Origin of the sequence: Amycolatopsis sp. NPDC058986 (assembly GCF_042741125.1) — a bacterium.
Lineage (GTDB): Bacteria > Actinomycetota > Actinomycetes > Mycobacteriales > Pseudonocardiaceae > Amycolatopsis.
Genome location: NZ_JBHYJW010000005.1, coordinates 12279 through 67610 on the forward strand (window position 1 = coordinate 12279; position 55332 = coordinate 67610).

A 55332-nucleotide genomic window follows, 5' to 3' on the forward strand; every position below is an offset into this window, starting at 1 on the left:
GGGCCCCCCCGGGGGTCGGGGGCGCGGGGGGGGTGGCCCGCGTGGGGGTGGGCTGCCTTGTCGCCCCCGGGTGACCCCGCGGGTCACCCGCCGGGGTGCCCCGGCCGCCCGCCCGCCGCCCGCCGCCTCGTCCGCCGCGCGCAGCAGTGCTTTCGCCTTGGGCAGAAAGGCTTCCCCGGCTTCGCTGAGGCGGGTGCCGCGGGGTGTGCGTTCGAGCAGGCGGACACCCAGCTGGTGTTCGAGGCCGCGGATCTGCCTGCTGAGCGAGGGCTGTCCGATGTGCAGCGCGGCCGCTGCCCTGCTGAACTGCCCGTGTTCGGCGACGGCGATGAAATACCTGATCAGCCGCAGCTCCAAGTCCAGGGCAGGCGGTGGAACTTCGATCATGCCCTTACCGTAGCCCGCCGCTATGCCCCGCGGGCATATCCGGATCCGACATGGGCATTGGACCCCGGGGGTGCGCCGCCCGCAGAGTGGAGTCGAGGCGGGCGACGGGGTCGAACCGCTCCAGCGCGCCGATACGCGCGCTCTCGCCCATGACTTCCGCAGGAGGGACGCCTTGACCGCTGAGCTGACCGGCTGGCCCGGCACCAAGAAGGTCGCGGTCCTGATCACGGTGGCCGTCGAGCTGTGGTCACCAGGGCACTGGCCGTACTACGCGCCGATGGCGTCGGCGTGGCCGCTGCCCTCGGCGCACGACACGCACAGCGTCTCGTGGTCCGAATACGGTGCCACGACAGGGATCTGGCGTCTGCTCGACATCCTGCGGGGCCGTCGCATGCCCGCGACCTTCGGCATCAGCGGCCTGGTCGCCGACCGCTTCCCGGACGCGGTGCTGGCCGTGCACGAAGCGGGACACGAAATCGCGGCGCATTCCTACACCCAAGACGTCATACCGGGGCTGCTGGACCCGGAAGCCGAGCGCGACAACATCCGCCGATGCACCGAGACGTTCGCCAAGCTGACCGGCGTCCGCCCGGCCGGGTGGATGAGCCCCCGTGCCACCGGCTCGGCGAACACCCCCGCACTGCTCACCGAGGCCGGCTACCACTGGACGCGTGACGACAACGACCACGACCTGCCCCAGGTGATCCCGACGCCGAGCGGACCGCTCGTGTCCATCATGCACAGCGACTTCTCCGACGTGCGCGGGGCCGTCGCCGGGCCAAGGGCCTACCGCGACATCCACCTGGACCTGCTGAAGCATCTGCTCGGCGCGCCCGGGCCCGGGATGTTCACCATGACCGTGCACGCCCATGTCGGCGGCAGGCCGTATCTCGCGAGCATGGTCGACGAGATCCTCGACCACGTCGAGCAGGCGGGCGAAGACGTGTGGCCGGCCACGCACCACCAGGTGGCGGAGCACATTCTGCGGCAAGCCACCTGATACCGAAAGGAACAGAGACAAACCCATGACCGACACTCTCGTCATCGGCGGTACCGGCGCGATGGGCGGCAGGATCGTCCGGCGTCTTCTCGAGCGAGCCGACGCGACGGTCGCCGTGTTCACGCGCGATCCCCGCTCGCGGCGCGCGACCGAACTGCTCGCGCACGGCGGCGGCCGGGTCCGGATGCTGCAAGGCGACCTGGACGACTCCGCCAGTGTGCTGGCGGCCGTCTCCAGCGTCGACCGGGTGTTCTGCAACACCGACTTCTTCACCACCGGCACCCCGGTCGGCGAGTACAACCAGGGCCTGGCGATCCTCGAAGCGGCCCGCGGCAGCGGCGTGGACAGGTTCATCTGGTCCTCGCTCGACAGCGCCGTGACACTGACGAACGGAACCGTTCCCGTTCCGCATTACGACGCGAAAGGCGCGGTCGCCGCGCGCATCAACCTGCTCCGGTCCGATGAAATGATGCGATTGGAGACCGACGGCTGGTACACCGAGCACGTGTCGGTCCTGACGACCGCGCCCTACTTCGAAAACCTCCAGCTGCGGCTGGCCCCGCAACCACACCTGCTGCCCGACGGCCGTGCGGGACTGATGTTCTCCCTCCCGCTGGGGACGGGTGAATACCCGATGGTCGGACTCGACGACATCGCCTGGTTCGCCGACTTCATGTTCGAGAACTGGCAGAGCTGGGGAAGCCGCGACCTGGCCGTCGTCGGGGACAGCCTGAGCGGCGCGCAGATCGCCGCGACCTTCGAACGGGTCACCGGCACACCGTCGGCCTACACCCCGCTCCCCCTCGACATCCTGCGATCGTCCATTCCGGACAAGGGACACGATTTCGCCGCCATGTTCCAGTTCTTCCAGGAACGGAAGGTCGCCGACCGGGACCGCGACCGCGCGCTGCTGGCCGAGATCCACCCGCACCTGATGACCTTCGAGGACTGGCTGCGCACAACCGGCTGGGACGGCACCGAAACCGACGTCCAGAAATTCCCCATCCGCCTGGCACACCCGGCGAGCACGGCGTCCGGCACAGGGCGAATCGCCTCGGCAGGGCAGCACGAGCGAAGGTGACGTTCGTACCTCACCTGCGACGTCGCGCCAGTTCACCACGCCAGGACGATCACGGAGGCACCGGTAAAGGCAAGCGTCGCGGCGCTTGACCTAGTCGCGCAGGTCCGCCTCCAGCGCGACGGCAGTGGCACGCAACGTCGCCACCAGCGTCGGCAGCCGATCCTTCGGATAGCGCACACTCGGCATCGACACCGAGAGCCCGGCGACGGCCTCGCCGTCCGGGCCGTGCACCGGGACGCCGACGGCGGTCACTCCCCGTTCGGAACGGCCCTGGTTGAGCGCGAAGCCGCCGCGGCGCACGCGGGCCAGGTCCGCCCGCAGCTCGGCCGGATCCGGTCGTTCGCCGGGCTTGTCGACCGCGTACAGCTCCTCGACCTGGTCCGGCGGCAGGCCGGCGAGCAGCAGCAGGCCGCCCGTCGTCCTACCTGGTCCGGTGGCTGGGCTGATCCGGGCCCGCTGTCCGTCCACAACCGACTCGTCCACAATGGACTCAGCGGGCAGTGTAGCCGCCGTCGATGGTGAGGATGCTGCCGCTGGCCCAGGAGGCGTCGCCGGAGGCCAGGAACACCGTGGCCTTGGCGACATCCTCGGCGCGGCCGAGGTCCGGCCACGGCGTCGTGCCGTGCAGGGCCTGGTTCAGTTCCGGGGTGTCGAGGAGCGGGCGGAGCATCGCGGTGTGCAGGAATCCGGGGCACACGGCGTTGACGTTGATCCGCTCGGCGGAGAAGTCGGCGGCGAGCTGCCGGGTCAGGTTCACCACGGCGCCCTTGGCGGTGCTGTAGGCGGGCGCCGTGGGCAATCCGACCAGGCCGCCGATCGAGGCGATGTTGACGACCCGGCCGCGGGTGCCGTCGACGACGTCCTGCTGGCGCATCCGAGTGACAGCGGCCTTGCAGCCGAGCCACACGCTCTTGCAGTTGACGCGCATGACGCGGTCGAACTCTTCTTCGGTCTCGTCGGCGATGGTCTGCGGGGCGGGGAGGATGCCCGCGTTGTTCACCATGACGTCGAGCCGTCCGAACGTCTCGATCGCGTGGTCGACGACGGCCTGGATGTCGGCGGCCTTGCTCGCGTCGGCGTCGAGGTACTCGGCCGTCCCGCCGGTGCCCCGGATCAGGTCGTCGGTGTCCCGGTCGGCGTCGATGTCGTAGCCGCCGTTTCGGGTGGATTTGCGGATGTCCGAGCAGACGACCTTGGCGCCCTCGGCGGCCAGTGCGAGTGCGATGGCACGACCGTTGCCGGAGCTGGAGCCGGTGACGACCGCGGTCTTGTCTTTCAAGCGAGCCATGGTGATTCCTCTTCTCCGCGTCGTGTCGACGTGGTGTCGCGGGCGGCGGCGACCGTGCGGTGGACGTAGTCCGGGTGCGCGAGTGGCACGTCGAGCAGTGCCGCGGGCACGTCCAGCAGATCGAGAACCTCGGTGTGGTGGCCGGCGCACTGGTCGCTGAGCACACGACGCTGGTCCAGCAGGCCCCGGATTCCCGTGCTGTCCAGCAGTTCTTCCGCCACCAGGTGCTCGGTCAGGTTCAGCAGGCAGGTCACGGCGTAGAGCTGTCGCAGGGTGTCGTCGGCGGGGCCCCGGGAATGGCCGGCCCACCGGCGGAGCGCGAGCGCCGCGCAGCTCGCGTCGACGTGCGGCCGGCACAGCGCGCCACGCTGTGACGTCCTCCATCGCCGGAGGAGACGCACTGCCAGCGCTTCCAGCAGGACGACGCCGTCGTCGCCCGAGCGCAGGCCGTCCTCGGCCAGGACGGGCACGGTGGCGGGGGCGTCGTCCGCTGCCGTGTTTTTCGCGGCGACGCGGACACTTTCGTAGCACAGGACGGTGTTGTCGCCGCCGAAGGTGGTGTTGATCTCGCCGTCCACGCGCGCGGTGACGATTTCGTTGTGGCTGTGGAACCCGTGGCCACCACAGAGTTCCCGCAGCGCGACGAGATTCGTGTTGGCCGCCCATGAGGCGTGGGCCTTGGCGCCGGAGGTCAGCCCGTAGAGCGCCTGCCGATGGCGGGCGACCGGCTCCGCCGCGTGGCGGCTGGTCCACTCCTCGATGAGGTGCTCGGTCAGGTGATGCAGGCCGAGCGCGCCGGCGACGACAGGCATGAGGCGTTCGCGATAGTGCTGGTAGCTCAGGAGAGTGCTGCCGAAGGTCTCCCGGTGCGTGCTGTAGCGCAGGGCGATCGCCGCACCACGCCGCAACGCCCCGGCGGCTCCCGTCACCGGGAAGACGCGTTCCTGGGAGAACGTCTCCAGACAGCGCGGATACCGCGCTCGCCTGGCGATCTCGCAGACGTACCTGCCGGAGTCGTCGATGTGCGCCCACGCGCTCAGCAGCGCGTCCGGCGGAATCCGGTACCGGTCGAAATGGATCATCCCCGTCTGGTTCCCCACGATCCCGCCCTTGGGGTCGGCGCGGCGAATACGTACGCCGGGGAACGGCAACGCGCCTTCCGCCGGCCGCAGCGGGACCCGGAACCAGTGGTGGCCTTCGTCGGTGCCGTCGACCACCAGCCGGGCGAGGAGCATCGCGTGGGTCGCGGAGAACAGGCTGTTGCCGATCCAGTACTTCGCCGCGTCATCGGACGGCGTCGTGACGCGCAGGGAGCGGTCTTCGTGCCGGTAGTGGACTTCCGTCCCGAGGGACAGGAGGTTGGTCCCCCTGCCGATCTCGGTCACCGCGAAGGCGTAGACCCGGTCCATCCGGTCGATCTCGTCGCGGTAGGCGGCCACCTGTGCGGGACTGCCGTGCGCGAGCAGCGCGTTACCGGCCAGCTGCTGGTTGCCGATCGTGGAAACCAGGGCGATGTCGAAGGCGCTGACCCAGCCCAGAGTGCGCACCAGGCCGGGGAACCGGTCCTGCCTGCTTCCGCCGCACCAGGCCTCACTGCCGACCACTCCCCTGGCGTGCAGTGCTTTCGCGCGTTCGATCGTCAGGAGCATCAACTCGTCGACACCCAGTTCGTACCGGGCACGCGGATCGAAGAGGGGCTCGCCGAGAAAACCGAGGTCCGGCTGCGCGGGTTCGGGCACCGTCAGTTCTCCCGATCGAGTGCCGGGACGGGCGGGGGCTGCTTCGGACCGGGCAGGTCATGACGGGTCAGGTGCAGCGCCTTGAGCGTCGGAGCCACGATGTCGCGGAGGTAGACCCGGCCGTCGATGCCGGTCGAGCGCATGAGGGCGGTGCGGGCCCCGGGGTCCGGGAGGAGCTGTTCCGCGGGCATGCGGAACGTCCTGAGCACATGGGCCAGATCGGCCAGGGTCCCCTCCCGGTCGTCGTCGAGCAGGAGCGCGACCATGTGCTGGTAGAACTTGGTGTGGGCCATTTCGTCGCGGCCGATGAGGCGGTAGACGTCGGCGAGAACACCGTGATCGTTCTTCAGTGCCAGGGTGCGCTGGGAACGGTAGACCACAAAGGTGGTGAGTTCCTGGATCATGCCGTAGATCAGCATTTCGCGGGGAGTCTCGTACGGACGCTCCCAGCGTTGGGCCAGCACGGTGTCGGCGTAGTCGTGCAGCTGCTCTTCGGTGCGCTGGCCGCTGCGGCGCAGGTATTCCCGCAAGGCCAGGGAATGCTTGGATTCCTCGTAGCCCCAGTTGACGGCGAACCAGGCCTGTGCGTAATTGCGGCCGAAAAGTTCCAGATGCGTGTTCATGTAGTCGGGCAGGAACAGTTCCACGCCGCAGAAGGTCTCGGCGTTGGTGGCCAGTTCCGCGTCGCCACGCGAGGTGTCGAGCGCGTCCCAGTCGATGTCGTTGAACAGATTCCACCTGCGGGTACGCTCGGCGTTCTCGAAGAACGTCATGTAGGCGCGGTGAAAGGATTCGCGGAGTTCCTTGTTCACGATGCGGTCCGCTGCGCGAGCTCGGCGGAAATCAGGTCGCACAGCTCTCCGACGTCGGTCACGTTGTAGAGCTGCTCGTCGGGCAGGCGCACGTCCAGTTCCTGCTCGGTCCACGTGACGAGCTCCAGCAGCTGCAGGGAGTCGATCCCCGCCGAGTGGAGATCGGATTCCGGGGCGAGCGGGGCACGGTCGGCCGAGGTGATGGCGCGCAGACCGCGATCGAGGAGGGCCAGCAGGTCGTCCTGGGTCATCGGGATTTCCTTTTCGTGGGTACCGGGTCCGGTGGTCGTGTGGAAGAGAGACGTCATTCGGGATCGTCGACGCGGCGCAGACACCATTGGGACAGCGTCATGTGCCGGCGGGCGAAGGAATTGACGCAGCAGGTCAGATAGCGGTCGTAGGTCTCGAAGACGTCATCGCCCCAGCGGTCGCGGATTTCTTCCTCGTGGGCGCGCAGCCGGGTACGCCAGTGGGTGGTGGTCCGCTCGTAGTCTTCACGCCGGGTACGGAGCTGCATGACCTCCCAGTAGGGACCGACGGCCATGATGATGTCTTCGGCGCGCGGCGTCATACCCCCGGGAAAGATGGTCTCGCCGAGCCATCGGAGTTCTCGTGCCTCTTCGGGACGACGGGGCAGGCGGTCGCGTAACCCGGTCTGGAGCGCGAAGTGGGCGCCGGGGCTGGTCCACGTCCACGCCCTGCGGAAGTAGTCGCGGTAGCGCGCGACGGCGTGGCCCGCGCGGGCCTCCTCGGGGGTGCAGACGTGTTCGATCATGCAGATGGACTGCACCGCGTCGAAGGGGTCCGACGGCGTGAAATCGCGATAGTCCACACAGGACACACTCACTCGCGGCAGGTCGCGGCGCAGGATCTCGGCGTACTGGGCCTCGGACAGCGTGATGCCGTGTGCCTGGGCGACGCCACGTTCCTGGGTGAGGTAGGCGAGGTTGTTCCCCCAGCCGCAGCCGATGTCCAGCACCCGGCTCCGCGGGGTGATGCGGGCGAAGTCGTGCAGGACGCCGAGTTTGGCGAGCTGGGCGGCGTCGAGGTCGTCGGTGTCGTCGAAGACGCCACAGGTGTAGTTCATCCGGCTGTCGAGCCACAGCCGGAAGAACTCCGGATCGAGGTCGTAACTGACCGCTATGTCAGCCTTGCTGGACACGGAGGGCACCTTCCAGGTATTGACGGCGGGTCTCCTGCCGCCGGGGCTTTCCCGACGTCGTCTTGGGTACGGCGCCCGGCCGGACGGCGACGACGTCGTGAACGGGAACGCCGAGCGCGGCGCCCACCACTTCGCGCAGGGCGGGGGCCAGGCCGGCGGTGGCCGAGGTGTGGCACTCGGCGACGATCACCAGCTCCTCGGACCGCGGACCGGGACGGGTGCAGGCGACGACACCGCCCGCGCGGACACCGGGCACCGTCTCGGCGAGCCACTCGACGCGCTGCGGGTCGAGGTTGCGGCCGTTGAGGATCAGCAGATCCTTGAGGCGTCCGGTGATGAACAACTCCCCTTCGGCCAGGTAGCCGAGGTCGCCGGTGCGCAGCCAGCCGTCCGGCAGGAAGGCCGTGCCGGTCTCCCGCGGAGCCGCCACGTAACCCCGGGCGACGGCGGGACCGCGCACCCAGACTTCACCGACGGACCGCTCGCCGAGGACGTCGCCGTGGGTGTCGCGGATGACGATCTCGTTGCCCGGCAAGGGTTCGCCGCACCCGACGAGAGTGCTCACGCCGTCAGCCGAGTCCGTCTCACCCACGGGGTCCGGGGTGGCCTGTCCGGCGGACAGCGCGGCGGTCCGGACGCGGTCCACGCGGTACGGGCGGTCCGGTGGGGAGAGCGTGACCGCGAGGGTGGCCTCGGCCAGCCCGTAGCACGGCATCAGGGCTTCGGGAGCGAGGCCGGCGGGGCCGAAGGTACCGAGAAACCGTTCCAGCACCGCATGGTTGATGGGCTCGGCGCCGCAGCCGAGCACACGCACGTGGCCGAGATCCAGCGCGGCGATCTGCTCGGGCGAGGTCCGGCGGGCGCTCAGCGCGAAGGCGAAGTTGGGTGCGAAGCTGATCGTGGCACGCCGCTCGGACATCGACCGCAGCCACAGCCCGGGATCCCGCACGAAGAAACGGGTCGGGACGAAGGAAACGGGGACGCGGGCCAGCAGGGGTGCCAGCACGAACCCGACCAGTCCCATGTCGTGGTGCAGCGGCAGCCAGGAGAGCCCCCGGTCGACGGCCGGGTCGCTGCGCAGGCCGTCGTGCATGATGGCCAGGCCGTTGGCGATCACCGCCGCCACCCGCGCCGGGACGGCACGAGGGGTTCCGGTGCTGCCACTGCTGAACTGCAGGTACGCGATCGTGTCCGGCCCCGGCTCGTGGGGTACCGACTGCTCCGGCGGCGCGGCCACGACGCTGTCCAAGTCGACCGGCCGTCCACAGCCCGCCGGCGGCTCGACGTCGCCGCGCAGCGCGATCACCTCGGGACGCGCGGTACGCGCCATCGCCGACACGTGCGCGCTCCACGCGGCGTGCCGCCCCGCCGCGGGTGGCGGTGGCAACGGAACGGGGACCACCCCGGCCCACAAGGCACCGAGGAAAGCCGGGACGAACACGTGCGGGTCGGCCGCCTCGACGGCGACCCGGTCACCGGGCCGCAGGCCGGCGGCACGCCATCCCCGTGCCGCCGACCGGACGCCCCGGAGGAGGTCGTGGCGGCTGATCGCGGTCCATTCGCCGCTTTCCCGGAGGTATTCGTGAGCGGGCCGATGGTCGTTTTCGTAGCTCGCCAGTACGTCGGTCACCCACGCTTCACGCATGCGTTCGCCGCCCTTTTTCTTCACGGTCAATCGTCGATTCTCCAACACTTTCCGGGGATTACCTGGCAGCAGCCGCCACACCACGGTGTCTCGTGGGACGCAAGGAAAGCAAGTCATGACGAAGATCGCTGCCCGAACCATCCCGTCGCGTCCGTCCGTTCGCGCCGATTCTTCGGCACCGGCCTCGGCGATCACCACGATGCGCACGCCTTGACCCGGCAAAACAATGGCGAGGACTGCACCGGAAACCCTCCCGATCGCCATGACATTTCGCCAACGCTAGCCGCTTACCCGGTTCGAGGACATGCGCGGGATTGCGGGCCATCGATCGGCAATTGCGGTACGACGGCCCGGGTCGCCGTCCGTTCAGGCGAGCCGCGGGGGGAGTTCGTTCGCGAGATGGTCGATGGCCAGCCGGGCGCGCCGCGGCAGCGCCCGCGCGGAGGGGTACACGGCGTAGATGTGGGCGTCCGGGGTGGGCATGTCCGGCAACACCCGCACCAGTTCGCCGGTGCGCAGCAGCGGAGCGACGTGCCACAGCGACCGCATCACCAGTCCGTGCCCGTCGACACACCATTGGGTGGCGATCTCGCCGTCATTGCTGATCATGGAGCCGGGCACCTTGATCGCGGCCTCCTCGGCGCCGGTGCCGAACCGCCAGATCGCGTAGTCCGAGTCGTTCTCCCGGATCACGATGCAGTCGTGGTCCGGGAGGTCGTGGATCGAGCTTGGCGGGTTCCGGCGGCGCAGATAGTCCGGCGACGCGCACACCACCCGCCGGTTCGGGTGCAGCAACCGCGCGTGTAAGGCCGAGTCCCGCTGCCTGCCCACGCGCACGGCGAAGTCGAAGGGGGTACCGGCGATGTGCAGCGGCAAATGGGACAGCTCCACCTCGATCTCGATGTCCGGGTGGAGCTTCTGGAATCCGCCCAGCACCGGGGCGATGTGCGCCCGCCCCAGCCCGATGGTCGAGTGCACCGCGACCCGGCCGCGTACTTCGTGGCGACGTTCGCCGACCTCTTCCTCCAGATCGGTGATCATCGGCAGCAGGCGTGCCACGCCCGCGGCATAGCGCTCTCCTTCGCCGGTGAGGTCGAGACGGCGGGTGCTGCGGGTCACCAGCTGCACACCGAGCCGTCGTTCCAGCCGCGCCAGCCGTTTGCTCACCGCGGACGGCGACACACCCCAGCGGCGGGCCGCCTGCGTCAGGGTCTGCGAGCGGGCCACCCCGTCGAAGAACTGGAGATCGTCCAGCTCCGGCAGATCCACGGGCTCATTCCTTTCGTCCGGCGCAACAGTGTTGTGTCGAATCGGCTGTTTTTCCGGCCTTTTGTGCTTCTTACGATACGACAATGACGACGACCTACCGTGTTGCAGTGATCCCCGGCGACGGCATCGGGAAGGAAGTCGTGCCCGAAGGCGTGCGGGTGCTGACCGCGGCGGCCGAGCTCCACGGGTTCGCTCTGGACCTGGCCGAGTTCGATTTCGCCAGCGCCGGGTACTACCTCCGGCACGGCACGATGCTGCCGGACGGCTGGTTCGACCAGCTGCGGGACTTCGACGCCCTGTTCTTCGGGGCGGTCGGCTGGCCGGAGGTGGTCCCCGACCACATTTCGTTGTGGGGCAGCCTGTTGCAGTTCCGGCGCCGGTTCGACCAGTACGTGTCGCTGCGCCCGGTCAAGCTCCTGCCCGGCGTCACCAGCCCGCTCGCCGGCCGGCTGCCGGGCGACGTGGACTTCTCCGTGGTCCGCGAGAACACCGAGGGCGAGTACTCCAGTATCGGCGGCAAGATCTTCGAGGGCACCGACCGGGAGACGGTGGTGCAGGAAACGGTCATGACGCGCACCGGTGTCGATCGCGTCCTGAAGTACGCCTTCGAGCTGGCCCGCACCCGCCCGCGCCGCCGCCTGACCTCGGCGACGAAGAGCAACGGCATCTCGATTTCCATGCCCTACTGGGACGAACGCGTCCAGCGGATGGCCGCCCGGTACCCCGACGTCGAGGTGGACAAGTACCACATCGACATCCTCACCGCGAACTTCGTGCTGCATCCGGACTGGTTCGACGTCGTGGTGGCCAGCAACCTGTTCGGCGACATCCTGTCCGACCTCGGGCCCGCCTGCGCCGGCACGATCGGGCTGGCCCCCAGTGCCAACATCAACCCGGAGCGGACCTTCCCCAGCCTGTTCGAACCGGTGCACGGCTCGGCGCCGGACATCGCGGGCAAGGGAATCGCCAATCCGGTGGGGCAGATCTGGTGCGCCTCGATGATGCTCGACCACCTCGGTGAGCACACCGCCGGCGCGGCCGTGCTGCGCGCGATCGAGGACGTGCTGGCGCGTGGCGGCGCGCCGATCACCCCGGACCTCGGCGGTGACGGCACGACCGTCACGCTCGGCACCGCGATCGCCGACACGCTCCGCGCACACCACCGCCCCTGATCGGCTCCGACGTCCCCGCGCGGTCCTTGTTCGCCCACCTCTCAGAAAGACCTCGACGATGAGCGCAGCTGAGGCAGTCGCGACCGGCGAACCGGCCAGGAACCCGAGGACCTGGAATCCGCTCAAGACCAAGCTGAACGGCGTCCCGCTCCCCGTCCCGATCATCCTGGTCGCGCTGGTGCTCGTCGCCGGAGCGCTGGAGAAGATCCCGCACGACATGATCGGCGGGCTCGCGGTCATCACCGGGTTCGGGATGCTGCTCGGCCCCCTGGGAGAGCGGCTGCCGGTCATTTCCAAAATCGGTGGCGGCGCGCTGCTGTGCCTGCTGGTCCCCTCGGTCCTGGTCTATTTCGGGGTGTTCGGCAAGAACATTCTCGACTCGACCGCCGCGGTGATGAAACAGGCGAACTTCCTCTACTTCGTCATTTCCTCGCTGGTGGTCGGCAGCATTCTGGGAATGCGCCGGGCGACCATGCTCAAGGCGCTGGTGAAGATCTTCCCGCCCCTCGTCGCCGGGACCGCGGTGGCTATCGGCGCCGGACTGGGCATCGCGCTGCTGTTCGGTTACTCGCCGCACGAGGCGTTCTTCTACCTCGTGGTGCCCATCCTCGGCGGCGGCATCGGCGAGGGCGTCGTCCCGCTGTCCGCGGCATACGCCCACGCGCTGGGCGGCGAGCCGGCGGAGTTCGTCGCGCGGCTCATCCCCGCCGCCGTGATCGGCAACATCGTCGCCATCGTCGTGGCCGGTCTGCTGCGCCGTCTCGGCGGCCGGCGGCCACATCTCGACGGCGGCGGGCGACTGGTCAAGGACCAGAAGGCCGCCCCCACCGCGGACGAGGAACCGGACATTCCTCCCCCAGCGCCGAACTACGGCGTCGGTGTCCTGGTGATCTGCGCGCTCTACGTCTGCGGCTGTCTCGGCGCGCCGCTCCTGCACCTGCCCCCGCCGGTGCTGGTGATCGTGTTCTCGGTGCTCTGCAAGCTGCTCGACCTCTTCCCGGACAGTGTCGTCCACGGCGCACGCGCCTTCTACGCCATCGTCTCCGGCCATTTCATCGCCCCGGTCATGGTCGGCCTCGGCATGCTGTACGTGCCACTGACCAGCGTGTTCGCCGCCCTCTCGGCAGGCTTCGTGCTCACCTGCGCCGGCGTGGTGCTGGCGATGGCCGCCGCGGGGTTCTTCGTCGGCAAGTGGCTGCGCCTGTACCCGATCGACGCCGCGCTCGTCACGATCTGCCACAGCGGCCTGGGCGGGACCGGCGACGTGGCCATCCTGTCCGCCTCGGACCGGATGGTGCTCATGCCCTTCGCGCAGATCTCCACCCGCCTCGGCGGCGTCGGCACCGTGATCAGCGCGGCCCTGCTCATCCAGGCGTTCCGGTAGCCGTCCGACACGCCCTCGTGCGACGTCCGGTGTGTCGCTGGGCTTCGCCGGTGAGATGACTAAGGTGTCGGCGTGGCGAACATATCCCGGTGGTCGGACGAGAACGGTGGCTTGGACTTCGGGCTGCTCGCGCTGCGGCTGATGCTGGCGGTCGCGATGGGAGCGCACGGGCTGATCCAGGTGTTCGGGCTGTTCGGTGGCCCGGACATGGCGCATTTCGGGACACTCCTGCAAGGCTACGGGTTCAGTCACAACATCGAGTTCCTCACCTGGCTCACGGGGATCACCGAGGTCGCCGGAGGGCTGCTGCTGGCGGTGGGCCTGTTCACTCCCCTGGCCGCGGCCGGGCTGCTGGGCGTGGGCATCAGCGCGGTTCGCGTGAAGTGGTCGGGCGGGCTCTTCGGGAGCACCGGTCCCGGCTTCGAACTGGAGCTGACGCTCGCGGTGATGGCGTTCGCGCTGCTGCTGACGGGCCCCGGCTGGTACGCGCTGGACCGCCACACGGCGTGGCGGCAGAAACCGCTGGGCTTCGCGGTGGGCGGGCTGATCATTTCCGTCTGCGCGGCCGTCGCGGTCGGTTCGCTGTTCTGATTCCTCCCTGCCGAGAGGGTATCCGCCGTGAACGTCCCGAATGAGGTCTTCTCACTCAGGTGCCGGGCGGCGTCGCGAACGCTCCGTTCGGGACGCTCATCGTCGCCGACGGCGCGTTCGCGACGTCAGGCTTCACCCGTTTTCCCCACGATTCCGGCGACCAGGTGAGGGCTGCCGACAACGGTCACGCACACGGACTTGCCCATTCGTGCATCCGGGGAGAATTCCCGCCCCCGGCAGAACGCGCATCTCTTTCGGTGCGGCGAGGCGGTATCACGGTGCCGGTGCTCGACACGATTCCTGTTGCTCTCATCAGGGGGCGAGCGTGGCGCGCCCACCGCCGGTGCGCGACCATGCGAAGATGACCTCCGCCGATTTCACGCCGCTCCCCGGAAGCCTGCGCGCCGAACTGGCGTCCGCCGAAACCGTCGGACCCGCTGATCCGGCCGAGCGGATCACCGTGACGGTTCTCCTGCGCAGGCGCGCCGATCTCGACCGCGAGCTGGTGACCGGGCCGGAAACCGTTTCCCCGGAAGAACTCACCGCCCGCTACGGCGCGAGCGACGAGGACGTCCGCCAGGCGCGGGAGGCACTGGAATCCGCCGGGCTGACCGTCGAGGAGGTGCATGCGGGCTCCCGCCGGATGACCGTGACCGGTTCCGCCGAGACGCTGGGCACCGCGTTCGGGGCGAGCCTGACACGGGTGCGCAGCACCGGGCCGTTCGGCGGCGACCCCGTCGAACATCTCGCCCGCTCGGGCGAACTCCGGGTACCTTCGTCGCTTTCGGACGTCATCGTCGCGGTGCTGGGCCTCGACACCCGGCCGCAGGCGCGGGCCCAGTTCCGGCTCCACGACGCTCCCGCGGCGGCCCACGCGTACTCACCGGAACAACTCGGCACGATCTACGGTTTCCCGTCCGATATGGACGGTACCGGGCAGACGCTCGCGATCATCGAACTCGGCGGCGGGTTCCGGCAGTCCGATGTGGACACTTTCTTCCGTGGCCTGAAGATCCCCTCGCCGACGATCCGCGCGGTCGAGGTCGACGGGGCCAAGAACGCGCCGACGGGTGATCCGTCCTCGGCGGACGGCGAGGTCCTGCTCGACATCGAGGTCGCGGGCGCGCTGGCCCCCAAGGCCACCCAGCTGGTGTACTTCGCGCCGAACACCGACCGGGGCTTCCTCGACGCGGTCTCCACCGCCGTCCACGCGACACCCACCCCGGCCGCCGTCAGCATCAGCTGGGGCCAGTCGGAGGACCAGTGGACGGCGCAGGCCCGCGCCGCGATGGACCAGGTCTTCGCCGACGCGGCCGCGCTCGGCGTCACCGTGTGCGTGGCCAGCGGCGACAACGGCAGCGGCGACGGCCAGAACGACGGCAAGGCACACGTGGACTTCCCCGCGGCCAGCCCGCACGCGCTCGCCTGCGGCGGCACCCGCCTCGAAGCCGGTCCCGACGGGAAGATCACCTCGGAAACGGTGTGGAACGAACCCAGTGGAGGCGCGACGGGTGGCGGCGTGAGCGACGCGTTCCCCGTACCGCCGTTCCAGGCCTCCGCCGGGGTTCCCGCGCGGGCGGGCGGCGGCACCGGCCGGGGTGTGCCCGACGTGGCGGGCAACGCGGATCCTGCCACCGGGTACCAGATCCTGGTGGACGGTAAACGTTCCGTGGTGGGCGGTACCAGTGCGGTGGCACCACTTTGGGCCGCGCTGATCTGCCGCCTCGCGCAGGCCGCGAACCGCGGGTTCGGGCTGATCCACACGCGGCTGTACCAAGGTGTCCAGGCCGGCAAGCCACAGCAGGGATTCCGGGACATCACCAGCGGCGGCAACGGCGCCTACTCGGCCGGTCCGGGGTGGGACGCGTGCACCGGGCTCGGCACACCGGACGCGACCGCGTTACTCCACACGCTCACCGGCAAATAACCCCGGATGGCGCAAACCCGGCTCGACCACGCCACGGCGCTGAAAGTGTCCTTTGTGGACTCGTGGATCCGGCGCGCGACCGATTCCCCCCGAGCGGGAACATAACGGACAGGCTATTAGCCGGCCTTATCGAACACGATGCCGGTCTTCTTGCCGGAAAACGGGAACCTTCTCTAGTTTCTGCCGACAGGACGGTGGACACGAGGGGGGCCAGGTGACCAAGCCTCACCAGGCGCGGCCGGCAGCTGCCGTCCCGCGGGCGGAACCGGGGCCGCTCGGCATCGGCGGCGAAGCGCCCGGCGGCGGGCCATGGAGACGGGGCTGGCGTGCTCTGCGCCGCAGTCCCCGGGTGGTGGTGTCGGCGGCGATCCTGGTCGTGATCGTGGTGCTGTGCCTGCTCGCGCCCCTGTACGCCGACCTCGTCTCCGGCACCGATCCGTTCGTGGCCAACCCGGTCGGCAGCACCGTGCTCGACGACGGGACCACCGTGCCGCTGCTGCAACCGGCGTCACGAGGCGTCGGTGTGCTGCCGATCGGACCGACCTGGCAGGCGCACTTCCTGCTCGGCGCGGACAGTGACGGACGGGACGTCGCCGCCCGGATTCTCCACGGCGGCCGCAACACCCTCGTGATCGGCCTGCTCGCCGGGCTAGTCGCCTGCGCCGGCGGTCTGGTGGTCGGCCTGCTCGCCGGGTACGCCGGTGGCCTCGTCGACGGCGTGCTGTCCAGGGCGCTGGACGTCGTGTGGGCGTTCCCGGTGCTGCTCCTGGCGATCTCGATCTCCGCCATCAGCTTCACCTCCGGTATCAGCCTCGGCTTCGTCCGGGTCGGCTCCGGCAGTCTCGCGCTGCCGATCCTGATCATCGGTGTGGTGTACGTGCCTTATGTCGCCAGGCCGGTGCGTGGCGCGGTGCTGTCCGTGCGCGCCGCGGACTACGTCCACGCGGCGACGTCCTACGGCGCCGGGCACGGCCGGATCATCCGCCGGGAGATCCTGCCGAACGTGCTCTCCCGGGTGATCGTGCTGTTCCCGCTGATGGTGGCGACCGCGATGCTGCTGGAATCGGGCCTGTCGTTCCTCGGCATCGGCGTGCGCCCGCCCGCCGCCAGCTGGGGCACGATCATCGAGGACGGCACGCAGCTGCTGCGCAACCGTCCGCTGATGGCGATCGTGCCCGGCGCGCTGCTCGCCCTCACCGTGTGCGTGCTCAACGTGCTCGGGGACGCGATCCGGGACGCCTTCGACCCCAAGGCCGAACTGCGGGCGCGTGCCCGGTGATCGGCTATCTCGTGCGCCGGCTGATCGCCGCGGCCGGTGTGCTGATCGCGGTGAGCGTCCTGGTGTTCCTGATCTTCTTCAAGACACCGGGCGTCGACCCGGCGAAGCAGATCGCCGGCAAACAGGCGTCTCCTCAGGTGATCGCCCAGATCCGGGCCGACTTCGGCCTGGACAAGCCCCTGCCGGTGCAGTACTTCGCCATGATGAAGCGGCTGGTCATCGACCGGGATCTGGTCTCCTACACCGATCGCGGCCCGGTGCTCTCCCGGGTGGCCAAGACGATTCCGGTCACCCTGTCCCTCGTCGGCGGAGCCGCCGTGATCTGGCTGCTGCTCGCGCTCGGCGCGGGCACCCTCGCCGCGGTCTTCCGCGGCCGGGCGCTGGACCCGCTGCTGATGGGCCTCGGCCTGATCGGGATTTCGCTTCCGGTGTACTGGCTCGGCGGCATCGTCAACCTGCTCACCCAGAGCACACTGCACCACAGCCTGTTCGGCTGGCTGCCGGAACTCGGCTACACGCCGATCACGGTGAATCCGGTGAAATGGTTCGAGCAGCTGCTGTTCCCGTGGATCACGCTGGCCATCGGCATGGCCGGGCTGTACGCGCGGGTGCTGCGGGCCGACCTGATCGAGGTCGACGGGTCCGATTTCGTGCTGACCGCGCGGGCGAAGGGACTTTCCGAGTCCCGGGTCCTGCTCCGGCATGTGCTGCGGAACTCGCTCATCCCGTTCGTCAGCCTGTTCGGTCTCGACGTCGGGGCCATGCTCGGCGGGGCCGCGGTGCTCACCGAGCAGGTGTTCGGCCTGCCCGGAGTCGGTAACCTGACCTATCACTCGCTCAGCCGTTTCGACCTGCCGGTGCTGATGGCGGTGACGCTGTACGGGGCGTTCGCCGTGGTGCTCGTGAACCTGCTGGTCGACATCGGCTACGCGGCGCTGGACCCGAGGATCCGAGTGCGATGACAACCTTGGTGGTGGACGGGCTGACCGTGGAGTTCCACGGTCCGAACGGCCCGGTACGGGTGGTCGACGACGTGTCGTTCGAGCTGTCGGCCGGCGAAACCCTCGGCGTCGTCGGCGAATCCGGCTCCGGGAAGTCGATCACCATGCTCGCCGTGCTCGGCCTGATCCGCGACACGCGCGCGATCGTCACCGGCCGGGTGCTGTTCGACGGCCGGGATCTGCTCGCCCTGCCAGGAAACCGGATGCGCGACTATCGCGGCAGCCGGATCGCGATGATCTTCCAGGACCCGATGACCTCGCTGAATCCGGTGTACCGGGTCGGCTGGCAGATCGCCGAGCAAATCCTGCGGCACCAGCGGATCGGCGCGCGAGCGGCACGGCGGCGCGCGGTCGAGCTGCTGGATCTGGTCGGTGTTCCCGGCCCGGAAACCCGCGCCCGCGACTATCCGCACCAGTTCTCCGGGGGCATGCGGCAGCGGGTGATGATCGCGATGGCCCTGTCCTGCGAACCCGACATCCTGATCGCCGACGAGCCGACCACCGCGCTGGACGTCTCGGTGCAGGCCCAGATCCTGCGCATCATCCGGGACCTCAGCGCCCGCACCGGCACCAGCGTCATCCTGATCACGCACGATCTCGGCGTGCTCGCCGGAATCGCGTCGAGGGTGCAGGTGATGTACGCCGGCCGGATCGTGGAGCGGGCACCGACCGCGGAACTGTTCGCCACGCCAAGGCATCCTTACACGATCGGGCTGCTCGGCTCGATTCCCCGGCTGGACGTGCCCCGGCCCGCCCGGCTGCCCTCCATCGAGGGTTTGCCGCCGCCTGCGGCCGAGATCGGGCCGGGCTGCGCGTTCGCGCCGCGCTGCCGCGACGCCGAGGACGTGTGCGTGCGCCACCGGCCGGTGCTGCTGCCGGCGGCCGGGCCGGACCCTCCCGAGCACTTCGACGCCTGTCTGCTGCGGCACGCGCCGCTCCAGGACGGAAAGGGGACGGCCTGATGCCCGAGCCCGAACTCCTGCGCACCACCGACCTGACCAAGTGGTTCCCCGTCCGCCGCGGCCTGCTGGGCGGGCGCGGCAGGCTGCGGGCCGTCGACGGGGTCTCGCTTTCCGTGCGGCGCGGGGAAACGCTCGGCCTCGTCGGGGAATCCGGCTGTGGCAAGTCGACCCTCGGACGCTGCCTCGTCCGGCTGTACCGGCCGGACAGCGGCTCGATCGTCTTCGACGGCGCGGAAATCAGCCAGGCAGGCCGGCGCGGACTGCGCACGGTCCGGCGCTCGGCGCAGCTGATCTTCCAGGATCCCTACGCCAGCCTGAACCCGCGCCGCCGGATCGGCGATTCGGTCGCGGAACCGCTGCGGGTGCACCGGCTGCCCGCGACCCGCGCGGCGGTCGCCGAACTGCTCACCCTGACCGGCCTTTCCGCCGAACTCGCCGACCGGTTCCCGCACGAACTGTCCGGTGGGCAGCGCCAGCGCGCGGTGATCGCGCGGGCGCTGGCGCCGCGGCCCCGGCTTGTCGTCGCGGACGAGCCGGTGTCCGCGCTGGATGTCTCGGTGCAGGCACAGATCCTGAACCTGTTCGACGATCTCAAGGAACGTCTCGGCCTCACCTATGTGTTCATCGCGCACGATCTCGGCGTCGTCCGGCACACCTCCGACCGGGTCGCGGTGATGTACCTCGGCCGGATCGTCGAACGGGCCCCGGTCCGCGAGATCTACGCCGCGCCAAGGCATCCGTACACCGCGGCGCTGCTGACCTCGGTGCCCATCCCCGACCCGGCGGCAGGCGCGCGCTGGCGGGAGACCACGCTGACCGGGGACGTGCCGAGCCCGCTCGACCCGCCGGGCGGCTGCCGGTTCCACCCCCGCTGCCCCCGCGCCACCGACCTGTGCCGCACCACGGAACCGGCACTGAGCAACGAAAACGCGGACCACGACGTCGCCTGTCACCACCCTCTCGAACCGGCGGTACCCGCGGCGCCGGCCGGACCGGAGGCTGCTTCCGATGACTAGCGCCGGCACCGATCAGTCCACACACCCGACCCTGCCCCAGCTCGCCGCGCTGATCGCGATCTCGGCGACCGGTTCGTTCGCCGGAGCCGCGACCGCGCTGGGCTGCACCCAGTCGGCGGTGAGCCAGCGCGTCGCGACGCTGGAACGCGGGCTCGGTGTCGTGCTGGTGCGAAGATCCCGGCAGCAGCGCGGGGTCGCGCTCACCGAGGCCGGCGACACGCTGGTCGCCGCCGCCGACCAGGTCGGCGGGATCCTCTCCGCCGCCGTCAGCCAGGTGGAGACGATCCGCAGGGGCCTGAACGCGACCGTCCGGATCGGCTTGTTCACCAGCGCGAGCGAGCGGGTCATCCCGCCGGCGATGGCGGCGATCCGGCGCCAGCCGGTCGACTACCGGATCGAACTGGTGGAGCTGGACCAGCAGGCGGAGGTGTCGCGCCTGGCCCGCAACGGGGACATCGATCTCGCCTTCGTCGAACTGCCGATCGCGGACCCTTCCCTGCTCAGCGTGGAACTCCTCACGGATCCGTTCGTGCTGCTCGTCCCGGCAGGCGCCGAGCCGGTCTCCCCCGGCCGGCTCACCGGGCTGCCGTTGATCGGCCTGCGCGGCCAGCGGGATCCGCTGGAGGCCTGGGCGGAATCGGTGGGTACCGCACTGAACTGGGTGCTGGAGATGGAGACCAATCACTCCGTCGAGGCGATGGTCGCGGCCGGTCTCGGGTACGGCACCGTGCCCCGGCTCACCCTCGGCGGCCGGACCCCTGGCGTGCGCCGGATCTCCCTCGCCGGTGTCGTCCCGGCCAGAACCATCGGACTCGCCTGGCGGCGCTACCACCCCCGGCTGCCGTTCGTCCGCGGGGTCATCGAGATCGTCCAGCGGGTGTGTGCCCGGCCGGCGGAGGTCCTCCCGCCGGTCGACGTCGAGGAGGTGCCTGCCCGATGAAGCGGAATCGGGCACTGCCCCTGCTCGCGTCGGTGATGCTCCTCTCCACTGCCGCGTGCGCGGTGGACGACACGCTGTCGATGACCTCCGTCGCCCCCGGTGACCGCGGGCATCAGGGCGGGGTGGAAGTGTTGCTGGCCAACGGAAATGTCGGCACCGCCGACCCGATGATCAATTACTCGACCGGATCCTGGGCGCTCTTCACGGCGACCTACGACGGTCTCACCGCGTTCACCAAGTCCGGCCCCGACGTCGGCAAGCACGTCGCCCCGGATCTCGCGACCGAGATCCCGAAACCCACCGACGACGGTCTCAAATGGACATTCACCCTCCGCTCCGGAATCCGGTTCAGTGACGGCCGCGAAGTCCAGCCGAACGACGTCAAGGCGTCCTTCGAGCGGATGTTCAGGGTGCACGGCCCGACGACGTCCTCCCAGTTCAATGTCATCGCGGGCGCGAAGGAATGCCTCGACAAGCCGGAAACCTGTGACCTGTCGGCCGGGATCGCCATCGACGAAGCGACGAGACGGATCACCTTCACCCTGCTCCAGCCCGATCCCGAATTCCCCGAGCAGCTCGGCCAGCCGCTGGCGTCGATCCTGCCCGCGGACACCCCGCCCGCCGACGTCGGCTCGGACGTGTCCAAGCTCCGGGCAACAGGACCGTACTACTGGGCGAGTTACGACCCGACCGATCGCATCACGCTGAAACGCAATCCGTATTTCCGCTCCTGGTCGCCCCTTGCCGCGCCGGAGGGATATCCGGACCAGATCGTGGAGAAGTTCGGTCTCGAACCGACCGATCAGGTCACCGCGGTCATCAACGGCCAGGCCGATTTCGCGACCGACCAGCCACCGCCGGACCGGGTGAACGAGATCAGCGTCGACCATCCGAACCAGCTGCACCTCGACCAGATCGGCCATGTCTGGTACTGGGCGCTGAACACCAGGATTCCCCCGTTCGACAACCTCAAGGCGAGACAGGCGCTGAACTACGCGTTCGATCGCAACTCGGCGGTGCTGCAGGCGGGCGGTCCGGGTCTCGCCACGTCGACTTGCCAGGTGCTGGTGCCGAACATCCCCGGTTATCGGCAGTACTGTCCGTGGACGATCGATCCGGCGCCGAACGGGAACGGACCGTGGCGCGGCCCCGACATGGCGAAGGCGAAACAACTTGTCGCCGAGTCCGGCACCGCGGGCGCCTCGGTGTCGGTGGTGCCGGGGAACAACCGGATGCACATCGCCATGGGCGAATACATGCAGACGCTGTTGACCAGGCTGGGCTATCACGCGACACTCAAACCCATCGACGAAGGCCTGCAGTACCCGTTCGTCCAGAACTCCGGAAACCGGGTCGAAGTCGCCTTGTCCGACTGGTCCCAGGACTATCCGGCGGCGAGCGATTTCCTGAACGTGCTGACCTCGTGCTCCGCGTTCACGCCCAACTCGGACGCGAGCCCGAACATCGGCGGCTTCTGCGATCCGGCCATCGACGAGAAGATGGCGGAGGCGCTGCGGCTCGGCAACACCGATCCGGAGGCGGCGAACGCGCTGTGGGCCCGAGTGGACCGCGAGGTTACCGATCAGGCGCCCTGGGTCTCGATGTACGTGCCGAAGTGGGTCAATTTCGTATCGGCCCGGCTCGGCAACTACCAGTTCAGCGCCCAGTTCGGGTTCTTGCCGGGTGTCGCGTGGCTGCGCTGACCGGAAGCGGCACCGATCCCGAGAATCCCTAGGAGTCCTTGACATGGCGAAACCTGGCGATTCACCGCTCCACGCACCCGAAGCCGCCGAGTTGCGCAGGCGCCTCGGAACACTGCTCACGACGCGCGGGCCGTCCGGCTACGAAGCCGAACCGGTGCGTGCCTGGGTCGAGCTCGCCGCGGAGTTCGCGAAGGTACGCATCGATCCGCTCGGCAGCGGGCACGCGGTGGTGAACCCGGGCGGCACTCCCCGGATCACCCTGATCGGGCACATCGACGAAATAGGGCTCAGTGTCAGTCATATCGACGAGGCGGGCAGGCTTTGGGTGGTCGGCATCGGGTGCTGGGACGCCGCGATCCTTTACGGCCAGCATGTCGCGGTACTCACCGAAAGTGGCAAGGTGCCGGGTGTGATCGGCACGGCGCCGCCGCACCTGAACGACGGAAACTCGTCGCCGAAGATCGAGGGTGCGTGGATCGACATCGGCGCCACCGGCCGGAGCGACGCGGAAGCGGTGATCTCGGTCGGTGACCCGGTGGTACTCGGCGCCGCTCCGGCAGACCTGCGGAACGGCCGGATCGCCGCGCCGGCGCTGGACAACCGGCTCGGCGCGCTGGCCGTCCTGGAAGTGGCACGCGCGGCGGCGGCCGCGTCGGTCACCGCGGAGGTGGTCGCGGTGGCGAGCGTGCGCGAGGAAACCAGCTATCACGGCGCGATGGGCGCGGTGCACGCGATCGAACCGGATTTCGCGCTCGCGGTGGACACCACGTTCGCCAGCGACGTTCCAGTGGCGGGGATCGAGCGCAGGACAGGCGAGCACCGGCTCGGGTCCGGCCCGGTGATCGGGCGCGGTGCCGTCACCGACGAACGTGTCGCGCGCGCCCTGCGCACGCTGGCCGAAGACCTCGAAATCCCTTACACGATCGAAGCCTACGGCGGCGAAAGCGGGTCCGACGCCGACGCGATGGCGGCCGTCGGGGCCGGGATCCGCTGTGGTGTCGTCGCTCTGCCGATCCGGCACATGCACAGTGCCGGCGAGGTGGCCGATCTCGCCGACCTGATCGGCACGATCGACCTCGTCACCGCGTTCTGCCTGGCGGGAGGGGCGGAATGAGCACCAGAGCACGGACGGGAGTGGCCTGCTCGTCCCGCGCCGGCACCGTGACCGGGGTGGCACGACGGAACGAGCCCGGCCGCGTGCTGCTGGACGCCATCTGGTCGGACGACAGCCGGCTGACGCTGTTGCAGCTCGAGGCGCTCTACGCGGTGGCCAACGAAGGCTCCTTCGCGGCCGCCGCGGCGACACTCGGCTGCACCCAGCCCGCGGTGAGCCAGCGGATCGCCTCGATCGAGCGACGGCTCGGCGTCGTGCTGGTACGCCGGGTGTCCGGACAGCGGCAGGTGCGGCTGACCGAGGCCGGCACCACCCTGGTCAACGCCGCCGAACAGGTCCAGGTCATCCTGCGCACCGCGACCCGACAGATCGAGGATCTCCGGGACGGCAAGGAGCCTGCCGTCCGGATCGGCGTGTTCTCCAGTGTCGCCGTGCGGGTGATGCCGCTGGTGCTGGCCGCGATCAACGCGCACCGCGTGCCGTGCCGGGTCAAACTGGTCGAGGTCGATGACGACGTCCGGCTGCAGGAACTGCTGCGGTTCGGGGAAATCGACCTCGCGTTCGTCATCTTCCCCCTGCAGAGCGGCCGGGCGCACGGCCTCGAACTGTTCGACGACCCGTTCATCCTGCTGGCGCCGAGGCGATCGCCGCTGGCGTCGCTGCCCCGGCTACGACCGGTGGACCTGCGCGGCCTGCCCATGGTGTGCCTCACCAGCGAAAAGTACGAGGTCGCCGCCGAGCTTCGCCGGCAGGGCGTCGAGCCGAACTGGGTGTTCGACACCGACAAGATCCACGTCGTCGAACCACTTGTCGCAGCGGACGTCGGCTATTCGATCGTGCCGCAACTGGCTCTGGGCCAGCGGCACCCCGATGTGGTGCGGTTCTCGCTCAGTGAAATCGTCGCGCCGAGGGAGATCGGCATCGCCTGGCCACCGCATCACCCCCGGCTCGGCCCGCTGCTGCGGGTCGCCGACGTGATCCGTGCGGTGTGCGCCAGCCCGGCCGACATCCTGCCGCCGATCGACCAGCCGGGCAGGCTGCCCGCTACCGGCCGATCCGCGTCAACGCACGAAAACCGCACGGACCGCGGCCAGGTCACGATCACCGAGACCGGCGTCCGCGGCGCGGTCGTAGATCTGCTGGAGTGCCGCGAGGAGTAGCTCGGGCAGGCCCGCGGAGGCCGCGGCGGAAGCGGCTGGGGGAACTCGTCGGCTGGACCGCGACCCGGTTGTCGCATCAGCTCGCGAGGATGCGGATGCGAGGCTTCGTCGACCGGGCAGCCGCAGGGCGCGGCCGCCTGATGACGATCTCCCTCACCGACGTGGAACGGCGAACCTACGAATCGGCGCTGCCCGTGCACGCGCGTTCCGTTCGCGCGCACTTCCTCCGGCACTTCGACGCGGCGACCATCGAAAACGGGCTGCCCTTCATCCGTGACGACGACGGTTCCGGGCAATGAACACGAGCGCGGAACAGAAGGGGTGTCGGCACGCCAAGCACCGCAGCGCCCGTGGCGGATCAATCCTCTGTGGACGACGCCGTCCCCCGGCCTTCAGCTTCTCTCGTCCGTGTCGATCCGCTGGGTACCGACGACGGCGAGCAGGTCGAGGGCGTCGGCGCTTTCGGTGCCGAGCGCCGGGGTGAACCAGAGCAGGCGCTGGCGGCCGTCCTCGCTGAACAGGTTGAGGCAGTTGACTTCGATCAGGCCGAGCGTCGGATGGACGAGGCGTTTGCGGTCGTCCCTGCGGAAGGCGACGTCGTGCTCGGCCCAGAGGTCGGCGAACTCGGCCGAGCGCCCCACCAGTTCGTCGATCATCGTGCCGGCCTCGGTGTCCTTGGCGTCGCGGCGAGCCGCGGCGGCGCGCAGGTCGGCGGCGAAGGCGCGGGACTGCGCCGGGTGGTCCTCCTCCGGATACAGGCGCCGGGCTTCGGGCTCGGTGAACCAGCGGTAGACGAAGCTGGCACGCCTGCCGCGGTGACCGGACTGGTCGCCGAGCAGCGCGACGGCGAGCGGGTTCTGGACGAGGGTCACGTGCAGGTCGGTGATGACCTGAGCGGGCGTCGACGTCAGCCGGGTGAGCAGGTCCAGCATGCCGGGGTGGACGTGCGCAGCGGCCCCGGTCCGCACCGGGACGGGGCGATCGGCGAGATGAAAGAGATGGTCGCGCTCGTCGTGGGTGAGCCGCAGGGCGCGCGCGAGCGCGGCGAGCATCTGTTCCGAGGGCTGCGAGCCCGCGCCACGTTCGAGCTCGTTGTAGTAGTCGACCGAAGCACCGGCCAGCTGGGCGACCTCCTCACGGCGCAGCCCGACGACCCGCCGCCGTGGCCCGGCCGCCAGGCCGACGTCCTCGGGGCGGATGCGCTCGCGCCGGGAACGCAGGAAGACACCCAGCTCGACGTACTTGGGGGAAGGCATGCGTCCAGTGTGCGCCCGACCGGGCCACGCGACACAGGGGATGACATCCCCTGGCTGACCGCGACGGGAACGCGCATCGTGGTCGTCATGATCACTACCGACACCACTCCCGCGACCCGACGGGTCGCCATCGTGACCGGCGGCTCCCGCGGCATCGGCCGCGCCGTCTCCGAGAAGCTCGCCGCCGACGGACTGGCCGTGGCCGTGAACTACGCCGGCAACACCGCCGCCGCCGACGCGACGGTCGCCGCGATCACGGCGGCGGGCGGCACAGCCATCGCGGTCAAGGCCGACGTCGCCGACGAGACCGCGGTGGCCGCGCTCTTCGATCGCACCGAAGCCGAGTTCGGCGGCGTCGACGTCGTCGTGAACTCCGCCGGGCGGCTGGCGCTCTCCACGATCGCGGACCTCGATCTCAGCGTGCTCGACGCGGTACACCGCACCAACATCCGCGGCACCTTCGTGGTGGCCCAGCAGGCCGCCCGGCGCCTGCGCCCCGGCGGCTCCTTCGTCGGGTTCTCCACCACGATCGTCGGTACGCAGTTCCCCACCTACGGCGCTTACGCCGCCAGCAAGGCCGCGATCGAGGGCCTCACGCTGATCCTGGCCCGCGAGCTGCGCGGGCGCGACGTCACCGTCAACACCGTCGCACCCGGCCCGACCGCCACCGAGCTGTTCCTGGACGGCAAAACCCCGGAGCAGGTCGACGCGCTCGCGAAAACACCGCCGCTGGAGCGCCTCGGCACCCCCGGGGACATCGCGAACGTCGTCGCCTTCCTGGCCGGCCCGGCCGGCCATTGGGTCAACGGGCAGACGCTGCGCGCGAACGGCGGCATGGCCTGATACCCGGCCGCCGCGCTCCGAACCGACAGGCACGACCCCGGCAAGAGAGGAATCCATCATGCCCTTCGCCAACCTCAAGGTGCCCGCCGGCACGCTGACCGCCGAGTCCAAGAAGAAGCTGCAGGACGCGGTGACGGACGCGTTCGCCGACGTCTACGGCGAACGCGCACGACCCACCACGCTGGTGATCGTCGAAGAGATCACCGAGAACGGCTGGAGCCTCGGCGGCACGATCCTCACCGAAGAGTTGCTCGGCCGCAGCTAGTTTCCGGCACGCCGGGCGATCCCACCGGACGAGTCCCTCCACTGTGGACAGAGCGGGTCCTCGGCGCTACGCGCTCGCGGTGCCGCGCAGGGCCGGGCCGATTTCGACGGCGTCGGTGACCATCGGGTACCACGCGGCGGTCAGCACGTGCACCGGACCCGGCACGAGATCGTCCAGCCGCAACGCGGCGCGCAGGTCCAGCAGTGTCGGCGAGGTACCGCCGGGCAGGAGGCCGGCGGCGCAGCCGGCGCGGAGCCGCTCCCGGTGGGCGGCGAGGCCGTCGGGCACGAGCTGTCCGCCGTGCAGGCGCAAAGTGGTGGTGGCGGCGTCGAGCAGGCCCGCGGTCCAGGAGAGCACGCTCCTGCCGAGCACCGGATCGGCTGCCGTCTGATGCCGCGCCTGGGCGTGGTAGATGCCGTGCGCCCCGGTCGAGGGCTCGATCCACGCGAAGTCCTCGGGACACCGCCATCGCCGGGCCCAGCTGCGGCTCAGCTCCTCGATGCGGAATTCACCCGGCGGGAGCCGGTGATCCCCGGCGAGCTGACGCAGCAGCTCGGTCAGAAAAACCATGGCCAGGCCGTGGACCTGCCTGCCATCGACGCCGCGGGGCAGAACGCCGGGATGGTCCCGGACCTCGAGGTCCGAACGAGGCCCGGCGCGATACCAGACGACCAGCCCGCCCGCCCACGCCTCGGCCGCCTGAACCAGGCTGATCCCGGCCGCCTTGCGGAAACGGAGTGTGGTGTCGGCGACCCGCGTGTTGCACTCGGCCCGTGCGACGTCCTGATCGACACGGCCCGTCTCGTGGCACCCGGTCACCATGCCGATCCGTCCCCCGTCCCAGCCGGTCACGCTCCGGTACGTCGTGTCCGGCGAGCTGTGGTCCGGACGCAGAGCAGACCGATGGTACGCCCTCACGGGGGTGTCGTCTCGGCCGAACGGCCGATCCCGCCACTTCGGCGGGAAGATTTACTCCGATCAGGCAAAGGGGGTGGCCGCCCCGGGCCAGTCCTCTGTGGACAGGTTCGGTCAGTCCGTGGTCTTCCGCGCCACCCCGCCGTAGAGCTGCGCGTTGGCGTGCGGATCGTCGGAGACGTCGCCCCGCCCGCCCGGTCGCCACAGCGCGCAGCCGACCAGCCCCGGCTCGATCATCGCGAAGTCCCCGAACATCGCCTCGACCTGGTGGTAGCCGCGCGTGGTCGCCTGGTCGTGGCCCCTCGCCCGGTTGAACGTGCCGACCGCGCTGTTGATCCGGTCGCTGTCCTGCGCGCTGACCAGATGCGAGATCGCCAGGTAGCTGCCTGCCGGAATGCGGCGCCGGTACCGCGCGAGGAGCGCCTGCGGATCGCTTTCGTCGGGAATCCAGTGCAGCAGCGCCACCATCAGCAGGCCGATCGGCTCGTCCATGCGCAGCAGCCTGCGCGCCTGCGGGCTGTCGAAGATCCCGTCCGGATCCGTGAAATCCGCGTGCACGATGGCCGCGTTTTCGTTGTCGCGCAGGAGTATCTCGCTGTGGGCGACGGCGATCGGGTCACGGTCCACATAGACCACCCGGCACCGGGGATCGATCCCCTCGGCGACCTGGTGCACGTTGCCCACGGTCGGGATGCCCGAGCCGATGTCGAGGAACTGCCGGACGCCGAGCTCCATCAGCGCGCGGACGACCCGGCCGAGGAAAGCGCGATTGACCCTGGCGACGTCCCGGATGCCGGGCATGATCCTCTCGGCCATCGCCGCGGCGTCCCGGTCGGCCTGGAAATTGTGCGCGCCCCCCAGCAGATAGTCGTAGGTCCGGGAGCCGCTCGGCGTCGTCGTGTCGATTCCGGGAGGGACCCAGTCCTCGTCCTGACGTGGCGTCGTCACCGCATACCTCTCTCAGCTCGGGACGAAAAGCCTACTCACTCCTCCGCGCCCACGGCTGGTCCATCGGTGTGACGACACGTCAGCCGATGGGGTGCTGTTGTAATGCACCGTTCGGCGCCTAAGGTGGCACACCTCCTTTCAGAGGCCGAGGAGAGGGAAATGAACGTCCCGGTCGCGCCGGACCGCTGGATCCTTCTGGGGCACACCCCGTCGATGTTGCGCCATCGCGTCGGGTTCACCTCTTCCCTGCGCGCGCACGGCGATGTCGTGCGCATCTTCCTCGGCCCGCTGGAAACGTATTTCCTGACCAGCCCGGAACTGGTGAATCGCGTACTCGTCACCGAGGGCACCAGCTTCTCGAAAGGCATTGTCTTCGACCGTTTCCGGCCGTTCATGGGAAACGGGCTCGTCATGTCGGAGGGCGCGTTCCATCTGCGGCAGCGCAGGCTGGTGCAACCCGCCTTCCACAGTGCCCGGCTCGCCGCGTACGCCGGCACGATGGTGCGGGTCACCTCGGAACTGACGGGCACCTGGCGCGCGGGCGAGGTCCGCCGGCTGGACGCCGACATGCAGCGGCTGGCCATCACCGTGGTCGGGGAGACGCTCTTCAGCACCGAGCTGGGACGGCGTGCCATCGCGGAGGCACGCCGGTCGATCCCGGTAGTGCTCAAGGAGGGGATGATCCGGGCGCTGTCGCCGAAGTTCCTCGAACACGTCCCGATCGTCCCCGCCAACCGGCGGTTCGACCGGGCCGTCGAGCGGCTCCGGGGAATCGTGCAGGAGGTCATCACCGCTTGGCGCGCCACCGGAGAGGATCACGGTGACCTGCTGTCCCTGCTGATGCTGGCCAGGGACGAGGACACCGGTGAGAGCATGACCGACCGCCAGGTCTACGACGAGGTGATCACGCTGCTCACCGCGGGCAGCGAAACCAGCGCCGTCGCACTGGCCTGGCTCTTCCACGAACTGGCCGGGAACCCTGCCGTCGAGCGGCGGGCACGGGCCGAGATCGACCAGGTGCTGGCCGGCCGCGCGGCGACCTTCGCGGACGTCGCGAAGCTCGAATACCTCCGCCGGGTCGTCAACGAGGTCCTGCGGATGTACCCGATCTGGATCCTCATGCGACGGGCGCTGAAGGACGTCGAACTCGGTGGCGTGCGGTTGCCCGCGGGCACGGAGGTCATGTTCAGCCCGTATTCCCTGCATTTCGACCCGAGGTTCCACGAAGACCCGGACCGGTTCGATCCCGATCGCTGGCTGCCCGAACGGGCCGCGCGCATCCCGAAGGGCGCGTACGTCCCGTTCGGCGCGGGTGGCCGGCAGTGCATCGGGAAAGCCTTCGCCCACACCGAAATCACGCTCGTCGCCGCCACCATCCTGGCCGGCTGGGACGTGGTCCCGGTTCCGGGTGTGCCGGTGCGCACCACGGTCACCTCGGCCGCCTATCCCACCCGGCTGCCGATGACGGTGACACCGCGGCGGACACAGTGATCGACATCGAAAACTGAAAACACTATTTCATTTCGGAGGTAATTTTCCGTGAACGAATCCCGCACGGGGACGAAACGTGCCTCGAGCCGTCGCTGGCGTGCCGCCGCTCTCACGGTGGTGGCACTCGGGTTCCTGCTGGTGCCCGCGCCCGCCAGGGCCGACGGCGCGAGCTGTCAGGAGCTGTACTTCCCGGTGACGCTCGTGACGCTCCCGCAGACGATGCACGCCACCCTGTGCGTCCCGCCCGGCGGTGCGAACACGGTGCAGGTGCTCGTTCCCGGTGGCACGTACAACAGTTCGTACTGGGACATCGGGTACGAGCCGGAGATCCGGTCGTACCGCCTGGCGATGAACAACGCCGGATACGCCACCCTCGCACTGGACCGGCTCGGTACCGGGCGCAGCACCACGCCGCCGAGCGCGGTACTGACGACGATCACCGAAGCCGCCGTGGTGCACCAGGTGATCCAGGCCGTCCGGTCCGGTGCGCAGGGGCCGGGATTCGGCAAGGTCATCCTCGGCGGGCACTCGTTCGGCTCCGGCACCGCGAGCATCGAAGCGGCCACCTTCCACGACGTCGACGCCGTGCTGGTGACCGGTCTGGCACACCGGTTGAACCTCGTGGGCACGACCGCGGTCTTCGCCGCCACCTACCCTGCGGCGCTCGACCCCCGGTTCTCCGGAAGCGGCTACGACGTCGGCTACCTGACCACGCAGCCGGGTACGCGGTACTCGATCTTCCACACGCCGGGGCCGAACGTGGACGGCGCGATCGCCTTCGACGAGGCGACGAGGGACACCTCGGCGTACGAACAGGCCGCGGACCTCTTCCCGATCGGCATCATCGCCCCCTACTCGCTGTTGATCGACAAGCCGGTCATGATCGCGCTGGGTCAGGACACGGTCTTCTGCGGGCTGCTGGCCACCGACTGCTCGTCCGCCGCCGGGATCAGGAACTCCGAGGCGCCGTACTACAGCCCCGGCGCGGATTTGACCACCTACGCGCTGCAGGGCTACGGGCACGCGATCAACTACGCGCCCAACGCGCCCGACTACTTCCAGGCCGTCATAGCGTGGGCCGACCGCGAGGTGGGCCACTGACGCATCAGCGGACACGTCCTTCCAGGACATCGCCGGCGGCGCGGGACCCGGACGATTGACGAGCGCGGAACCGGGTACCCGCCCAGCGAATCCGGAGCGACGCGCCCGAAGGAGGGATCCATGCTGGCCGACCACGAACGAAAGGCACTCGACGGGATCGAATCGGAGCTGGCGGCGACCGACCCCGCCCTGGCCGCGTCGCTCCGCCACGGAGTGCACAGCGAGGCGTGGCGCTGGAAGGTCGTCGAGGCGCTCGCGGTCGTGACGACGGTGCTCATGATCGCCGTCGGGGTGTTCAGTGGCCACGCCTCGCTGATCGTGGCGGGTGTACTCGGCACCAGCGCGCTGCTCGGCCTGCGCTTGCTGCACCGCCGCGCCGCGGTCGCGCCCGAAAGTCCACAGTAGACGCTCCCGGCCGGCTGGCACGCGAAGAAACCTGACCGCCACGCCCGCCGGGGCCACGTGGGCCGGTCCCGAAGATCGTGACCGTCTACACGCGACAGGACACATCGGACGCATCCACTGCTCTTCGGTCAGGTCCTCCGGTTTGTCGACGGGACACTGCGTCGCCACGTTGTTGACCAGGATGTCGAGCCCGTGCAGCTGGCGCACGGTCTGCTCGACCACGTCGCGGCAGTGCCGCCCGCCCGCCAGGTCGCCGGGCAGCAGCAGGCACTGCCTGCCCTCGGCCCGGACCCGGTGCGCGGTGGCCTCGGCGTCCTCGTGTTCGTTCAAGTACGCGATCGCGATGTCCGCGCCCTCCTTGGCGAACGCGATCGCCACCGCCCTGCCGATCCCCGAATCGCCGCCGGTGATCAGCGCACGGAGCCCACGAAGCAGGCCACGGCCCTCGTAGTCCTCCATCATGTCGCGCGGCCTCGGGTCCATTTCGGCGGTCGTGCCCGGCGGTTCCTGCTGTTGCGGCGGGCGGATCCTCTCGGCCATGTGTCGCTCCCTTCAGAGCAGGTAACGCGTCACCCCGCAGCCCCTGTCCATCGCGTCTCCGCGAGCCGTGGCGGGCAGCACGCCGGTTTCCCGGGCAAAGGACCCGGCAAACCCGGTGAATAGCACCGCTGCCAGGGGGTAACCGGGATTTCGACGGAACGGAGGTGTCGTATGGACCAGCAGCACAGGGAAGAACAGCGGAAGGCCGACGCCGAGCGGCGACCCGAGCACGACAGCGGTTCACCACAGGAGCGACGTCAGGTGCTCAGGGGTGAGCAGGGGACGTCCGCGGGTGATCCACACGACGACACCGACCCGCAGTCGGGCTGAGCACTGCGGCAGTCCCCGGGAACCCGAGCGGATTTCCCCGACACGTCAGGGTTCGCCTCGACCGGAGCGGGTATCCCGCTGCTTCCGAACCGACAACCGACTGGAGCGTTCATGACCACCACGCGCCACGACACCGACCTGGTTTCGGTGATCACGGAGGACCATCGCGCCGTCGAGCGCGTGTTCACCGAACTCGAAACCGGCACGAGCAGCCCGGAGCAGCGCAAGGACCTCACCGACCACGTCATCGCCGAACTCGTCCGGCATTCGGTCGCCGAGGAGCAGTTCATGTACCCCGCGGCGAGGAAACACCTGCCGGACGGGGACGAGCTGGCCGATCACGAACTCGCCGAACACGCCGAGGCCGAGTCCGTGATGAAGGAACTCGAGAGCAAGAAGCCCGACGACCCCCGGTTCGAGGAGCTCCTCGGCAAGCTCATCGCCGACATCCGGCACCACGTGGACGAGGAGGAATCCGACCTCCTGCCGAAACTGCAGGCCGCCTGCTCGCCGGAGGAGCTCGCCGACCTCGGGCAGAAGGTGTTGCGTGCCAAGAAGATCGCGCCCACCCGGCCGCACCCCGCTGCCCCCGACCGGCCGCCGGCGAACCTGATCCTCGCGCCGGGCACGGCGTTCGTGGACAAGATCCGCGACGCGCTCTCCGGCCGCCGGACCTGACCATCCACAGTGGACGCGATCTGGCCGCCGACGGTATCGGCGGCCAGATCGCGTGCTAGACGTCAAGAGGGCAGGCCGGGCAGCAGGGGCGGGCCGCGATCAGGTCAGTCGCCGTCGGCCGCGGTGAGTTCGTCGCGCAGGGTGCGCAGGGTGTCCGACAACAGCCGGGAGACGTGCATCTGGGACAGCCCGACCCGCGCGGCGATCTGCGACTGCGTCATGTTGCCGTAGAAGCGCATGATCAGGATCGACCGTTCCCGTGGCGCCAGCTTCCGCAACAGGGGCCGCAGCGCCTCGTGGTTCTCGACGCCTTCCAGATCGGGGTCGTCCTCGCCGAGCGTGTCGGCGAGGGACAGGTCCTCGGTCTCGGTGCTGACGGGACGGTCCATCGACGTGGCCTGGTAGGCGTTGCCCGCGATGAGCGCCTCGGTCACTTCCTCGATGTCGAGATCGAGGTGGTCGGCCAGTTCCTTCGCCGTCGGCGCCTTGCCCCAGCGCTGCGCCAGCGTGGTGGTCGCGCGGTTGAGCGCCAGATGGAGTTCCTTGAGCCGCCTCGGCACCCGGACCGACCAGCCCGAGTCGCGGAAGTACCGCCGGACCTCGCCCATCACGGTGGGCACGGCGAAATCCAGGAAGTCGGTGCCGCGCCCCGGCTCGAAGCGGTCGACGGCGTTGACCAGGCCCAGCCGGGCCACCTGCACGAGGTCCTCGTGCGGTTCACCACGGCGAGCGAAGCGGCGGGCGATGTGCTCGGCCAGTGGCAGGTGCTCCTCGATGAGCTGCCTGCGGAGCCGTTCCCGGCCGGCTTCCGTGGCGTCCGGTCCGTGCAGGGCCGCGAACAACGCCGCGGAGTCGCCGTAGGTGTCCCGGTGGCGCGGTCGCCGGGGCGCGGGAACGTCCTCGGTCGCTTCTGGGTGTTCGCGGGTGCGTACAGCCATAACAGTAAGTACCCGCCACGATCCGATCTCAACCAGGCAGCGATTCACCGCCACTCCGCCGACTGACCCGGCACGGACGGGGAACCCGGGAGCGACGAGACGCCGGGAGGAAGGAAACGGCCATGTCACCGACGCCGGACGTCGTGGTGGTCACCGGAGCGACCGGTGGGGTCGGCCGGGTCACCGAGGTGACCTATCTGGGCTACGTCAACGGGACGCGCTCGGCGCTGTCCCGGATGAAGCCCCGCGACCGGGGCGCCGCGCCGCCGCGCTGGCCGCGGCCGCCAAGCGCGAAGTCTCCGCGCACTGCGCGCCGAACCTCTCGGTGCACGCCGCCGCGGCGACGCCCAATTTCCGGCACATCGAATGGTTCACCGACCACGACCGCATCGAAAGCCGGTTCTTCGACGGGGCCCTCGACCCGGCGAACGGCACGGTGACCGTCGATCCCGGCGTGCCGGGACACGGTCTGCGGCTCAAGGAACCGGACGTCGAAACCTACACCGTCGCCGGCTGAACGCGAAGCAGGACAAGGAAGTGCCGATGAAACCCGACCTCGACTACCCGGACGCCATGGCCCTGCGCGGCTACGTCGAATCCGTCGCGACCGAACTCGGCGTCGAACCGTCCGCCGCCTGGAGCGAGTACGGGCCGCCGTCGGCCGCCTACATCGCGCTCGCCGAGCGTACGTCGCGCTACCCACGCCGGCTGCTCATGCTGGACTGGAGCAGTGACGGCGGCTGGGCACTGGCGCTGGAACCCCTGCGCGACGAGGACCCCATCGTGCTCGCTTCCTGGCACGACACCCTCTACCCCGCTCCCGGCACACTCGCCGCGTGGGTGCGCGAAGCCCTCGGCCACCGGGAGAAGTGCTGAGCCGTCATGGTCACACCGATCGAGGACTACGCCCCGCTGGGCGACCTGCACACCGCCGCGTTGCTCTCGCGAAGCGGTGACATCGACTGGTTGTGCTTGCCCCGCTTCGATTCTCCCGCGTGTTTCGCCGCGCTCCTGCACGACGAAAGCGCCGGAGCCTGGCAGCTCGCACCGGTCGGCGGCGGTGCCGCCCCGGGGCGAGGCACCCGACGTGATCCGCGTCGTCGAAGGCGTCACCGGATCCGTACGGATGCGAACGACCATGCGCCCGCGCTTCGGCTACGGCTCCATCGCCCCCTGGTTCCACGAACAGGACGATCAGGTCGTCGCCGTCGCGGGACCGGACGCGGTCCGGTTGCGGACGCCCGTTCCGCCGCGGATACGGGACAGCGCCGCGCACGCGGAGTTCACCGTGGCCGAGGGACGACGGCTCCCGTTCGTGCTCACCCACAGCCCCTCGCACCAGTCCCCGCCCGCGCCCGTCGACGCGGACACCGCGCTCGCCGACACCGAGAAGTTCTGGGCGGAGTGGATCGCCGCGTCCCGGTGCCGGGGCGAATGGGCGGACGCCGTCCGGCGTGCCCTGATCACCCTCAAGGCACTCACCTACGCGCCGACCGGCGGCATTCTCGCGGCGGCGCCCGCGGTCTCGTCCGTCCGAAAAGGACTACCGCGGCGGCTCAGCAGCCACCGTGCGCGCACATTCCCCGCCACAGCAGGTCGGTGAGGTTCTCCGTCTGGCGCCGCCAGTCGCCGTTCGGGTCGAGGTAGAGCAGGCCACCGAGCCCGCGCAGGACCGTCTCCGGCTCCAGATCGGCGCGGACGGTGCCCGCCTCGACGTTCGCCTTCAGCAGGGTCGCGACCGCGCCGACCATCGCCTCGTAGGCGCTCGCGGGCAGTTCGCCCCGGGACGCCGTCGCGACGCGCAGGGCGTGGGCCAGGCCCCGCTTGGTCATCATGTAGTGCGCCAGGTGGTCGGTGGTCCAGGTCCGGAAGGCCTGCTCCGGGGCGTGCTTCTCGAGCAGCCTCGGCACGACGTCGACGAGGTGGCGCACTTCGCGCTGGTAGACCGCCAGGATGAGCGCTTCCGGCGTGGGGAAATGCCGGTACACCGTGCCGACGCCGACTCCCGCCTTCTTCGCGATGGCGTTGAACGACACCTCGCCCGAACAGGCCAGCGATTCCGCCGCGGTGGTGAGGATGCGCTCGTGGTTGCGCCGGGTGTCCGCACGCCGGTGACCGACCGGCCCCGCTGATCCCGCCGCCATCGTTCCTCCTGGTGCTCCGCCTGTCCTGCAATGTAATGCACGAACCCCGCGGGACCTGGAGTAACTCCGGGTGAGAATGTTCATTGCGAAGCGGATTTTTATCCGCTAGCCTCGGCGGACGAGCGAGAAGCGCAGCAGGATCCGGTTCCGCTCGTTCCTGAACGTCAGCTGTCTCCCCACCACCCTACGCCGTCAGGCCCTCCGCACGGATCGGCCGCGGGAAAGAGATCCAGTGGACATCTCACTCGAAGTCAATGGCAGGACCGAACATCTGAGTGTCGAGCCCGGCGTGACGCTGCTGGACGCGTTACGGGAACGGCTCTCCATCACCGGCCCGAAGAAGGGCTGCGACCGAGGTCAGTGCGGCGCGTGCACAGTGCACGTCGGCGACCGGACGGTGCTTTCCTGCCTCACCCTGGCCGCCACCGTGCGCCAGCCGGTGACCACCGTGGAAGCACTGTCCACAGAGGACGGACTGCACCCGGTCCAGCAGGCGTTCGTCGACCAGGACGCCCTGCAGTGCGGGTTCTGCACGTCCGGGCAGATCATGTCGGCGGTCGCGGCGGTCCGCGACGGCGTCGAGGACGTCCGGGAGTTCATGTCCGGCAACATCTGCCGCTGCTCGGCGTACCCGAACATCGTCGCGGCGATCGACCAGGCGAGGCGGGCCGATGCGTCCCTTTGACCTCACCGCGCCCACGACCGTCGAAGCCGCGCTCAGCGCGCCCGGCACGTTCCTGGCGGGCGGGACGACACTCGTCGACCTGATGAAGCTCAACGTCCTGACCCCGCCACGGGTGCTGGACATCAACGCGCTCCCGTTGCGCGGCATCGAAACCGAAGACGGACTGCGGATCGGCGCGCTGGAGCGGATGAGCGACATCGCCGCGCACCCCGGCGTGTATCCGGTGATCTCGCGTGCCCTGCTGCTGAGCGCGTCCCAGCAGCTGCGGAACATGGCCAGCATCGGCGGCAACCTCTTGCAGCGCACGCGATGCACGTACTTCCGCGACGTCGCCACCCCGTGCAACAAGCGCAAACCCGGCAGCGGCTGCCCGGCGATCTCGGGGGCCAACCGGATGCACGCGGTGCTGGGCACGAGCGACCACTGCGTGGCCACCCACGCCAGTGACGTCGCGGTCGCCCTCGTCGCGCTCGACGCGGAAATCCGGCTCGCCGGCGCCGATGGGGACCGTACCGTCAAGCTGGCCGACTTCTACCGCCTCCCCGGGGAAACCCCGGAGGTGGAGAACGAGCTGCGGTCCGGCGAGCTGATCACCGAGGTCGTCGTGCCCCGGCTGGCCTGGGCCACGCGGTCCACCTACGTCAAGGTGCGTGACAGGCAGTCCTACGAGTTCGCGCTCTGCTCCGCCGCGGTCGCGCTGGACATCCAGGACTCGCGCGTCGTCGACGCGCGAGTGGCGGCCGGTGGCGTGGCGACCGTGCCGTGGCGGCTGCCGGAGGTCGAGGCGGCCCTGCGCGGCGCGCCCGCGACACTCGCCTCCTTCGAGGCCGCCGCGGCACTGGCGGCCGAAGGCGCGAAGCCGTTGGCCATGAACGGTTTCAAGGTGTCCTTGCTGAAGCGGACCGTGATCCGCGCACTGCTCGAACTGGCCGAGGGGAGCCACTGATGACCAGCAGGGTGGACGGCCCACTGAAAGTCACCGGCGGGGCCAAGTACGGGACGGACCACAACTTCGCCGGGATGGTGCACGGCTACGTCGTGCTCAGCACGATCGCCCACGGCGAGATCGAGGCCATGGACGTCACGGCGGCGAAGAGCGCTCCCGGCGTGATCGGCGTGTACTCGCCGTTCGACCCGCTGCAGCTGACCAGGCCGACCTCGATGTTCGGCGAGGTCTGGGTTCCCTTGCAGGACAAGGAAGTCACCTACTACGGTCAGCCGATCGGCTTCGTCGTGGCGGAGACCTACGAACAGGCCCGCGACGCGGCGATGCTGATCGAGGTCACGTATCACGAGCGGCCCGCGCTGACCTCGCTGGAGGACGGCCTCGCCACCGCCGAGGACGCCCCGCCCGCGCGCGACGGCGCTCCCCCGTCCCTCTCCGTGCTCGCGGAGGGCGTCGAGTCCATTGAGGACGCACTGGCGGCGAGCCCGGTGGTGATCGAGGCGACGTACTCCACCGCGCCCCAGCACCACACGGCGATGGAGCCGCATTCCGCGGTCGCGGTGTGGGACGCCGACGGCCTGACCGTCTACAGTGGAAACCAGGGCTCCGATCTCCAGGCGGCCGAGCTGGCCGGGGCGCTCGGCTTGGACCCGAAGTCGGTCCACGCGATCAACCCGTTCGTCGGCGGGGCCTTCGGCGGCAAGGCCATGACGTCCGCGCCCGCGTTCCTCGCGGCGGCCGCGGCCAAGGCGCTCGGCAAGCCGGTCAAGGCCGCGCTCAGCCGGGAGCAGGTCTTCACCGCGACCGCGGGGCGCGCCGCCACGGTCCAGAAGATCACGCTCGGCGCGGAACGGGACGGCACGCTGATCGCGCTGCGGCACGACTCGTGGTGCAGCACCCCGGCGGACCGGTCGTTCGTCGAGCCGACCTCGCACGGCACGTCGCGGGAGTGGTACGCCACGCAGAACCTGGCCATCAGCCAGAAGATGGTGCCGCTGCACATCCCGCCGACGACGTTCATGCGGGCGCCGGGCGAGGCGCCGGGGTCCTTCGCGCTGGAGAGCGCGATCGACGAGCTGGCGGTCGCGCTGGACATGGACCCGATCGAGCTGCGCCTGCGGAACAACTCGACGGCGCCGCCCGGCCGGGATCTGCAGTGGTCGAGCAAGCACCTCGACGAGTGCTTCCGCATCGGCGCGTCCCGGTTCGGCTGGGCCGGCCGCACACCGCGCGGCCGCACCGACGGCGACTGGCTCGTCGGCCTCGGCACGGCCACCGCGATGTTCCCCGCCCTGCGGTTCCCTGCCACGGTCGAGATCACGCTGCGGGCGGACGAGACGGCGGTGGTCTCGACGAGCGGGGCGGACCCTGGCACCGGGCTGCTGACCGTGCTTTCCCTGGTGGGCGCCGAATCGCTGGACATCCCGCAGGACCGGATCACGCCCCGGCTCGGTAACTCGGCTTACCCGCCCGGTGGTATTTCGGGCGGCTCGACGGCGACCGCGAGCGCGGGGACGGCGATCATGGTCGCCGCGGCCACGGTGATCGACGACCTGCTGAAGCTGGCGTCGGCCCCCGGCGCCCCGTTCGAAGGCGTGGAGGTCTCCTACGCGGACGGCCGCGTGCTGGGCGACGGCCGGTCGATGACGTTCGGCGAACTGCTGCGGGCACTGACCCGCGACTCGGTCACCGCGACCGGTTCGTCCGCCCCCGGCGAGGAGCTGACGAAGCACTCCTTCAGCTCGTTCGGCGCGCAGTTCTGCGAGGTGCGGGTGCACCGGTGGACGCGCGAGGCCCGGGTGTCCCGGCTGCTCGGCGTGTTCGACTCCGGCCGGATCATCAACGCGAAGGCGGCCCGCAGCCAGGCGATCGGCGGGATGATCTGGGGTGTGTCGGCCGCGTTGCACGAGGGCCTGGAGATCGAGGAGAACGGCAGGTTCGCCAACGCGGACCTCGCGAGTTACCTCGTTCCGGTGAACGCGGACATCCCCGAGGCCGACGTCCACTTCATCGAGTATCCGGACACGCTGCACAACGCCGTGGGCGCGAAGGGGCTCGGCGAGATCGGCATGGTCGGCATGGCGGCGGCGATCGCCAACGCCGTCTACAACGCCACCGGCGTCCGCGTCCGGCACATCCCCATCCAGCTCGAGGATCTCCTCGACGAGTGACGCACCCGGGTGCTACCGGCGCGCCCGCCGGTAGCACCCGGCCCCCGTTGCCCCCGAACGCCGATGGCTGGCAAGGTTCCCTTGATCATCGAGACAGGGAGCTATCCAGTGAGCCGTGTGCTGATCACCGGGGCGTCAGGCCGGATCGGCGGGTACCTCCGGACCCGGCTGCGCCGACCGGGCCGGACGTTGCGGCTGCTGGACACCGTGCCCGCCGAGGCGGCGGCCGAGGGCGAAGACGTCGAGATCGTGCCCGGTTCCGTCACGGACGCGGCCGTCCTGGCCGAGGCCTGCTCGGACGTGGACGCCGTGATCCACCTGGCCGGACACCCCCGGGAACACACCTGGCAGGAGATCCTGGCGGTCAACGTCGACGGCACCCGCACCGTTCTGGAGGCCGCGCGCCGGTGCGAGGTGCCGCGGGTGATCCTCGCGTCGAGCGGGCACGTGGCCGGATTCCGGGAGAACAAAGGGATCCTGCCCGCGGACAGCTCGCCCCGCCCGGACACCTACTACGGATTCGGCAAGGCCGTGCTGGAGGCGCTGGGCAGCCTGTATCACTCCCGGTTCGGCATGGACGTGCTCTGCGTGCGGATCGGCGCGTGCTTCCCGGACCCCGGCAACGCGCACGGGATGGAGCTGTGGCTGTCGCCCGACGACGCCGGCAGGCTGTTCGAGGCGTGCCTGGCCGCGCCGGAGCCCGGCTACCGGATCGTGTGGGGCGTCTCGGCCAACACCCGGGGACGATGTTCGCCGCGGGAGGCCGGGGAACTCGGCTACCGGGCCGTCGACGACTCCGAGCGGTTCGCCGGCACGCTGTCGCCGGACGACGATTCGACGTCCGTCTATCTCGGCGGCACGCTGTTCGTCACCACCGAACTGGGCGTGCCGATGCGGTGATTCACCCAGCCCGGACCCGGGAATCGCGGTGTTCATCCGGTGGGGTGGCCCGTTGCGCGGCGCGGTACCGGTGCCCGGTGTACCAGGCGATCGCTCCGCACAGCAGGGCGAGCACCGCGACCGCGACCAGGACGTCGGTCACCGACGACACGACGAGCGCGAGCACCAGCGGCCCGAGCAGGCCGCCGACCCGGTTGAAGAACGACACCGTGCCGGTGGTCCGGCCGCGGCGGCGGACGTCCGCGAGATCCGCCGCGATCGGCAGGAAGATCGCGGCCATGGTGTTGACCGCGAACAGCGCCGCCGCGAGCACGGCGGCGGACAGCCAGGTCACCGTCGAGGTCAGCCCGGACACCGTGAGCGCGAGCAGCACTCCCGCGGTGGTCACGGCCAGCCGGACCGCGAGCGGGATGGCGCCGAACCGGCGGTAGGCCAGCGTCAGCAGCACCGCGCACGGGACCATCGCCAGCGCCACCACCGTGAGCAGGGTGTTCGCGGTGGTCAGCGAGAGCCCGCCCGCCCTGGCGAGCGTGGGCACCCAGGTGGTCAGGCCGAACGTCAGCAGCCCGACGACCCCGGCGTAGAGCCACTGCAGGCGGGTCGTGAACGCGGTGCCAGCCGGTTCCGGCACGACGGGCCCGGCGTCGTCGTGCTGCGCGATCGCACGAAGCGCGCGTTCGGGCACCAGGACGGTGGCGAGGGCGAGCAGCAGCCCGATCGGGGCGCCGATGAGCCACAGCACCCGCCACCCGAAGGTCGGTTCCAGCCACAGCGCCGATCCCGACGCGATCAGGTACCCCAGCGCCGTGGCCACCATCGACAACGCGGCGACGACCGGACCGCGCGAACCACCGGGGAACAGGTCCGCCAGGATCGTGACGAGCATCGGCGCCAGCCCGCCGACCGCGATGCCCATCAGGAAGCACATCGTCACGTTGCCGCCGAACGAGGGCATGCACCCGCACATGCTCGTCGCGGTGAACCCGAGCGTGGCCAGCAGATACGAGCCGCGCCTGCCGATCTGGTCGGCCAGCCTGCTGAACACCAGCGCCCCGGTCGCGGTGCCGGACAGCCCGCCGACGGCCAGCAGCGCGGCGGTGGACGCGCCGATCCCGTACTCCGCGCGCATCCCGGGAATGACGAACCCGAGCGTCGAGGTCTTGCTGATGTCGATCGTCAGCGCGGTCGTCGCGACGAACGCCACGAGCCCGCGCCCGCGAACCCCGGTCCGCGCGGTAGCCACCGGAGCCCGCCGGGGACCACGCAGCAGCACTCCGGTCAGCACCACCAGGATCCCCGCCCCGGCGAGGAACATCTCCGGCATGTCCGGGAGCGGCATCCCGCGCAGTTTCGGGCCCATGTCCATGCCCATTCCCATGCCCGTGTGGCCGGGCTGGAAAGCACGGACGAACCCGACGACCGAGCACACGACGACCAGCACCACCCCGGCGCCGACGAGCACCCTGGCGGGCCCGCCTTCCCCCCGCGTCACCGCCGTCACGCCGCCCCCTCGACTCCGGTGCCGGATCTCTCGCCCACCTTAGGCCCGCCGGGGCGGACGGGGCCATGGTCCGGACCGGATCCGGCAAGGGCGAAGATCTTTCACCGCCGTCCGGGGCCGAATCCGGCGTAACGAGTCGGCAGCGGTCGCGCGAGACGGGTTTGCGATCTTGACCACGGGGTAATTCCCGATCATGGACCCCAGGCTGTGGCGCCTGCTGGTCACCGGTTCGCTCCGGCTGTTCCTCGCCTGCACCGCGCCGACCGTCATCCAAGCGCCGGTCCTGATCGGGATCCTCGGCGTGCTCGTCGCCCTGCTCGTGCCCGCGCCGGCGCGGTTACGCCCGTTCAGCAGAACGGTGGCGCCGGCGGCTTCCCGTGACCAGCGCCCGGATTCCCCTGCCAGGTAACGAAAAGCGATCAGCCGTCCATCGCGGGGTCGCGCGGAATGACGAAAGCGCGGAGCACGGCCGCGTCCGCGGAGATCTCCCGCCACGGCCCTGGCAGTTCCAGCACGGCCAGCGCGCACGTCGGGAACTTCGTACGGACCCGGACGAGTGCGTCCCCTTCGGCCGATCCGGCGAGCTCAACGGTCACCTCGCTGACTCCGGGCTCGTGCCCGACGAGCAACAGTGTCTCGACCTCTTCGCCGGTTTCCCTGGCCACCGCCAGGAAGTCGCCGAGCCCGGCACCGTACAGCCGTTCGTCGTGGACGACCGGGGGCGAGGCGCCCAGCGCCCCGCCCGCGAGCCGCCAGGTCTCCCTGGTCCGCCGCGCGGTGGAACAGACCACTCTGTCCGGGACGAAACCGTTGCGCGCCAGCCAACGCCCCGCGCGGGGCGCGTCGCGAAGGCCCCGCGCGGCCAAGGGACGCTCGTCGTCGGCGACGCCGTCGGGCCACGCCGACTTCGCGTGCCGGAGAACGATCAGCCGCCGCATTGCTCCATTCTCCCCGTTTTCACAGCGCTCGCACAGCGCGCGCCGAGGTTCTCACAGAAACGTGTGGTCGGATGCGGACACCACAGCGTTGACCGAATGGGGGAACCACGATGTCCGGGCCGCTTCCCGCCGACGCCGGTCCCGTCCCCGGTTCGCCGCGGAAGTACCGGCCGGAACTGCAGGGACTGCGCGCGCTCGCCGCGTCGCTGGTGGTCATCTACCACGTCTGGCTGAGCCGGGTCTCCGGCGGCGTGGACGTGTTCTTCCTGATCTCCGGTTTCCTGATCACCGGCCAGCTCTTCCGGGCTGCGGGCCGCGGCCGGATCGCGTTCCGCCCGCTGTGGGGCCGGATGATCAAACGCCTGTTCCCTGCCGCGCTGACCGTCCTCGTCGCCGTCGCGGGCGTCGGCATCCTGGTGCTGCCGCAGGACCGCTGGTTCCAGACCATCAAGGAGATCTTCGCGTCCGCGTTCTACGTGGAGAACTGGCGGCTGGCCGCGGATTCGGTCGACTACTTCGCCCAGCACAACACCGCCAGCGTGGTCCAGCACTACTGGTCGCTGTCCATCCAAGGCCAGTTCTACCTCGTGTGGCCGCTTTTGGTGGCACTGGTCGCTTTCCTCGCGACACGGATACGTCGTTCACTGCGCGCCACGCTCTTCGTCACGCTCGCGATCGTCTTCGCCGCTTCCCTCGCCTACTCGGTGCATCTCACTTCGGCCAATCAACCACTCGCGTACTTCGACTCCTTCACCCGGGTGTGGGAATTCGCGCTCGGCGGACTGCTCGCGCTCGGGATCGACGCGATGTCCCTGCCGCGCCCGGCCCGGGTGCTGTGTGGCTGGCTCGGCGTCGCCGGGCTGGCGGTCTGCGGGATCGTGCTCGACGTCGGCAGCGTCTTCCCCGGCTACGCGGCCCTCTGGCCCACCGGCGCCGCGGGCCTGGTGATCCTCGCCGGTGCCACCGGAAGCCGCTGGGGCGCCGACCGGATTCTCGCCTCGCGGCCGTTCGAGTATCTCGGCAACCTCAGCTACGGGCTCTATCTGTGGCACTGGCCGGTGCTGATCTTCTACCTCGTCGCCAGGGACCGCGAACGCGTCGGGCTCGCCGGCGGCGCCTTCGTCATCGGTGTCTCCGTACTGCTCGCGGCGCTGACGTACCACCTCGTCGAGCACCCTGTCCGCACGTCGGCCATCGGCGTCCGCACCCGGTGGGGCGCCTACCGTTTCGGCATCGCGGCGCTGGTGCCGGTGGTGCTCGTCGCGGGGTCGTGGCAGGTGGTCAGCGCGAAGAAGGCCGATTTCGCCATCGATCTCGACGACCCCGCGCATCCCGGCGCGCAGGCACGGGCGCCGGAGGCGCCGAAACCCGTCACGCCCAGCACGGTGGTGCCGCCGATGATCGCCATCCCGAACGACTGGGGCGGCATCGCGGACGCCTCCTGTGTCAAGTCCGCCCGCGACCAGAGCCTCGAGATGTGCACCAGCAAGACCACCGGAACGCCGGCGAAACGCATTGTCGCGGTCGGCGACTCGCACATCCAGCAGTACCTCGCCGCGCTCAAACCCCTTGCCGAGCAACACAACTACCAGATCACGTTCATGCTCAAGGGTGCCTGCCCGTTCTCCACCACCTCCGACGCGATGCCGGGCGACAAGGGCTGCACCGACTGGAACGCCGCCGCGGCACAGGAAATCATCGCCCTGCGCCCGGACGCGGTGTTCACGCTCGCCAGCCGTGACGTCCGCGCGGGCCTCACCGAACAGACCCCGCCCGGGTTCGTCGCGCAGTGGCGCGCCCTCGACCGCGCGGGCATCCCGGTGGTCGCGGTCCGGGACAACCCGCGGTTCGACTTCTCCCCCGCCGCCTGCGTCGAATCCCGCGGCCGCAAGGCACCGGAGTGCAGTGTCCGGCGAGACCGGCTGTTCGCCCCGACGCCGCCCTACCGCAAGGCCGCCGACGTCCCGCCGAACGTTTCGTTCCTCGACTTCAGCGACTACTTCTGCGGCACGCTGTGCAGCCCGGTCGTCGGGAACGTGCTGGTGTACATGGACGACAACCACGTCACCGCGACGTTCATGACCACCCTGTCCCCCGCGCTCGACGGGGCCATGACCTCGGCACTCGGCTGGTAGCTAGTCCACCGGTCGCCCCGCGTTGCCGACCGGGCGGACCACCTTGTGCGGGAACCGCCGTTCGACGTGCTCCTGCGCGGACGATCCGGGATGGACGTACACGGGTTCCACCTTGTCCTGCAAGGGCCGCAGCACGTCGGCCATGAACGCGCGGCGGTCGTCGAGGTACGGGCCGAGCACGTCCTCCCCTGCCGGGCAGACGGCCATGCAGTACGCGGCCTTGTAGTTGGCCTTGAAGGAAAGGCTCTGCCACATCGACGCGTTCTCGGAGTCCGAGACGCGAGTGCGGAAGTCCTTGCCGTCGGCGCTGTCGGCCACCGTCTCGACCCAGTCGGTGAACCCGCCCATGAACTCGCGGTAGTTGTGCGTCGCGCACGCGACGACGTCGAACTCGCCGTCCTTCCCGATCGCGCCCACCGGGCACGCGGCGACGCACAACTTGCACTCCAGGCAGGGGTTGTAGTCCAGCGCCTCCCCGTACGCGCTGACCTCCGCGTCCACCAGGAGCGTGGCGAGCAGGACGAAGTTGCCGAACCGCGGGTGGATGACGTTGCGGTGCACGCCCATCGCGCCGAGCCCGGCGGCGACCGCCACCGTCTTGTGCGCCACCACCCAGATCCGTCCCGGGTAGTGCTCCATCTCCATCGGGAACGTCGCCGACGGGTTGAGCGCGCGATGGCCCGCGTCCTGCAGCGCGCGGACGATCCGGTGGCCCGCCTCGTTGATGATCTCGCCGCTGCGATGGAACTCCTGGTTGGCCACGCTGCGCGCGGGCGTCCGCACGTTGTCGCGGTTCATCCGCACCACCAGCGAGATCAACGTCTTCGTGCCGGGCAGCGCGCCGAGCACGTGCTTGCGCTCGCCTTCGAGGTCCGGATGGTCGAGCGGCACAGCGGCCATGTCGTCGGCACCCGCCTCCAGGCACACCTTCCGCAACCATCCGGCGTCGATCACGGCGGGTTCCGGGGGCTGCGCCGCCCGGCGGGCCAGCACGTTCCGCACGGACGGATGCCCGGCCAGTTTCGACGGCAGCTTCCGCTCGCTCACGCTCACCCCTTGTCAGTCAGTTGGAAAACAAAACTGACAGTAACCCGAGGTTAGTTGGAAAACAAGACTCACTGCCTCGCCCGGACGAGCTGAAGGGGACTTTCCTCGCATGAGATGCGAGGAAAGTCCCCTTCAGCCCACGCCGGGTGTCACACCGCGACGGGGAGTTTTGCCGGGCCGCGCAGGTTGATGCGGCCGTTCCACTCGATGTCCCCGTCGAACCTGAGGTCCGGGAAGCGGCCCACCAGCCGTTCGATCGCGACACGTCCTTCCAGCCGGGCCAGCGCCGCGCCGAGGCAGTGGTGCGGACCGGCCCCGAACGAGACGTGCTGCCGGGCGTCCGCGCGGTCGATCCGGAGCAGGTTCGCGTCCTCGCCCCAGAACCGCTCGTCGCGGTTGGCAGAGCCGAGGCAGGCGAGCACGAAGGTGTTCGCCGGGATTTCCTTGCCCCGCACGACATGCGGCGCGGTGGTGACCCGCCGGGTCTGCTGCACCGGGCTGTCGTAGCGGAGGAACTCCTCGACGGCGTTGCCCGCCAGCTCCGGCCGGGCGCGCAGCAGCGCGAGCTGATCCGGGTTCCGCAGCAGCGCGACTGTCCCGTTCGCGATCAGGTTGACCGTGGTCTCGTGCCCGGCGATGTAGAGCAGGGCGACCTGCGCGATCAGCTCGTCGTCGCCGAGCTTGTCCCCCTCGTGCTCGGCGGCGATGAGCGCGCTCAGCAGGTCGTCGGCCGGATGCTCGCGTTTCCAGGTGAGCACCTCCCTGATGAGCGCGGCGATCTCGTCGCTCGCCTCGGAGATGGCCCGGATGGTCTCCTCGTCGGCGACCACCTCGAGCGAACGGACCAGGGTGCCGCTCAGCTCGCGGATGCGCTCGTGGTCGGTCGGTGGCATGCCGAGCATCCGCGAGATGACCGTGAACGGCAGCGGGAACGCCAGCGTCTCGGAGAGATCCACCCATCCGGCGGCGGCGATCCCGTCGAGCAGGGAGTCGACGATCCCGGTGATCTCGGGTTCCATCGCCGCCACCGAACGCGGCGTGAACACCTTCGTCACCAGCGAGCGCAGCCGCGTGTGGTCGGGCGGGTCGCGGTCCAGCATCGAGAGGTTGAGGATGGTCACGCCGTCCTCGCTCAGCTGATCGTGCTGCGCCCGGAACTCGGGATCGGTGACCAGCCGCTCGTCGACCGAGAGGCCCGCGCGCAGGATCGCCGCCACGTCCTCGTATTCCGTGAGGAGCCAGAAGCCGAACGGGTGCTGGTGCACCGGGTCGGCCGTCCGCATGCGCTGGTACGCCGGGTACGGGTCGTCGGTGAAGCCGGGCTCGAACGGGTTGAACAGCAGTTCCGTGTCGGTCATCGCTGCCTCCTGAAGGCTGTTCGCCTCATGCCGTGGCCGCGCCACGGGCGGCGAAGAGAGGGCACCACCGCGGCATCCGGCGGTGGCGCGGAGCCTGGTGCGCCGCCGGGATCCGTCCCGGGTCCAGGCGGACCCCGGTCGCCTGGTACAGCCGCCCGCGGTGATGGTCGTCCAGCTCGGCCAGCGCCGGATGACCGGTGCACGCGTCCAGGAGCAGCCGCGCCGCGGGCATGACCGCGGCGAGTTCGTGCCACAGCCGGACGAGCGCCGCGTGGACGTCCGCGGGATCCTCCTCCAGCACGGCGTCCAGGCGCGCGTCGAACGCCCGGTACCACCGGAACTGCACCTCCCGCAGGAACCCGTCGAAGCCGCCGAACTCCGCGTCCAGTTCGGCCCGCCGTCCTGCCGGGATCACCGGCAGCCCTGACTCCGCGATTTCCCCCAGCACCGCCTGGACCACCCGCTGGCGGCGGTGCAGCTCGTTCCACGACATACCCCTGCACCTACTCCGTGTCGGAAACATACACTGCGTATGTCGTATACTCCGCGCATGCCTTCTGTCAAGAGCCGGCGCGAGCAGTACTCGCAGGCGACCAAGGCCGCGCTGATCGAAGCGGCCACCCGGCGGTTCGCCGAACACGGCTTCGCGGGGACCTCGCTCGAGGACGTCGCGGCCGACATCCAGGCCACCCGTGGCGCGGTCTACCACCACTTCTCGAACAAGACGTCGTTGTTCCGGGCGGTGTTCGACGAACTGGAAACCGGGATGATGCGCCAGGTCACCGAATCGCGGGAGAACTCGGCGGATCCGTGGCAGGCCGCGCTCGCGGCCATGGCGAAATTCCTCGACCAATGCTGTGACCCGGTCTACGGGCGGGTGGTCTGGCAGGAGGCGCCCATCGCGCTCGGCTGGCGCGAATGGCAGGAATGCGAGGCGCAGTACGCCTACGGCTTCATCGAGCAAATCCTGCGGGAACTCGTCGACAACGGCGAAGTCCGGCCGTTGCCCCTCGAACCGACGACCCGCATCACCTTCCACATTCTCGGCACCGCGGGAATGGCACTCGCCGAAGCGTCCGAAGAGGACAAACCGAGGATCAGGGCCGAGTACGCCGAAGTCATCGGGCAGCTGATCAGCGGCATCCGGGTCGAGCGACCGTCCTGACCGGACACGAGAAAAGGGCGGGTGCCCCGCGCAAGCAGGACACCCGCCCCTCGTGGTGCGTTACCGGAACAGCTCAGCTCTTCGAGCCGCCGATCTGCTCCTTGACCCAGGCCGCGTGCGCGGTGACGTCGGTGTAGATACCGGCCTTCTCCGGGCAGTTCGCCGTCTGCCCCCGGCTGGTCGCGCCGACCAGCGCCCACTTGTCGCCGTCCTTCACCACGGCAGGCCCGCCCGAATCGCCGTAGCAGGCGCTGACCTTGCCACCCTGGTTGTCCATGCACAGCTCGGTCTTGGCGTCGAAGTCACCACAGGCACTCGCCGCCGCGATCTTCGTGTCGACCTGCTGCAACTTGACCGGAGCCTCGCCGCAGCCCCGGGTCGGACAGGTCTGACCCCAGCCGATCTCCCGCACCGCCGCGCCCTCCTTGGGCTTGGCCGAGGCGATCGAGATGGGGGCCGTCTTCACCGGCTTGGCCAGGTGCACCAGGGAAATGTCGTAGTTCCCCTGCCCCTGCCAGCTCCACTTCGGATGCGGGATGAACTTGTCCACCGCGACGACCTCGCCACCCTTGGTCCGGTCGGTGCTGCCGATGCGGTACTGCCACTGCGCCGGGTCCTCGACGCTGTTGTCCTGATTGGTCACACAGTGCCCCGCCGACACCAGCCACTGCTCGGCGATCAGCGAAGCACCGCAGTTGTGCTGCCCGTCCTTGGTCTGCATGGACGCCATGAACGGATAGGTCTCCGTCGCGTCACTTCCGCCGATGATGAACGGCTGCACCCCGCCGTCCGGCGCCGGTGCGGCGGCGGCCGGGGTGACGAAACCGAGAAGCGCGGCGGACGCGGCCAGCAATCCCGCGACCATGGACCGTTTCCTCATAAGATCCCCTTCCTTTCCTTGCGGTCAGTTATTTTCACCCTGATCGCAGAGGACGTTAGGGGGCGAGCGCACGACCTCGGTACCTACGATCGTCGGAACCGGTCTTTACTATCGAATACCCCGTGAACCGTAACCGGAATCAGCCGGAAGAATCCTCTGTGGACAGATTTACCCCGGTCCTCCGGCACGAGACGAAAGTAGGGGAACGCGAATCCCGTTCCCCGCTTGGCCATTATTGGGACGCCCGTACCGCCGCGAGAACATCGTCGGTGGCCGGGTCGAGAATGTCGTCGAAATCGTGGTGCCGGGCAACGTACTTCGCGACGAACGGGCAGACCGCCACGATCTGCCCGCCGTCGGCGCGGGTGAGTTCGAGGGCCCGCGCGATCAGCGCGCTCGCCAGGCCCCGCCCCGCGAACCGCTCGTCGATTTCGGTGTGGAAGAAGACCCGCCGTCCCTCGTGCTCGAGGAACTCGGCGAACCCGGCGGCCTCGCCGTCGGCGGTGATCTCGTACCGGTCCTTCTCGGCCGATCGGGTGACCACGACGTTCTGCTGCTCTGCCATGGCCTCAGCCTAGGCCGGGCCCCGCGGCTACGCTCGGCCATGAGACCGGCACGACGCCGGCCGCAGGCGCACAGGAGAGCGGATGAGCAACCTCGAAACCACACCCGCGGAGCTGACCTGCGCCGGCGACGGCGAAACCGCGCCCGGCCTGGTCCTCACCCCGCGCGAGGTGCCGCTCGGCGGGCCGCGCGGGATGACCGTGCGCCGGACGCTGCCCCAGCGGGCCCGGTCGCTCATCGGCGCCTGGTGCTTCGCCGACCACTACGGGCCCGACGACGTCTCCGGCACCGGCGGGATGCGGGTCGCCGGGCATCCGCACACCGGGCTGCAGACGGTGTCCTGGCTGTTCGACGGCGAGGTCGAGCATCGCGACACGGTCGGCACCCACGCGCTCGTCCGCCCCGGCGAGGTCAACCTGATGACCGCGGGCAACGGCATCGCGCACTCCGAGTACTCGACCCCGGCCACCAAGGTCCTGCACGGCGCTCAGCTGTGGGTGGCGCTGCCCGAGCGGCACCGGTTCGCCGCGCCCGCCTTCGAGCACTACGCACCGCCCGTGGTCGACCACGACGGCGCGCGCGTGCTCGTCTTCCTGGGCTCCCTGCTCGGCAGCTCGTCGCCGGTGCACACGTTCACCCCGTTGCTGGGCGCCGAAATCACCCTGCGCGCGGGCCGGGAGCTGCGGCTCGACGTCGATCCCGCCTTCGAACACGGCGTGCTCGTCGACACCGGAGAGGTCCGCGCCGCCGGTGTCACCGCGGGACCGGGCCACCTCATCTACCAGCCGACGGGCCGCCTGCGGCTGGACCTCGTGGCGGCACCGGACCGCGATGCCCGCGTGCTGCTGCTCGGTGGCGAACCGCTGGGCGAGAAAATCGTCATGTGGTGGAACTTCATCGGCCGATCGCACGAGGACATCGCCGCCTACCGCGAGCAATGGCAGGCGGAGCGGGCGAACCCCGGCACGGACGAAGCCCGGTTCGGCGCGTTCCCCGCGCAGTGGGTGGAAACGCTCGCCGCGCCGGAACTGCCCCACGCGCGGCTGCGCACGCGAGGATGACGCCCGCTCAGCCCGGGAGGTCGCCGATCTCCCACAGCCCCAGCGCTTTGTCCGCGTAGGCGCCGTCCTCCTCGGTGCAGCCTTCGAGGAGGACGGCCGGCGGCTCGGGGAAACCGAACGGCTCCCGGCACAGGTTCAGCGGCCGCCAATCCCCCGTCGGGATGTCGGTGTTGGTGGTCAGCTCGACGAACGTGGTGGTCAGCAGGTAGCGGGACCCGCTGCGCTTGAGGTTCTCCACGGCCCGCCGGATGTCGTCGAAGCTCAAGTGCACCAGGCAGTCCCGGCACAGCACCGCGTCCGCCTTCGGGAGCGGGTCCGCGGTCAGGTCCAGGACCTGGAACTCCCGCGTGCCGTCGCGCCCGTACCGCTCGGTGTTGCGGTCCACCAGCTCGGCGACGATGTCCCCGCCGACGTACCGTTCCACGCCGAGATCGACGCCGCTCAGCCACCCGAAGTCACCGCACGGCAGGTCGAGCAGCGTGCGCACGCCGAAGCGGCTCAGCAGCTCCGGAAGCCGGACGCGCAGCTCGCGAGTCTGTTCGAGTTCCGATCCCTGTCCGGACACCGAATCGTCCGAACCCCACAGATTGTTCCGGAAGATATGGGTGAAGCGCTCCCGGGTGCCCATCCGCGCGAGTTCGTCGGCGTGCTGTTCGTAACTGCGCTGTGCCACCGTGATCGGCCGATCGTCCATGTCGCCACCATACTGATCACCGGCGGGAAAGCGCTCCCTTTTCCGGCCCCTCGGCTACCGCGGCACGGCCGCTCGCACGGGACGGCGGGAAAAGCGCAGGGCACCGTCGTCGATCTTGCCGTACCGCAGGTTCACGACGTCGTGCGCGTAGCTCATGCCGAGCTGCCACGGGGCACGCGAACCGGCGCGCGGGAACTCGGCGATGGAACGCCGCACGTAGCCCGCGTCGAAGTCCATCAGCGGCTGTTCGGTGACCGACGGGTCGTCGTTGACCGGGACGAACTGGTCGTACCCTCGGGTGTCGAGATACCGCAGCAACCGCACGACGAATTCGCTGACGAGGTCGGCCTTGAGCGTCCACGACGCGTTCGTGTAGCCGATCGTGAACGCGAAGTTCGGTACGCCGGACAGCATCATTCCCTTGTACGCCATGGTTTCCGGAAGTTCGACCGCGCGTCCGTCGACGGCGAGCCGGATGCCGCCGAAGGCCAGCAGCCGCAGCCCGGTCGCGGTGACGACGATGTCCGCGTCGAGTTCGGTGCCGGATTCCAGGCGCAGCCCGGACTCGGTGAACGTCGCGATCCGATCGGTGGCCACCGACGCGCTCCCCCGCCGGATCGCGCGGAACAGGTCGCCGTCGGGCACGAGGCACAGCCGCTGGTCCCACGGCTGGTAGCGCGGCTTGAAATGTGTGTCGACGTCGTAGCCGGACGGCAGCAGCCGGGTGTTCGCCCGGCGGATCAGCGCACGCACCAGCCCCGGGCGCCGCCTGCTGAGCTGGTAGAACAGCGTCTGGCTCAGCACGTTCTTCCACCGCGCGATCGGATACGCGCGCCGGGCGCCGAGCAGGCTCCGCAGCCGGTTGGCGAGCGCGTCCTCGGCGGGCAGCGCCATGATGTAGGTCGGCGACCGCTGGAGCATCGTCACGTGGGCGGCCTTGTCCGCCATCGCCGGGACCAGGGTCACCGCGGTGGCGCCACTGCCGATCACGACGACCTGCTTGCCGGCGTGGTCAAGGTCGTCGGGCCAGTGCTGGGGATGCACGACCGTCCCGCCGAACCGCTCGATGCCGGGGAATTCCGGCGTGTGGCCCGCGTCGTAGTGGTAGTAGCCGCTGCACAGGTACAGGAAGTTCGCGGTCAGCGTCACGGTTTCGCCGTCGTGGACGGCTTCCACGGTCCAGCGAGCGTCCTCTGTGGACCATTCCGCCCGCACGACGCGGTGCCCGAACCGGATGTGCCGGTCGATGCCCGCCTCGGCCGCGGTGTCGCGGACGTAGCGCAGGATCGACGGACCGTCCGCGATCGCCTTCGCCTGTGTCCACGGCCGGAACCGGTAGCCGAGCGTGTGCATGTCCGAGTCGGATCGCACGCCCGGGTAACGAAACAGGTCCCACGTCCCGCCGATGGCGTCGCGGGCTTCGAGGATCGTGTACGTCCGCTTCGGGAAGGCCGAGCGGAGGTGGTGTGCCGCGCCGACGCCGGAGAGCCCAGCTCCGACGATCAGCACGTCGACATGTTCGGTCGTCATCGCACGGCCTCCTGGGTCTGGACGGCTTGAGCAGGCGCCGCCACCTCGGCGGTCCGGCGGCGGACGACGGCAAGGCCGCCCTTCCCGGGAGCGTAGGCTATCCCGCGCGAATGCCAGCGCTCGTCGCGCTCGTTCGTCGGCACCAGCGTGTACTCGCGCAGCAGCGTCCGCAGCACGACGTTCAGCTCCATGTTCGCGAAGGCCGCGCCGATGCATCGCCGGGCCCCGCCACCGAACGGGATCCACTGGTAGAGGTCCGGCCGCGTGCCGACGAAGCGGGACGGGTCGAACGCCCGCGCGTTCGGGAAGATCCTTTCGTCATCGTGGATCAGCGCGATGCTGACCAGCACCGCGTGCCCCTTCGGCAGCGTCCACCGGCCGAGCCGGAGGCTGTCGGCCTTGACCTGCCTCGACGTCAGATCGATGACCGGCCGGGTGCGCTGCACTTCGAGGATCGTCGCCTCCCGGAGCTCCTTGCCGCCCGCGTCGGTCTCCTCGACGAGGTCACGCAGCACCGCCGGATGGCGGCGCAGCCGTTCGACCGCCCAGGCCAGCGTCGTCGCCGTCGTCTCGTGCCCGGCGGTGAGCAGCGTGAGCAGCTGATCGGCGATCTCGCCGTGGCTCATCGCGGAACCGTCGTCGTAGCGGCTCTGCAGCATCAGGGCGAGGACGTCGTCGCGTCCGTCGAGGTTTTCGTCGTGGGACGCCTTGACGATCAGCCGTTCGACGATCGCGTCGTACTCGCGCCGCATCGCCCGGAACCGGCCCCACGGGCTCCACCGTGCCTCGCCGAACTTCGGCACCGGGACCACGGCCAGCCGCGAACCGAGGGTGACGAAGGGCGGCAAGAGGTCGCGCAATCGGGAGAGCTCGGCGCCCTCGGCGCCGAAGACCGCGCGCAGGATGACGTTGAGCGTGATCCGCATCATCGAGGGCAGCGTCGCGAACGGCCGCTCTTCCGGCCACGAAGCCATTTCACTCAGCGTTTCCGCTTCGACGATCTTCTCGTAGGCGCCGAGACGGCGGCCGTGGAACGGCGGGACGAGGAGTTTCCGCTGCTGCCGGTGCTCCTCGCCGGACAACGCGAAGAACGAGCGAGGGCCGAGCACTCTGCCGAGGTTCACTTCGAGGTTGTCGGCGACCTCGGGGCCGGTCATGAACAGCTGCTTGATCTCGGCGGGATCGCTGATCACCACGGCGCGGCCGAAGATCGGGACGTGCACGGTGAAGGCGTCGCCGTAGCGGTCCCGCAGCCGGCGCATCCCGCGCAG

General features: G+C 69.9%; 57 protein-coding genes and 2 pseudogenes (1 of these 59 cut by a window edge). 34 read left to right on the forward strand and 25 right to left on the reverse strand.

Features of this window, described 5'->3' with window-relative positions; genetic code table 11:
• On the reverse strand, window positions 1-387 hold a 387-nt coding region (locus ACFW0G_RS06365), incomplete at its 3' end, for a LysR family transcriptional regulator (RefSeq protein WP_378323746.1).
• A gap of 172 nt (window positions 388-559) precedes the next feature.
• Here ACFW0G_RS06365 and ACFW0G_RS06370 point away from each other — a divergent pair.
• Together ACFW0G_RS06370 and ACFW0G_RS06375 are read left to right on the forward strand one after the other, a co-directional pair.
• Complete coding sequence (locus tag ACFW0G_RS06370; protein ID WP_378323747.1) at window positions 560-1387, forward strand: polysaccharide deacetylase family protein; 828 nt, start codon at window positions 560-562, stop codon at window positions 1385-1387.
• Window positions 1388-1412: 25 nt separating this feature from the next.
• Window positions 1413-2468 carry an NmrA family NAD(P)-binding protein gene (locus ACFW0G_RS06375; protein WP_378323748.1) on the forward strand — a complete coding sequence of 352 codons (1056 nt, stop codon included), beginning with the start codon at window positions 1413-1415 and terminating at the stop codon, window positions 2466-2468.
• A 90-nt stretch (window positions 2469-2558) separates the two neighbouring features.
• Here ACFW0G_RS06375 and ACFW0G_RS06380 read toward each other — a convergent pair whose 3' ends face one another.
• From ACFW0G_RS06380 to ACFW0G_RS06415, 8 genes are all read right to left on the reverse strand, one after another.
• Window positions 2559-2951 carry an IclR family transcriptional regulator C-terminal domain-containing protein gene (locus ACFW0G_RS06380; protein WP_378323749.1) on the reverse strand — a complete coding sequence of 131 codons (393 nt, stop codon included), beginning with the start codon at window positions 2949-2951 and terminating at the stop codon, window positions 2559-2561.
• Window positions 2952-2958: 7 nt separating this feature from the next.
• Window positions 2959-3756 carry an SDR family NAD(P)-dependent oxidoreductase gene (locus ACFW0G_RS06385; protein ID WP_378323750.1) on the reverse strand — a complete coding sequence of 266 codons (798 nt, stop codon included), beginning with the start codon at window positions 3754-3756 and terminating at the stop codon, window positions 2959-2961.
• Window positions 3744-5495 (reverse strand): acyl-CoA dehydrogenase family protein, encoded by a 1752-nt coding sequence (locus ACFW0G_RS06390; protein ID WP_378323752.1) that lies wholly within the window; start codon window positions 5493-5495, stop codon window positions 3744-3746. The genes ACFW0G_RS06385 and ACFW0G_RS06390 overlap by 13 nt, the downstream gene beginning before the upstream one ends.
• Window positions 5496-5497: 2 nt before the next feature.
• A complete protein-coding gene (locus ACFW0G_RS06395) occupies window positions 5498-6307 on the reverse strand; it encodes an acyl-ACP desaturase (protein ID WP_378323753.1) in 810 nt (269 codons plus the stop codon).
• The gene (locus ACFW0G_RS06400; RefSeq protein ID WP_378323754.1) at window positions 6304-6558 is read right to left on the reverse strand and encodes an acyl carrier protein; all 255 of its coding nucleotides are present in this window, start codon (window positions 6556-6558) and stop codon (window positions 6304-6306) included. Before ACFW0G_RS06400 ends, ACFW0G_RS06395 begins: the two co-directional genes overlap by 4 nt.
• 53 nt (window positions 6559-6611) lie before the next feature.
• Window positions 6612-7469, reverse strand: a complete 858-nt coding sequence (locus ACFW0G_RS06405) for a class I SAM-dependent methyltransferase (RefSeq protein ID WP_378323755.1) — start codon at window positions 7467-7469, stop codon at window positions 6612-6614.
• Window positions 7453-9138 carry an AMP-binding protein gene (locus ACFW0G_RS06410; protein ID WP_378324008.1) on the reverse strand — a complete coding sequence of 562 codons (1686 nt, stop codon included), beginning with the start codon at window positions 9136-9138 and terminating at the stop codon, window positions 7453-7455. Before ACFW0G_RS06410 ends, ACFW0G_RS06405 begins: the two co-directional genes overlap by 17 nt.
• A 342-nt stretch (window positions 9139-9480) precedes the next feature.
• Window positions 9481-10383 carry a LysR family transcriptional regulator gene (locus ACFW0G_RS06415; RefSeq protein ID WP_378323756.1) on the reverse strand — a complete coding sequence of 301 codons (903 nt, stop codon included), beginning with the start codon at window positions 10381-10383 and terminating at the stop codon, window positions 9481-9483.
• 83 nt (window positions 10384-10466) lie between these two features.
• Here ACFW0G_RS06415 and ACFW0G_RS06420 point away from each other — a divergent pair, with 83 nt between their 5' ends.
• The 13 genes from ACFW0G_RS06420 to ACFW0G_RS06480 all read left to right on the forward strand — a co-directional run bounded on the left by ACFW0G_RS06420 (window position 10467) and on the right by ACFW0G_RS06480 (window position 24931).
• Complete coding sequence (locus ACFW0G_RS06420; RefSeq protein WP_378323757.1) at window positions 10467-11555, forward strand: tartrate dehydrogenase; 1089 nt, start codon at window positions 10467-10469, stop codon at window positions 11553-11555.
• 58 nt (window positions 11556-11613) lie between these two features.
• Entirely contained in the window at window positions 11614-12939 is a 1326-nt protein-coding gene (locus ACFW0G_RS06425) for a 2-hydroxycarboxylate transporter family protein (RefSeq protein WP_378323758.1), read from the forward strand.
• 72 nt (window positions 12940-13011) lie between these two features.
• Window positions 13012-13530 (forward strand): DoxX family protein, encoded by a 519-nt coding sequence (locus tag ACFW0G_RS06430; RefSeq protein WP_378323759.1) that lies wholly within the window; start codon window positions 13012-13014, stop codon window positions 13528-13530.
• A gap of 361 nt (window positions 13531-13891) precedes the next feature.
• A complete protein-coding gene (locus tag ACFW0G_RS06435; RefSeq protein ID WP_378323760.1) occupies window positions 13892-15457 on the forward strand; it encodes a protease pro-enzyme activation domain-containing protein in 1566 nt (521 codons plus the stop codon).
• A gap of 214 nt (window positions 15458-15671) precedes the next feature.
• Window positions 15672-16736, forward strand: coding sequence for an ABC transporter permease (locus ACFW0G_RS06440; protein ID WP_378323761.1), 1065 nt, complete (start codon window positions 15672-15674; stop codon window positions 16734-16736).
• Window positions 16733-17698 carry an ABC transporter permease gene (locus ACFW0G_RS06445; RefSeq protein WP_378323762.1) on the forward strand — a complete coding sequence of 322 codons (966 nt, stop codon included), beginning with the start codon at window positions 16733-16735 and terminating at the stop codon, window positions 17696-17698. The genes ACFW0G_RS06440 and ACFW0G_RS06445 overlap by 4 nt, the downstream gene beginning before the upstream one ends.
• Entirely contained in the window at window positions 17695-18699 is a 1005-nt protein-coding gene (locus tag ACFW0G_RS06450) for an ABC transporter ATP-binding protein (protein WP_378323763.1), read from the forward strand. Before ACFW0G_RS06445 ends, ACFW0G_RS06450 begins: the two co-directional genes overlap by 4 nt.
• The gene (locus ACFW0G_RS06455; RefSeq protein ID WP_378323764.1) at window positions 18699-19715 is read left to right on the forward strand and encodes an ABC transporter ATP-binding protein; all 1017 of its coding nucleotides are present in this window, start codon (window positions 18699-18701) and stop codon (window positions 19713-19715) included. Before ACFW0G_RS06450 ends, ACFW0G_RS06455 begins: the two co-directional genes overlap by 1 nt.
• Window positions 19708-20655 carry a LysR family transcriptional regulator gene (locus ACFW0G_RS06460; RefSeq protein ID WP_378323765.1) on the forward strand — a complete coding sequence of 316 codons (948 nt, stop codon included), beginning with the start codon at window positions 19708-19710 and terminating at the stop codon, window positions 20653-20655. The genes ACFW0G_RS06455 and ACFW0G_RS06460 overlap by 8 nt, the downstream gene beginning before the upstream one ends.
• Window positions 20652-22358 carry an ABC transporter substrate-binding protein gene (locus tag ACFW0G_RS06465; protein ID WP_378323766.1) on the forward strand — a complete coding sequence of 569 codons (1707 nt, stop codon included), beginning with the start codon at window positions 20652-20654 and terminating at the stop codon, window positions 22356-22358. The genes ACFW0G_RS06460 and ACFW0G_RS06465 overlap by 4 nt, the downstream gene beginning before the upstream one ends.
• A gap of 43 nt (window positions 22359-22401) precedes the next feature.
• Window positions 22402-23472, forward strand: a complete 1071-nt coding sequence (locus ACFW0G_RS06470) for a hypothetical protein (RefSeq protein ID WP_378323767.1) — start codon at window positions 22402-22404, stop codon at window positions 23470-23472.
• The gene (locus tag ACFW0G_RS06475; protein WP_378323768.1) at window positions 23469-24632 is read left to right on the forward strand and encodes a LysR family transcriptional regulator; all 1164 of its coding nucleotides are present in this window, start codon (window positions 23469-23471) and stop codon (window positions 24630-24632) included. Before ACFW0G_RS06470 ends, ACFW0G_RS06475 begins: the two co-directional genes overlap by 4 nt.
• Before the next feature lie 95 nt (window positions 24633-24727).
• Window positions 24728-24931 carry a hypothetical protein gene (locus ACFW0G_RS06480; RefSeq protein ID WP_378323769.1) on the forward strand — a complete coding sequence of 68 codons (204 nt, stop codon included), beginning with the start codon at window positions 24728-24730 and terminating at the stop codon, window positions 24929-24931.
• Between the two features lie 93 nt (window positions 24932-25024).
• Here the strand turns inward: ACFW0G_RS06480 and ACFW0G_RS06485 are convergent, their stop codons facing one another.
• Window positions 25025-25888, reverse strand: coding sequence for a helix-turn-helix transcriptional regulator (locus ACFW0G_RS06485; RefSeq protein ID WP_378323770.1), 864 nt, complete (start codon window positions 25886-25888; stop codon window positions 25025-25027).
• Between the two features lie 87 nt (window positions 25889-25975).
• Between ACFW0G_RS06485 and ACFW0G_RS06490 the strand changes: the two genes are divergently transcribed.
• Window positions 25976-26731: an SDR family oxidoreductase gene (locus tag ACFW0G_RS06490; RefSeq protein WP_378323771.1), complete on the forward strand. Its 756-nt coding sequence runs from the start codon at window positions 25976-25978 to the stop codon at window positions 26729-26731.
• A gap of 58 nt (window positions 26732-26789) precedes the next feature.
• The gene (locus ACFW0G_RS06495) at window positions 26790-26996 is read left to right on the forward strand and encodes a tautomerase family protein (RefSeq protein WP_378323772.1); all 207 of its coding nucleotides are present in this window, start codon (window positions 26790-26792) and stop codon (window positions 26994-26996) included.
• 66 nt (window positions 26997-27062) lie between these two features.
• On the opposite strand, the gene ACFW0G_RS06500 is transcribed toward ACFW0G_RS06495, so the two are convergent.
• A complete protein-coding gene (locus ACFW0G_RS06500; RefSeq protein WP_378323773.1) occupies window positions 27063-27914 on the reverse strand; it encodes a hypothetical protein in 852 nt (283 codons plus the stop codon).
• Between the two features lie 111 nt (window positions 27915-28025).
• Window positions 28026-28859 carry an SAM-dependent methyltransferase gene (locus tag ACFW0G_RS06505; RefSeq protein WP_378323774.1) on the reverse strand — a complete coding sequence of 278 codons (834 nt, stop codon included), beginning with the start codon at window positions 28857-28859 and terminating at the stop codon, window positions 28026-28028.
• Between the two features lie 159 nt (window positions 28860-29018).
• Here ACFW0G_RS06505 and ACFW0G_RS06510 point away from each other — a divergent pair, with 159 nt between their 5' ends.
• From ACFW0G_RS06510 to ACFW0G_RS06520, 3 genes are all read left to right on the forward strand, one after another.
• Window positions 29019-30350, forward strand: a complete 1332-nt coding sequence (locus ACFW0G_RS06510) for a cytochrome P450 (RefSeq protein WP_378323776.1) — start codon at window positions 29019-29021, stop codon at window positions 30348-30350.
• 48 nt (window positions 30351-30398) lie between these two features.
• On the forward strand, window positions 30399-31451 hold the full coding sequence (locus tag ACFW0G_RS06515; RefSeq protein WP_378323777.1) for an alpha/beta hydrolase: 1053 nt from the start codon (window positions 30399-30401) through the stop codon (window positions 31449-31451).
• Window positions 31452-31571: 120 nt separating this feature from the next.
• Complete coding sequence (locus tag ACFW0G_RS06520; RefSeq protein ID WP_378323779.1) at window positions 31572-31856, forward strand: DUF3040 domain-containing protein; 285 nt, start codon at window positions 31572-31574, stop codon at window positions 31854-31856.
• Window positions 31857-31970: 114 nt separating this feature from the next.
• On the opposite strand, the pseudogene ACFW0G_RS06525 reads toward ACFW0G_RS06520, so the two are convergent.
• Window positions 31971-32396, reverse strand: a pseudogene (locus tag ACFW0G_RS06525) (SDR family NAD(P)-dependent oxidoreductase); the annotation flags it as partial.
• 171 nt (window positions 32397-32567) lie between these two features.
• Here ACFW0G_RS06525 and ACFW0G_RS06530 point away from each other — a divergent pair.
• Window positions 32568-32726, forward strand: coding sequence for a hypothetical protein (locus ACFW0G_RS06530; RefSeq protein ID WP_378323780.1), 159 nt, complete (start codon window positions 32568-32570; stop codon window positions 32724-32726).
• A gap of 111 nt (window positions 32727-32837) precedes the next feature.
• A complete protein-coding gene (locus ACFW0G_RS06535; protein ID WP_378323781.1) occupies window positions 32838-33404 on the forward strand; it encodes a hemerythrin domain-containing protein in 567 nt (188 codons plus the stop codon).
• A 104-nt stretch (window positions 33405-33508) separates the two neighbouring features.
• On the opposite strand, the gene ACFW0G_RS06540 is transcribed toward ACFW0G_RS06535, so the two are convergent.
• Window positions 33509-34342 carry an RNA polymerase sigma factor SigF gene (locus ACFW0G_RS06540; RefSeq protein ID WP_378323782.1) on the reverse strand — a complete coding sequence of 278 codons (834 nt, stop codon included), beginning with the start codon at window positions 34340-34342 and terminating at the stop codon, window positions 33509-33511.
• Between ACFW0G_RS06540 and ACFW0G_RS06545 the strand changes: the two genes are divergently transcribed.
• The 4 genes and pseudogenes from ACFW0G_RS06545 (at window position 34329) to ACFW0G_RS06560 (ending at window position 35945) form a co-directional block, all read left to right on the forward strand.
• Window positions 34329-34859, forward strand: coding sequence for an enolase C-terminal domain-like protein (locus ACFW0G_RS06545; protein ID WP_378323783.1), 531 nt, complete (start codon window positions 34329-34331; stop codon window positions 34857-34859). The genes ACFW0G_RS06540 and ACFW0G_RS06545 overlap by 14 nt on opposite strands.
• A 26-nt stretch (window positions 34860-34885) precedes the next feature.
• Window positions 34886-35218, forward strand: coding sequence for a DUF6292 family protein (locus ACFW0G_RS06550; RefSeq protein ID WP_378323784.1), 333 nt, complete (start codon window positions 34886-34888; stop codon window positions 35216-35218).
• Between the two features lie 6 nt (window positions 35219-35224).
• Window positions 35225-35344: pseudogene (locus tag ACFW0G_RS06555) on the forward strand (hypothetical protein); the annotation flags it as partial.
• A gap of 124 nt (window positions 35345-35468) precedes the next feature.
• Complete coding sequence (locus ACFW0G_RS06560; RefSeq protein WP_378324021.1) at window positions 35469-35945, forward strand: hypothetical protein; 477 nt, start codon at window positions 35469-35471, stop codon at window positions 35943-35945.
• Here the strand turns inward: ACFW0G_RS06560 and ACFW0G_RS06565 are convergent.
• Window positions 35899-36486 carry a TetR/AcrR family transcriptional regulator gene (locus ACFW0G_RS06565; RefSeq protein ID WP_378323785.1) on the reverse strand — a complete coding sequence of 196 codons (588 nt, stop codon included), beginning with the start codon at window positions 36484-36486 and terminating at the stop codon, window positions 35899-35901. The two genes, ACFW0G_RS06560 and ACFW0G_RS06565, sit on opposite strands and share 47 nt — an antisense overlap.
• Before the next feature lie 232 nt (window positions 36487-36718).
• Between ACFW0G_RS06565 and ACFW0G_RS06570 the strand changes: the two genes are divergently transcribed.
• The 4 genes from ACFW0G_RS06570 to ACFW0G_RS06585 all read left to right on the forward strand — a co-directional run bounded on the left by ACFW0G_RS06570 (window position 36719) and on the right by ACFW0G_RS06585 (window position 41188).
• The gene (locus tag ACFW0G_RS06570; RefSeq protein WP_378323786.1) at window positions 36719-37171 is read left to right on the forward strand and encodes a (2Fe-2S)-binding protein; all 453 of its coding nucleotides are present in this window, start codon (window positions 36719-36721) and stop codon (window positions 37169-37171) included.
• Window positions 37158-38117 carry an FAD binding domain-containing protein gene (locus tag ACFW0G_RS06575; protein WP_378323788.1) on the forward strand — a complete coding sequence of 320 codons (960 nt, stop codon included), beginning with the start codon at window positions 37158-37160 and terminating at the stop codon, window positions 38115-38117. The genes ACFW0G_RS06570 and ACFW0G_RS06575 overlap by 14 nt, the downstream gene beginning before the upstream one ends.
• Window positions 38117-40288, forward strand: coding sequence for a xanthine dehydrogenase family protein molybdopterin-binding subunit (locus ACFW0G_RS06580; RefSeq protein WP_378323790.1), 2172 nt, complete (start codon window positions 38117-38119; stop codon window positions 40286-40288). Before ACFW0G_RS06575 ends, ACFW0G_RS06580 begins: the two co-directional genes overlap by 1 nt.
• A 63-nt stretch (window positions 40289-40351) precedes the next feature.
• A complete protein-coding gene (locus tag ACFW0G_RS06585; protein WP_378323791.1) occupies window positions 40352-41188 on the forward strand; it encodes an NAD-dependent epimerase/dehydratase family protein in 837 nt (278 codons plus the stop codon).
• A gap of 1 nt (window position 41189) precedes the next feature.
• On the opposite strand, the gene ACFW0G_RS06590 is transcribed toward ACFW0G_RS06585, so the two are convergent.
• A complete protein-coding gene (locus tag ACFW0G_RS06590; RefSeq protein WP_378323792.1) occupies window positions 41190-42689 on the reverse strand; it encodes an MFS transporter in 1500 nt (499 codons plus the stop codon).
• A gap of 193 nt (window positions 42690-42882) precedes the next feature.
• Between ACFW0G_RS06590 and ACFW0G_RS06595 the strand changes: the two genes are divergently transcribed.
• Window positions 42883-43098, forward strand: a complete 216-nt coding sequence (locus ACFW0G_RS06595; protein ID WP_378323794.1) for a hypothetical protein — start codon at window positions 42883-42885, stop codon at window positions 43096-43098.
• A 10-nt stretch (window positions 43099-43108) separates the two neighbouring features.
• On the opposite strand, the gene ACFW0G_RS06600 is transcribed toward ACFW0G_RS06595, so the two are convergent.
• The gene (locus ACFW0G_RS06600; RefSeq protein ID WP_378323795.1) at window positions 43109-43627 is read right to left on the reverse strand and encodes a SixA phosphatase family protein; all 519 of its coding nucleotides are present in this window, start codon (window positions 43625-43627) and stop codon (window positions 43109-43111) included.
• A gap of 110 nt (window positions 43628-43737) precedes the next feature.
• On the opposite strand from ACFW0G_RS06600, the gene ACFW0G_RS06605 reads away from it, so the two are divergent.
• The gene (locus tag ACFW0G_RS06605; protein WP_378323796.1) at window positions 43738-45762 is read left to right on the forward strand and encodes an acyltransferase family protein; all 2025 of its coding nucleotides are present in this window, start codon (window positions 43738-43740) and stop codon (window positions 45760-45762) included.
• Here ACFW0G_RS06605 and ACFW0G_RS06610 read toward each other — a convergent pair whose 3' ends face one another.
• The 3 genes from ACFW0G_RS06610 to ACFW0G_RS06620 all read right to left on the reverse strand — a co-directional run bounded on the left by ACFW0G_RS06610 (window position 45763) and on the right by ACFW0G_RS06620 (window position 48660).
• Window positions 45763-46809 (reverse strand): (4Fe-4S)-binding protein, encoded by a 1047-nt coding sequence (locus ACFW0G_RS06610; RefSeq protein ID WP_378323797.1) that lies wholly within the window; start codon window positions 46807-46809, stop codon window positions 45763-45765. It lies immediately after the preceding gene.
• A gap of 149 nt (window positions 46810-46958) precedes the next feature.
• Window positions 46959-48167 carry a cytochrome P450 gene (locus tag ACFW0G_RS06615; protein WP_378323798.1) on the reverse strand — a complete coding sequence of 403 codons (1209 nt, stop codon included), beginning with the start codon at window positions 48165-48167 and terminating at the stop codon, window positions 46959-46961.
• A gap of 25 nt (window positions 48168-48192) precedes the next feature.
• On the reverse strand, window positions 48193-48660 hold the full coding sequence (locus ACFW0G_RS06620) for a hypothetical protein (RefSeq protein WP_378323799.1): 468 nt from the start codon (window positions 48658-48660) through the stop codon (window positions 48193-48195).
• 57 nt (window positions 48661-48717) lie between these two features.
• On the opposite strand from ACFW0G_RS06620, the gene ACFW0G_RS06625 reads away from it, so the two are divergent.
• Window positions 48718-49332 carry a TetR/AcrR family transcriptional regulator gene (locus ACFW0G_RS06625; protein ID WP_378323800.1) on the forward strand — a complete coding sequence of 205 codons (615 nt, stop codon included), beginning with the start codon at window positions 48718-48720 and terminating at the stop codon, window positions 49330-49332.
• Window positions 49333-49405: 73 nt separating this feature from the next.
• Here ACFW0G_RS06625 and ACFW0G_RS06630 read toward each other — a convergent pair whose 3' ends face one another.
• Together ACFW0G_RS06630 and ACFW0G_RS06635 are read right to left on the reverse strand one after the other, a co-directional pair.
• Window positions 49406-50212, reverse strand: a complete 807-nt coding sequence (locus tag ACFW0G_RS06630) for a S1 family peptidase (RefSeq protein WP_378323801.1) — start codon at window positions 50210-50212, stop codon at window positions 49406-49408.
• A 232-nt stretch (window positions 50213-50444) separates the two neighbouring features.
• Entirely contained in the window at window positions 50445-50777 is a 333-nt protein-coding gene (locus tag ACFW0G_RS06635) for a GNAT family N-acetyltransferase (protein ID WP_378323802.1), read from the reverse strand.
• 82 nt (window positions 50778-50859) lie between these two features.
• Here ACFW0G_RS06635 and ACFW0G_RS06640 point away from each other — a divergent pair, with 82 nt between their 5' ends.
• Window positions 50860-51837 (forward strand): pirin family protein, encoded by a 978-nt coding sequence (locus tag ACFW0G_RS06640; protein ID WP_378323803.1) that lies wholly within the window; start codon window positions 50860-50862, stop codon window positions 51835-51837.
• 7 nt (window positions 51838-51844) lie between these two features.
• On the opposite strand, the gene ACFW0G_RS06645 is transcribed toward ACFW0G_RS06640, so the two are convergent.
• The 3 genes in view from ACFW0G_RS06645 to ACFW0G_RS06655 are tightly spaced (at most 54 nt apart) and all read right to left on the reverse strand, a layout consistent with a single transcriptional unit that may run on beyond the window.
• Window positions 51845-52531: a class I SAM-dependent methyltransferase gene (locus ACFW0G_RS06645; protein ID WP_378323804.1), complete on the reverse strand. Its 687-nt coding sequence runs from the start codon at window positions 52529-52531 to the stop codon at window positions 51845-51847.
• Between the two features lie 54 nt (window positions 52532-52585).
• Window positions 52586-54061, reverse strand: a complete 1476-nt coding sequence (locus tag ACFW0G_RS06650; protein WP_378323805.1) for a flavin-containing monooxygenase — start codon at window positions 54059-54061, stop codon at window positions 52586-52588.
• A protein-coding gene (locus ACFW0G_RS06655; RefSeq protein WP_378323806.1) for a cytochrome P450 crosses the window boundary here: on the reverse strand, window positions 54058-55332 show its 3' portion. Its footprint extends 75 nt past the window's final position; 1275 of the gene's 1350 nt are visible here — the last part of the coding sequence; its start codon lies off the right edge, out of view — the gene reads right to left on this strand; the stop codon is at window positions 54058-54060. Before ACFW0G_RS06655 ends, ACFW0G_RS06650 begins: the two co-directional genes overlap by 4 nt.

Bases quoted from the DNA above. Each gene is read 5' to 3' on its own strand.
- ACFW0G_RS06540 (WP_378323782.1), bottom strand. From the start codon at position 34,342: ATGGCTGTACGCACCCGCGAACACCCAGAAGCGACCGAGGACGTTCCC.
- ACFW0G_RS06580 (WP_378323790.1), top strand. From the start codon at position 38,117: ATGACCAGCAGGGTGGACGGCCCACTGAAAGTCACCGGCGGGGCCAAG.
- ACFW0G_RS06565 (WP_378323785.1), bottom strand. From the start codon at position 36,486: ATGGCGGCGGGATCAGCGGGGCCGGTCGGTCACCGGCGTGCGGACACC.
- ACFW0G_RS06480 (WP_378323769.1), top strand. From the start codon at position 24,728: ATGCGAGGCTTCGTCGACCGGGCAGCCGCAGGGCGCGGCCGCCTGATG.
- ACFW0G_RS06600 (WP_378323795.1), bottom strand. From the start codon at position 43,627: ATGCGGCGGCTGATCGTTCTCCGGCACGCGAAGTCGGCGTGGCCCGAC.
- ACFW0G_RS06475 (WP_378323768.1), top strand. From the start codon at position 23,469: ATGAGCACCAGAGCACGGACGGGAGTGGCCTGCTCGTCCCGCGCCGGC.
- ACFW0G_RS06485 (WP_378323770.1), bottom strand. From the start codon at position 25,888: ATGCCTTCCCCCAAGTACGTCGAGCTGGGTGTCTTCCTGCGTTCCCGG.
- ACFW0G_RS06455 (WP_378323764.1), top strand. From the start codon at position 18,699: ATGCCCGAGCCCGAACTCCTGCGCACCACCGACCTGACCAAGTGGTTC.
- ACFW0G_RS06625 (WP_378323800.1), top strand. From the start codon at position 48,718: ATGCCTTCTGTCAAGAGCCGGCGCGAGCAGTACTCGCAGGCGACCAAG.
- ACFW0G_RS06550 (WP_378323784.1), top strand. From the start codon at position 34,886: ATGAAACCCGACCTCGACTACCCGGACGCCATGGCCCTGCGCGGCTAC.
- ACFW0G_RS06615 (WP_378323798.1), bottom strand. From the start codon at position 48,167: ATGACCGACACGGAACTGCTGTTCAACCCGTTCGAGCCCGGCTTCACC.
- ACFW0G_RS06460 (WP_378323765.1), top strand. From the start codon at position 19,708: ATGACTAGCGCCGGCACCGATCAGTCCACACACCCGACCCTGCCCCAG.
- ACFW0G_RS06385 (WP_378323750.1), bottom strand. From the start codon at position 3,756: ATGGCTCGCTTGAAAGACAAGACCGCGGTCGTCACCGGCTCCAGCTCC.
- ACFW0G_RS06650 (WP_378323805.1), bottom strand. From the start codon at position 54,061: ATGACGACCGAACATGTCGACGTGCTGATCGTCGGAGCTGGGCTCTCC.
- ACFW0G_RS06585 (WP_378323791.1), top strand. From the start codon at position 40,352: ATGGCTGGCAAGGTTCCCTTGATCATCGAGACAGGGAGCTATCCAGTG.
- ACFW0G_RS06630 (WP_378323801.1), bottom strand. From the start codon at position 50,212: ATGAGGAAACGGTCCATGGTCGCGGGATTGCTGGCCGCGTCCGCCGCG.
- ACFW0G_RS06400 (WP_378323754.1), bottom strand. From the start codon at position 6,558: ATGACCCAGGACGACCTGCTGGCCCTCCTCGATCGCGGTCTGCGCGCC.
- ACFW0G_RS06425 (WP_378323758.1), top strand. From the start codon at position 11,614: ATGAGCGCAGCTGAGGCAGTCGCGACCGGCGAACCGGCCAGGAACCCG.
- ACFW0G_RS06595 (WP_378323794.1), top strand. From the start codon at position 42,883: ATGGACCCCAGGCTGTGGCGCCTGCTGGTCACCGGTTCGCTCCGGCTG.
- ACFW0G_RS06575 (WP_378323788.1), top strand. From the start codon at position 37,158: ATGCGTCCCTTTGACCTCACCGCGCCCACGACCGTCGAAGCCGCGCTC.
- ACFW0G_RS06465 (WP_378323766.1), top strand. From the start codon at position 20,652: ATGAAGCGGAATCGGGCACTGCCCCTGCTCGCGTCGGTGATGCTCCTC.
- ACFW0G_RS06520 (WP_378323779.1), top strand. From the start codon at position 31,572: ATGCTGGCCGACCACGAACGAAAGGCACTCGACGGGATCGAATCGGAG.
- ACFW0G_RS06490 (WP_378323771.1), top strand. From the start codon at position 25,976: ATGATCACTACCGACACCACTCCCGCGACCCGACGGGTCGCCATCGTG.
- ACFW0G_RS06605 (WP_378323796.1), top strand. From the start codon at position 43,738: ATGTCCGGGCCGCTTCCCGCCGACGCCGGTCCCGTCCCCGGTTCGCCG.
- ACFW0G_RS06450 (WP_378323763.1), top strand. From the start codon at position 17,695: ATGACAACCTTGGTGGTGGACGGGCTGACCGTGGAGTTCCACGGTCCG.
- ACFW0G_RS06470 (WP_378323767.1), top strand. From the start codon at position 22,402: ATGGCGAAACCTGGCGATTCACCGCTCCACGCACCCGAAGCCGCCGAG.
- ACFW0G_RS06510 (WP_378323776.1), top strand. From the start codon at position 29,019: ATGAACGTCCCGGTCGCGCCGGACCGCTGGATCCTTCTGGGGCACACC.
- ACFW0G_RS06420 (WP_378323757.1), top strand. From the start codon at position 10,467: ATGACGACGACCTACCGTGTTGCAGTGATCCCCGGCGACGGCATCGGG.
- ACFW0G_RS06495 (WP_378323772.1), top strand. From the start codon at position 26,790: ATGCCCTTCGCCAACCTCAAGGTGCCCGCCGGCACGCTGACCGCCGAG.
- ACFW0G_RS06375 (WP_378323748.1), top strand. From the start codon at position 1,413: ATGACCGACACTCTCGTCATCGGCGGTACCGGCGCGATGGGCGGCAGG.
- ACFW0G_RS06560 (WP_378324021.1), top strand. From the start codon at position 35,469: ATGCGAACGACCATGCGCCCGCGCTTCGGCTACGGCTCCATCGCCCCC.
- ACFW0G_RS06620 (WP_378323799.1), bottom strand. From the start codon at position 48,660: ATGTCGTGGAACGAGCTGCACCGCCGCCAGCGGGTGGTCCAGGCGGTG.
- ACFW0G_RS06640 (WP_378323803.1), top strand. From the start codon at position 50,860: ATGAGCAACCTCGAAACCACACCCGCGGAGCTGACCTGCGCCGGCGAC.
- ACFW0G_RS06645 (WP_378323804.1), bottom strand. From the start codon at position 52,531: ATGGACGATCGGCCGATCACGGTGGCACAGCGCAGTTACGAACAGCAC.
- ACFW0G_RS06435 (WP_378323760.1), top strand. From the start codon at position 13,892: ATGACCTCCGCCGATTTCACGCCGCTCCCCGGAAGCCTGCGCGCCGAA.
- ACFW0G_RS06635 (WP_378323802.1), bottom strand. From the start codon at position 50,777: ATGGCAGAGCAGCAGAACGTCGTGGTCACCCGATCGGCCGAGAAGGAC.
- ACFW0G_RS06530 (WP_378323780.1), top strand. From the start codon at position 32,568: ATGGACCAGCAGCACAGGGAAGAACAGCGGAAGGCCGACGCCGAGCGG.
- ACFW0G_RS06535 (WP_378323781.1), top strand. From the start codon at position 32,838: ATGACCACCACGCGCCACGACACCGACCTGGTTTCGGTGATCACGGAG.